Raw genomic sequence first — 47,292 nt, forward strand, 5'->3', positions numbered from 1 at the left:
CCGCGCTCGGTCTTGATGATGCGCGGCTCCTTGGGGTTCGCCTCGATCTTGCGGCGCAGGCGCAGGATCAGCACGTCGATGGAGCGGTCGAACACCTCCGCCCCGTCGGCGCGCGTCAGGTCGAGCAGCTGGTCGCGCGTCAGCACGCGCTGCGGGCGCTTGACGAAGGCGGCGAGCAGGCCGAACTCGGCCTTGGTCAGTTCCACCTCGCGGCCGTCCTGGGCGCGCAGGCGCTGGGCGGTGAGGTCGAGTTCCCAGTTGGCGAACTGCACGACGGCGCGCAGCTCGTCCGCACCGCGCGGCGGGCGCCCCTCGCCGGCGACGCGGCGCAGCACCGCCTTGATGCGGGCCAGCAGCTCGCGCGGGTTGAAGGGCTTGGTCAGGTAATCGTCGGCACCCAGCTCCAGCCCGACGATGCGGTCGACGTCCTGGTCCTTGGACGACAGGATGATCACCGGGATGTGCGTTTCCGTGCGGATGTGGCGCACGAGGCCCAGGCCGTCGCCGTCCGGCAGGCGCAGGTCGCACACCACCAGGTCGGCCGGGTCGCTTTCCAGCGCCTGTTTCGCCGTCGCCGTGTCCGGCGCGGTCGTGACGCGGTACCCCTCGGCCGTCAAGTAGGAGGCCAGCAGTTCCCGAATCGGCTCGTCGTCATCGACCGCTAGAATGTGCATGCCCTTAGCCTCCCGCCCCTCTTGTCCAACGCCGTGGGGTCTACACGCCATCCGTTACAGCCTTGTAACACATTCCCGCCGCGAAGCGAAAGGGTGTGTGCGTTGAAACAGCCGGTGGTGTCCGCGAAACCAAAAACCAGGAAATCTGAAATCGGCAAGTCATATCGAAACGCTTAAATCCCGCCGTGCCGTGAGGGGGAACCCCCGAACCGATCCACGAGGGACGACGATGAACGCCATCGACCACTGCCTGCAGCGCTTCGCCCTGCTCGACCGGGCCGACGACCTGCTGAACGAGGTGCGGCTGTACCGCACCGGCGTTCCGGTCCGCGAGGCGATCGCCCAGCACCGGGCGCTGCTGCGCGAAGCGCGCCGCCACCTGGAGTCGGCGCAGACGCTCGTTCCCGCCAGCGCCTGAATCCTTGAAAGAGTTTTCCGCCATGGCCCTCGCCCCGCACGCCACGACCGAGCCCGACCGGCGGCCGCACGACCGCCGCCACCGGAGCGCGTTCGGCGTTTGCCGGCCGGCGCAGGGCCTGGACCGGTTCCATGGACATGCGGGCCGCCATGCGGGCGGCCTCCTGAGCTTCCCGAAGCAGCCGGAGGGTGACCGGGTGCTTCCCCTTGCCTCCCCTCCCCCCGCGCGGGGGAGGGGGCCTTTTTCCGACACCGGCTGTCCGGGCGCGCAAGGGGCGGCGGTCCCGCTGTGGCGGGAAATGATGGGGCGCTGGCTGGAGCCGTAAGGGAAGCGGCACGTCAGCGCCGCGCCGTCACTTCGATCTCGATCTTCATGCGCGGGTCGATCAGCGGACACACCACCGTGGTGTTGGCCGGCCGCGCCTCCCCCAGATATTCGCCGAGAATCGGCGCGACGCGTTCGAAATCGGCAGCGCTGGTCAGGTAGACGCGCACGCGCACCACGTCCGCCAGACTGGCCTTGGCCTGCTCCAGCGCGGCGCGGATGTTGCGGAAGGTCTGGTGCGCCTGTTCGACGACGTCGTCGCTGATGGTGCCGGCGGCGTAGTCGAAGCCGGTGGTGCCGGAGACGAACACCCACTTGCCGTTGACGACGGCGCGGGAATAGCCCGCCACCTTCTCGAACGTGGAGCCCGACGAAATCAGCTTTCGCGGCATGCCGCCCCCCTCCCGTTTTGATTGCTTGCGCAGGAGGATGGCACAACGGCCCGGCGCCGCAACCGGAAAGATCCCGTTTCCGCCGCATTTCGCCCCAATTTCATCGCTATCCCTGGCATGACCACGCTGAAGCTTCGGGAGCCCGTTCCATGCGCCTGTCCGTTCCCTCCACCCTCGCCATCCTGCTTCTGGCACCGGCGGTCCACGCCGAACAGCCGCTGGCGCTGAAGCGCGTGCTGCTGTCCACCGGCGGCGTCGGCTATTTCGAACACGAGGCGACGGTGACCGGCGACGGCACGCTGACGCTGGAAGTGCGGCGCGACCAGGTGGACGACGTGCTGAAGAGCATCGTCGTCTACGACGACAAGGGCGGTATCGGCACCATCAGCCTGCCGGGCGAGGAGCCGCTGCGCGAAGCCTTCCGCGAACTGCCCTTCGGGGAGGAGGCGCTGGCCTCGCCCGCCGCCCTTCTCACCGCGCTGCGCGGGGCCGAGGTGCGGGCGGTCGGTGTCCGGCAGGTCGCCGGGCGCATCCTGTCGGTTACGGAAGAGACGGTGGCGCTGCCCAACGGCGGCGGCACCGTGCTGCGCCACCGGCTGAGCGTCGTGACGCCGTCCGGCCTGCAGCAGGTCGTGCTGGAGGAGACCGATTCGCTGACGCTGGCCGACTCCAGGCTTCAGGCGCAGGTGGACGCCGCGCTGGCAGCGCTGGCCCAGCACGGCGAGCGCGACCGGCGGCGGCTGACCATCCGCACCACGGCGCCCAGCGGAAATCAAGGGGCCGGCGACCGGGGGGAGCGCACCGTGCGCGTCGCCTATGTGGTCGAAGCGCCGCTGTGGAAGGCCACCTACCGGCTGACCCTGCCGGGCGGTGCCGCGACGGCGGGCGACCTGCAGGGCTGGGCGGTGCTGGAGAACCTGAGCGGGGAGGATTGGGCGGGCGTCGACCTGACCGTCGTGTCCGGCAACCCGGTGACCTTCCGGCAGGCGCTCTACACGCCTTATTTCGTGAACCGCCAGGAGGTGCCGGTCGAGGTGCTAGGCCGCGTGCTGCCCAAGGCGGACGAGGGCGGCGTCGAGGCGCCGCGCGCCGCCGGCCGGACGATGGCGGAGGCAGCCCCGCCCGCGCCCGCGGCGGTCGCCGCAGCACCCATGCCCGGCGCCCCGGCGCCGGCCCCCATGGCGAAGGCGATGAGCGCGCCCCCGCCCCCGCAGCGCACCGCGGAGGTGACGGCGGCGGAGAGCAGCGAGGCGACGACGCAGGTGGTGTTCCGCTACCCACAGCCGGTGACGCTGGCCAGCGGCGGCTCGCTGCTGCTGCCCATCGTGGCGCGCGCGGTGCCGGCGGCGGCGGTGGACCTCTACCAGCCCGGCACGCAGCCGCGCCACCCGCTGGCCGCCGTGCGGCTGTCCAACGACGGCGCCGCCGGCCTGCCGCCGGGCGTGCTGACGCTGTACGAGCGCGGCGCCGAGGGCGCCGTGTCCTACGTCGGCGACGCGCGGCTGGCGGCGCTGCCGGCCGGCGAGGAGCGGCTGCTGAGCTTCGCCGTGGACCAGAAGGTGAAGGTCGACCGCACGGAGCAGTCCAGCCAGGCGCTGACCCGCGCCACCGCCACCGAGGGCGTGCTGCAGCTCACCGTCACCGAGCGGCAGACGACCACCTACACCATCGCGGGCGCCGCGCGGGAGGCCCGCACGGTGATCGTCGAGCATCCCCGCCGGTACGGGTGGGATCTGGTGGAGCCGGCCGGGGCCAAGGCGGAGCTGACGCCCTCCGCCCACCGGCTGCCCGTGGAGGTGCCGGCCGGCGGCACGGCGACGCTGACCGTGGCGCTGGAGCGGCCGCGCGTCGACCGCTTCATCCTGGCCGACATGCAGCCGGACCAGATCACCTATTACGCCAACGCCCGCGAACTGCCGCCCGCCGCGCGGGACGCGCTGGCCAAGCTGGCGGGGCTGCGCACCGCGCTGGCCGACAAGCAGCGCCGGATCGGCGACCTGGAGCGCGAGCAGGGCGAACTGGTCAAGGACCAGGAGCGCCTGCGCCAGAACCTGGGCGCGCTGCCGGCCAACAGCGACCTCACCAAACGCACGCTGGCCCGCATGGGCGAGGAGGAGACGCGGCTGGAGCAGATCGCCCGCGACCTGACCGCCGCCCGCAAGGATGCCGCGGCGGCGCGGCAGGCGCTGGCAGACGCAGCGAAGGCGGCGCGCTGGTAGCGCAACCGCCCACGCCCCAGGCCGGATGGCGGTGGCCCGACCCGCGTCACCGCATCACGCCTCCCGGCCGGGGTGGCCGGCCGCATCGTCGCGGCGCGCCCAGGGCATCCCGTGCACCCGCTCCGCCGGGAAGGCCGCCAGATGCTCGGCCGCCCCGGCGCACTGGGTGCGCAGTTCCGGCACGGCGGTCATCTCCCAGAACGGCGCCCGGCTGGCGGGGCCGAGCGCGAACAGCCGGTCGGACGGGCGCCCCGACGCACCGATCAGCGCGCCGTCCGCCGTGACGTCGAGGCCGAGGCGCAGCGGATCCGGACGGGCCAGGCCACGCCGCAGCAGCGCCTGCACCAGCGGGTGGCGGATGCGCGCGTAGTCGCATTCCGAGCCGGTGGCGTTGATCACGCGGCCCACCCGCCGGGCGTCGATCGCGCCGCCGCGTTCGGCGATCGCCGCCGCCACGCCGTCGCCGTCCGGTGACAGGCCGTGCAGCCGCCCGGCGCGCACCGACAACTGGCCGGACGCCCGCGCCGCCGCGATGCGCGCCGCCACCTCCGGCGCCAGACGGTGGCGGTGCACCTCCCAGAACGGGCGGGCGTGGCGCAGGAAGCGGCGCCGCTCCTCCTCCGGCAGGTGCTCCCAGATGCGGTGATGGTGGGGGCGCAGCGCGTCGAACGCGGCCCGCCAGTCGAACCCCGCCGCCTGGGCGCGCCGCGCGTCCGCCTTCAGCGCGATCAGCACGTCGAGCACGGTGCGCGGCATCACCTGCGGGCACAGGAAGGATTTGTAGGGCCGCGTCTCCTCGTGCACCGTCGGCAGCAGGCCGCGCCGGGAGACTGCCAGGATGGCGCCGCGGTGCCCCTGGTCGAGCAGGCTGAGGACCACGTCCACCATGGTCAGCCCGGTGCCCAGCACCAGCACCGCCTCGTCCGGCGGCACGGCCGCCACCGCCGCATGGTCCCACGGGTCGCCGATGTAGCGGGACGAGGCGAAGACCGCGGCCGCCGCCTGCGGATCCGCCGCAACGCGCGGCGGGGGCGGCGGGAAGTTGCCGAGGCACAGCACCGCGCGGTCGGCCGGCAGCATCGGGCCGCCGTCCAGGCGCAGGCGCACGCCGTCGCCCTCCTCGACCACGTCGACCGCCTCGGCGCGCAGCGTCCTCACCGCCACGTGCGGCGGGGCGGCGGCCTGCGCCTGGGCCAGCACGTCCCGGATGTAGGCGCCGTACACCGCGCGCGACACGAAGGCGTGGCCGGACGGCGGCACCGGGCTGTCGCTGTTGCGCGCCCACAGCCAGCGCAGGAAGTGCCGGGGATCGTCGGGGTAGGCGCTCATGTTGTAGGCGCGCACGTTCAGCACGTGCGCGCCGTTGGGCGTGGAGTACGCCAGCCCCGGACCGGGCGCCCCCGACCGTTCGATCAGATGGATGGTGGTGGGCTGCTCGCAGCGGCGCAGCAGGTGCGCGGCCAGCATGCTGCCGGTGAACCCGGCGCCGACGATGGCGATCCGGTGTGGCGGACGGAGCGAACTCCCAAACGGCATCATGGCCTTCTCCCCGGTCTGGGTGGCAGAGGCGTAATTCGTCCTTAACCCGCAATTCCCGCTGTTGTTCTGGATGCAACCATACCGGACAGGCAGGGAAAACGCACCCGCCCGCCCGCGTTATGCCGGACGGACGGGGAAACCGCCCCGCGCCCCCGCTGCGGAATGGACATGCCGCCGTTATTTCCTATTTTCATTATAGGAAATAACGTGCAACATACACTCCCATGATGTTCATTCCCCGGCCGCAGCCGACGGCGGGGCCGACAGGGGGAGTGCCGACCATGCTCATGACCGTTCGTTGCAGCGCATCGGGCAGCGCCTTGGGCAACGCCTTGGAGGAGCGGGCGGCGGCGACGCGCATCGCCGGGTCCGTCGCGCAGGCCCTGCTCCGGACGCCGGAAGGTGCGTTATGAACGCCCCCGCCGTCCCCTGGCGCGTCGCCATCGTCGGCGCCGGCTTCACCGGCAGCCTTCTGGCCGTGCACCTCATGCGCGCCGCGGCGACGCCGGTGGAGATCCACCTGATCGAGCGGCGGCCGGTGCCCGGTCCGGGGCTGGCCTACTCCACCGGGGACGACAGCCACCTGCTGAACGTGCGCGCCCACAACATGAGCGCGTTTCCCGAAGACCCGCCGCACTTCCAGCGCTGGCTGTGGTCGCTGCGGGGATCCGCCGCCGGTCCGTCCAGCGGCAACGCCTTCGCCTCGCGCACCACCTACGGCGCCTACATCGTCGACGTGCTGGAGCAGGCGCGGCGCGCCGCGCCGCCGCACGTCGCCCTGCACGTCCACAACGCCGAGGTGCACGGCATCGTGCCCACGGCGGCCGGCGTGCGCCTAACCCTCGACGGCGCGGACACCGGCACGGAGGTGCTGGACGCCGACGCGGCGGTGCTGTGCACCGGGCATTTCCCGCCCTCGCCTCCCGCCATGGCCTCGGCTGAGGCGTACGATTCCCCGCATTACATAGGCGACCCGTGGAACCACGCGGCCATCGCCGGCATCGACGCCGACGCGCCGGTGGTCATCCTCGGCACCGGGCTGACCATGGTGGACACCGTGCTGACGCTGGACGGCAACGGCCACCGCGGCCCCATCGTGGCACTGTCGCGCAACGGCCGCCTGCCGCACGTGCACGAGGAGACGCGGCCCTTCGCCTCCGCCATCGACCCGGCGGCCCTGCCCTCCACCGTGCGCGGCCTGCTGGCGGCGTTGCGCGCCGACGCGGCGCGGGCGGAGGCGGAGGGGGCCGGCTGGCGCTCCGCCTTCGACGCGCTGCGGCCGCACCACCACCGGCTCTGGCAGGCGCTGGACGAGAGCGAGCGCCGGCGTTTCCTGCGCCACGGCCGGGGCTTGTGGGACGTGCACCGGCACCGCATGGCGCCGCGCGTCGCCGCCCGCATCGAGTCGTTGCGCGAGGCCGGCCGGCTGGAGGTGCGCTCCGGCCGCTTGCTCGGCCTCGTCGCGGCGGAAAGGGGCCTGCGCATCACCGTGGCGCCGCGTTCCGGCGAGGCGCCGTGGAGCCTGGTGGGCACGCTGATCAACAGCACCGGGCCGCAGTGCGACTACGCCCGCATCCGTCACCCGCTGGTGCGCGCCCTGCTGGGCCAGGGGCTGGCACGGCCGGACCCGCTGCGCCTCGGCCTCGACGTCACGGCGGACGGAGCGCTGGTCGGCGCCGACGGCCGCCCGTCCGACCGGCTGTTCGCCGTCGGCCCGCTGGCCCGCGCCCCCTATTGGGAAATGCTGGCCGTGCCGGAACTGCGCACCCGCTGCGCCGAGGCCGGCCGCGAACTCGCCGAACGCGCTGAACGCGCCGCCAGGGGAAGACCGCGATGACCGGAGGATCACGATGACGCAGACGCACGACGACCTGAGCGACCTCGCCCGCACGGTGGCGGGCAACCTGCGCCTGCTGCGCACGCAGCAGGGGCTGTCGGTGGAGCGGCTGGGCCGGCTGGCCGGCGTGGAGCCGGCCGTGCTGGCCGGCATCGAGGCGGGCGGCGGCGTGCCGGCCATCGACACGCTGTGGCGCATCGCCAAGGTGCTGGAGGTGCCGTTCTCCAGCCTGCTCAGCGCCGGTGCCGCCGGCCGCACGACGGTGCTGCGCCGCGCCGAAACCAAGGTGCTGGCCTCGCACGACGGCCGCTTCACCTCGCGCGCGCTGTTCCCCTTCGAGGGCGAGCGGCAGGTGGAGTTCTACGAGCTGCGCCTGGCACCGGGCGCGGAGGAGCAGGCCGACGCCCACGCCACCGGCACCACGGAGAACCTGACGGTGAGCCGTGGCACGGTGGAGATCGTCACCGGCGACGGCCCGCACACGCTGGCCGAGGGCGACAGCATCCTGTTCGAGGCCGACGTGCCGCATGCCTACCGGAACACAGGCGATGGAGAGGCGGTGCTGTACCTCGTCATGACGTACGCCGAGCCGGTGATCGTGTAAGGGGGCACAACCAGCGTCGGGCTTTCGCCGGCGTGTAGGGACCTGCCGCTCCGGCCCGGCCTGAAACGGAAAAAGGCCCCCGGCGCCGAAGCACCGGGGGCCGTTGCGGGAGGGGGGATGGTCAGGCGCCGCGCTCGTTCACGAACACGGCGACGGCGCCGAACAGGGTGGCGGCGACGGCGGCGAGCGCCTGGAATTCCGGGGCGGACAGGCCGATGGCGCCGGCCATGCCGGACAGGCCGGCGTAGGTGGACGGCTGAGACAGGGCGCGCAGGATCATGTCGAGCATGGTGTGTGCCTTTCCTTCAGGTTCGTGAGGGGGGTGAACGCGGGGAAGCGCTATGGGCCGAGGCCGTTTCCCCGCCGTCCGGGGCCGTGCTTGGAAACTGGGCCGACGCCCAGGTGCCGGGCGACGAACTCGCCGCCCTTGATCTCCAGGATCTGCAGGAGCGGGTAGACGCTGAACCCCGCGATCAGCAGGGTGCCGTCCCGATAGGCGAAGTCCGCCGGCAGGAAGTCCCCCACCACCTGCCCGATGAAGAAACCAAGCGCGATGTTGGTGAGGAAGCGCAGCCAGTTGAGCGGCACGTTCCTGGTCACGTGCGCGTAGAGGTAGTTCGCCATCGCGCCGAACGACGCGACGGCCCCATTGACCGCAAGTTCGTAGAACGCGGTGTGCTTGTCCATGGCGGCCCTATCAGCGCGGGTTTGGAAAAGGCGGGACGCGACTATTCCTGCCCCGCCGTGGAAGCGGCCTTGCCCACGTCCTCCTGCTCCGGCGTGAACAGCTCGGCAGTGATGCCCACGGCGTAGCCCTTCGCGTCGAACTGGTGCTCCACGATCGTGACGCGCCACTCCGTCGGCAGGCCGGGGCGGAAGCCTTGCAGCCTCAGCTTCTGCTCGGCCATGAACCGCGGGTCGCCGATGGTGGTGCAGGTGAACTTGGCCGCCCCCCGGTCCTTCCGGTTCTTGGTGCCGGCGGCGTCCGCCGCGGCGGCCTTGGCGTCGGCGCACGCGAAGCGGGTGTTCTGGTGGGGCGCCGCCCCGGCCTGCACCTGCTTCTGCGCGGCGGCGTCCTTGTCCCAGTAGGCCGTCTGGACGCCGCCGGCCGGTCCCTTGGCGTCCTTGGCCTTGCCGGCTTCGGCGCGCGCCTTGTGGCTGTAGATCCACGTGGACAGCCGGTCCATCCGTACGACGGCTTCGGGCAGCGTCTTGCCGCTGACGGCCTTGGCCTTGCCCTTCGGCGCCAGCACCAGCATGCTGTTCACCGGCTTGACCACCGCGTCGTGCCGCTCGGCCAGGCGGTGGAGGAAGGCCATGGGGCTTTCGTTGGTCTGGTCCTCGTGCGCCACCGGCACCGCGGCCAGCGCCGGGTCCAGCCGGGCCTGGTAGCCGTGCGCCCTCGCGATCTCCTGCACGATGGCGCCCAGCGTGGTGGCGTCCCAGGACCGCGAGGTGGGGGTGCGGAAGGGGCCCACCATGTCGGCGGCCTTGGCGGTCACCTTCAGCATCTCGGGCGGGCCGCTGTGCTCGACCTCGTCCACCAGGAAGCTGCCCATGGGCAGCATGCCGGTCTCCTCGTAGCCCAGCGACAGCTCCAGCCGGCATCCCACGCCGGGCAGCGCCACATGCTGCGCCCCATGGGCGCCGTCCGCCGGGCGCGGCCGGTCGTCGAGCTGGAGGGTGAGGCGGTCGGACTTGGCCTCCGCCTCGTCGTGGTAGGTGATGGACAGAAGGCGGTCGCGGATGTTGGCCGTGATGTCCCGGCCGTCCGCCAGCAGTTTGAAGGCAGGGCGCATGGTCACCCCCAGATCCGGACGACGCGCTGCGTCGTCCTGGCGGGCAGGTCCGGCAGCGTGATGGTGCGGCCGGCGGGAAGGACGACGCCCGCGTCGGCCAGCCCCGGGTTGGCGTCCAGCACGGCCTCCACGGCGCCGGTGCGGCTGCCGTAGTGCTTCCAGGCCACGTAATCCACCATGTCCCCGTTCCTCGTGACGTAGAGCGCGGTCATGCGCCGTCCTCCTGCTCGTCCTCGCCGTAGGCGGTCAGCTTCAGGATGAAGTCCTGCCGGCGGGGCATGCCGTCCTCGGTGAACTCCGTGGCGGTCTCGTTGACCGACAGGATGCACCAGAGGCCCAGCACCTGCCCGGTGCCGTCCACGAGATCCAGGGGCACGCCCAGGCCGGCCAGTTCCTGCATCGCCGCGATCTGCCCGAGGCCACCCATGAAAGCGGGAAAGATGGCGCCGTGCAGTTCCACCGTCTCCAGGTCCGGACCCACGAACTGGAGCGCCGGCACCCGCCCCACGCGGCTCTGCGGCACCCATCGGTAGCCCTGCGCCCGCGTCAGCGTCTGGTACGCGGCCGTTCCCACCTCGAAGCGGAAGTCGCCCAGCGCCATCATGATGCGTTCGGCCATGGCTCAGTCTCCTCCCCACAGGGCGGCGCCCGCCGCCGATTGCTGGCGCCACTGCCAGTCTTCCATGGCGCGGCGGGCGGCGCCCTCCACCTCGCGGCGGAGCACGTCGATGTCCGCCATGCCGTTCACCGTGACGGAGATCGCCACAGGGGCGCTGATCTGGTTGACCACCGCACCGCGTGCCGCTCCCACGGCCGCCGCACCCGGCGATGCCGATGCAGCCGGCACCCCGGCGACCGGCGCGGCGGAGGTCGGTGGCCCCGCGGCCGGCGCGGCCCCAGCCGCGCGGGCGGCGCCCGGCGGCGCGAGGACGCCGGCGGCGGCTCCGGCGGCGGCCGGACGGGCCGGGGCTCGGGCCACTTCGGTCACCGCCGAGGCGCCGCCGCCCGCCGGCACGGGCGGCGGCGCGCCGGGCGCGGAGATGCCCAGCGGCCCCCTCGCCCAGTCGGGCAGCCACCCCGTAAGCCCGGCCAGGGCTTCCGACAGCCAGGCGGTGAGCGCCGTCCAGCGGGACGCGATGCCGTCCCACAGGCCGCCGATCCACCCGGTCCCCAGCGCGAACAGGTCGGCGCCGGTGAAGACGCCGACCACGGCGTCCACCGCCCCGGCGAGCAGCGTTGCGGGCGAGAAGCCGGACAGCAGGGAAACGATGCCGTCGACGGCGCCGAAGAAGGCGGACGCGATGGCGTCCCACACCGCGCCGAAAAGCTCGCCCAGCGTTTCCCAATTGGCCCACACGGCGTAGGCCACCGCGGCCAGCGCCGCCACCCCCATGACGACGACGCCGATGGGGTTCGCCGACAGCACCGCGTTGAACGCCGCCATCACGCCGGTCCCGCTCCGCACGGACGCGATGAAGGTGCCGATCCCCGACACCACCCCGCCGGCGACCATGACCGCCATGGACGCGCCCACGCGGACGACGCCGGCCGCAAGGCCCGCCAGCCCGGCGGTGAGTTGTCCCACGGCCACGATCAGCTGGGCGTTCAGCGCCACGGCGACGACGATGACCGCGTTCTCCCAACCGCCCAGCCACGCGACCACGCGGCCGACGGTTTGGGCGATGCGGGAGGCGGCGCTGGCGACGTCGTCGAACACCGTGCCCAAATTCACGCCGGCCAGCTTGCCCTCGACGGCCTGCATGGCGCCGGTGAAGGCGTCGGATATTCCCTTGGCCCACGTCTGCAGGGTGCCGTCCGCCTTCCACCGGCCGATCAGGTCCAGGACGGCGTGCAGCTTGTCCTTCAGGATGTCGAACGCGCCGGCGTCGGCGATCATCTGCCCGAAGCCGGAGACGGCCTCGGTCAGCCGGGTCCACATGCCGCTCCAGGTCTGCGACAGGGTGTCCATGGCGCCGGTGTAGCCCTTGGCCTTGAACACCTCCATGACCATCGCCTGCAGGGCCTTGGAATCCGTCGCGGCGGCCTCGAAGACCCGCTGCCGGCCCTCTTGGTCGGCAACGGTGTAGGTGACCATGCCGTTCCTGGTCTCGGCGTGGCCGCCCACCATGTCCCGCAGGCGGTCCATCCGGCCGCCGGCCGCGGCGGTGAAGGCCTCGGTCATCTGCGCCACCGGCCGGCCGGTGGCTGCGGCGGCGTCGCCGACGGCCTGCAGCGCCCCTGCCCGGGCATCGATGCCGTGGGCGGTCAGCCGGATGAACGCCTCGGTCAGGTCGCCGCCGGTATGCGGGGTTTTTTCGGCGAACCCGTCGACCCACCCCAGACTTTCCTTCGCCTTGGCGCTGCTGCCCAGAAGCGTGGTCAGCATCGCCTCCTGCCGTTCGGACTCGGCCGCTCCCCGCAGGATGCCGCCGCCGACGATGCCGGCCGTGCCAGCCACGCCCAGCACGGTGCCGGCCAAGCCGGCCACCCGCCCCGCCACGGCGCCGGCACCGGCGCCCACGGCCTTGACCTGCCCTTCCAGGAAGCCCAGCCCGGCCTCCCCGCCCAGCGTCCGCACGGCGACGGTCAGCCGTTCGAACGGGGTGGCCAGCGCTGCCAACGCTTCGTTCATCGTCCGCACCGGGGCCGTCAGGCGGTCCACGGCGGACACGGTATTGGTGACGTTCCCTTCAGCCACGGCTGCCTCCGGCCACGGCCCCGCGCTCCCGCGCCAGCACGTGCCAGCGCAGCAGCTCCGGGGGTTCCATTTCGTCCATCACGTCCGGCGTCCAGCCGAACACCGCGGCGATGTCCGCCATCGCCGCCCACGCCGCGTCCGGGGCTAGGCCTGCCCCTTGCGCGTAAAACCCGCGACCACCTCCGCGATGGCCTCCAGGTCCCCGGCGTCGATCTCGTCGACCTCCTGCGGGGTCAGCTCGGCCAGGGTGGAGACCATCCACAGCGTCTTGTCGAGGTCGGAGCCCTTCTGCTTGTCCATGCGCCGCAGGTCGCCCACCTTGGGGCGGCGCAGCGTGACGTCGGTGATGGTCCGGCCGCCGACGGCGACGGGAACGGCAAGGGTAACGGTGCGCGGCCCGCCGGCCGCCCAGTCCTGCGTGTTGGTCGGATCGTACGTATCGGTCATGTCCCGGTGTCCTTTGTATGCCGGATGGCGTGGGCCTGGGTGCCCGGAACGGCACGGGCCGGCCGCGGTGTCCCGCGCCGGCCCGTGCCGTGGTCAGGGCGCCCGGGGTCGGGCTATGGCGTTCAGGGGAAGGAGATGAAGCCGCTGTTGAGGCCGATGGCGTCCCGCATGGCCTTCATCTGGTCCACACCATCGATGATGCGCACCATGTTGACGGCATCGATTTCCACCAGCGTTTCGCTGCCGACCATCAGCTTGTAGTAGGACAGTGCGCCGGTGACGGTCAGGATCGACTTCTCGCCCGGCTTCCACTTGCCGGCGTCCAAAGTCTTCCAGCCGCCGCGCATGGCGATGCTGACGGCCAGCACGTCGGCGCTGCCCTGCGCCTGGAACGCGCCGCGCACGGTGATGGGCGTGCCCGCGCTGTCCAGCAGGCCGAAGGACCGGAAGACCTCCGGCTCGAAGTCGGAGAGCACCATGGCGATCTCCATCGCCGTCAGGCCCATGTCGAGCTGCACGGGCAGGTCCATGCCGCCCGCGCGGTGCTCCACGGCCTTGATGCTCAGCTTGGGCAGCGTCACCTCGTCCACGCGGCCGGCGTAGCCGATACCGTCCATGAACAGGTTGAGGTTTTTCAGAACCCTGGGAAGCTGGATGGCCATTTACAGGATCTCCGCGATGTAGTCGTTCACGAGCTGCGAACGGAAGGTGATGTGTTCGGCCGGGTACGGCGGGGTGAAGTCGAAGTTGAAGAAGACCTTCCCCTGCGTGATGTTGGCCGGGCTGTTCAGGTCCGGGTCGGGCCAGCAGCGGCCGCCCAGGATGGCGCCCTGCGCCTTCAGGCTGCGCAGGTAGGCGTTCACGCCCTCCGTCACGTCCTGCAGGTACGTGCCGGTGATGTTGCGGTCGACCGCCCACAGGTGGGCGCGCTGCAGGCTGTCGTTGATCAGGTCGGCGGTGCGGCGGACCGACAGGAACGCCCACTTCGGATCGGCCGCGCAGGTGCGGTTGCCCCACAGGCGGAAGCCGTCCTCGCGGATGACCGTCGCCACCTCGCGCTCGTTCAGGTAGTTCGCCCGGCAGTTGGTATCGCCCAGCGTGAAGTCCACGGCGCGGACGGTGCCGACGATGCCGTTGATCACCTGGTTCGACGGGCTCCACCAGAAGCCGCGGTCGTTGTCCATCTTGGCGATCAGCCCGGCCACGCGGGCCGACAGCGGCTCGTCCACCACGGCGCCGCCGCGCACCACCTTGGCCCAGGGATCGACCACGAACACGCGGGGCGAGCCCCAGTCGCCGCGGTAGGCGATGGCGGCCGCGTCCGTCGCGTTCGGGCCGTCGGCGATGATCACCGCGCGGGTGCGCTCGGCGATGCCCAGCAACTCCGCCACCACCGGGTTGGCGACCGTGCCCAGGCTGGCGGTGGCCGTGGCGCCGGTGCCGGAACCGGAGATGGTGACGGTGGCGCTGGTGTAGCCGAAGCCCGGCTTGGTGACGGTGACGCCGGTGACGGCGCCGGCCGTGATCACGGCCTTGGCCTCCGCCCCCACGCCGTCGCCGGTGATGGTGACGGTGGTGCCGCTGGCCGCATAGCCGCTGCCGCCGGCCCCCACGGCCACGCCGGTGACGCCGCCGGTGGTGCGCTGGTGGGTGAAGCCCGGCGCGCACAGGATGCGCGGCACGACGCCCAGCGCCGTGCGCGCCGACAGCAGGGCGTGCACGCCCTCATAGGCGCCGGTGGTGCCGTTCACGCCGCCCAGCAGGTTGGCCATGGTCTCGTCGGCGTCGGACCCCTCGGCCACGCGGACGACGACGACCATGGCGCCGATCTGGTCGAAGATGCCCTCCAGCGCGGCCGGCAGGGTGCCCTTGCCGTCGCCGGTGGTGTCCAGCTTGGCCGCCTCCTGGCGGCTGCCGGCGACCAGCACGGGCGTATCCAGCGGGAAGGCCGCGGCGTCCGCGTCGGGTGCCGTGCCGACGACACCGATGATGGAGGATTTCACGGTACGGATGGGGCGCGGGCCGTTGTCGATTTCGACGACTTCCACGCCGTGGAGAAACTGTTCCGGCATTCCGGTGTGCTCCCAAGGCTTTCGGGAAAAGAAAAAGCCCGCCGAAGGCGGGCCGAACGTCGGACGGAGTGCTGCGGCCGCTTACGCCGGCCAGCCCTCGTCCTTTTCGGCGTCGTACGTGGCGAGGACCTCGTCGACCGTGTCGGCCGCGTCGATCAGCGCGCCGATGGCCTGTTCGCGGGCGAAGCACGCGCGCACGTGCGCGCCCACCGCCCGGCCGACGGCCTGCATCTGCGCGCCGGTGAGCGTCACCCACCCGCTGGCCGCCTTGAACGCCACCGGGGCGTCCGGCTCCAGCTGCGCCAGCGCCACGGCGTTGCCGATCATGGCCTGGCTCTCGCGGTCGGTGCGCAGCCCGGTGCCGTCCGGCAGGGTGAGCCCGCCGGTCTCCGCCATAAAGCGGCGAGCGGCGACGCGGGCCTTGGCCTGCTGCTTGAGGTGGTCGAGCGAGGGGGGCGCGAGGCTTCCACCTTCGGCCTGGATGTATTCGGTGTCCACCCACTCCCGGTAAAGATCTGGAACCTGAACCCAAATCGTATCGGGGTGAAAGGCGTTGGACGGGTCGAAGGTGATGAACTCAGCCGCCCGGCCATATTCGTCGATGCGAGCCCACAACATATGTGTTTCTCCCGTTAGAACGCGGCACCCGGTCCCCAAATCAAGGCGACGCCACCGGCGCCACCACTGCCGCCCGTGGACATGTAGGTGCTCCCGCCGCCACCGCCGCCGCAGGCGCCGCCAGATCCGTTCGCTCCGGCGCCGTCGCGCATTGCACCATTGGCACCACCGGATCCCCCGCCGCCGCCGCCGCCACGCGCGTAGGTTCCAGCGATGGCACCACTCGCGCCGGGTCCGGCCAAGCCGACGCCGCCACCACCGGAACCGAAGTAATTGGAAGGCCCACCGTTGCCGCAGAATTCGCCACCTGCCCCGCCACCACCGGAGCCAGCCGTGGCCAGCAAGCCGTCGGACGCAGTGTTCGACGGACCAAAGCCGGCTCCCCGACCTCCATTTCCCGTATAGCCGGCTGCACCGCCGCCGCCGCCCGCAAATGCGCCTGCACCGTTGATGCTGTATCCGCCTTGGCCGCCCGTACCACCGCCCGTACCGCCAACGCCGGCACCACCCAGGCCGCCGACGCCATTGCCGCCGCACTGGCCACCGTAGGCGGTGATGAACGATCCAAGCGAGGACGACCCGCCATTTGCCCCTGGCGCACCGCCACTTCCCACGACCAACGTGATCTGTTGTCCTGGGATAACGGCAAGGTTGCTGACGTAGCGGAGCCCGCCGCCGCCGCCGCCGGTTCCATAGGAGTTGTTACCTCCCCCGCCGCCGCCGACCGCCACGGCGGACAGAGACGTCACCCCCGCCGGAACGGTGAAGGTATAGGTCCCTGGCGTGGTGAAGGTCTGCGAGCCGGAGGGCTGCGCAGTGGTGAAACTGGTCACGCTGGACCATGCCCCCCATCCGGCGTTCAGCCCCTTGTGCCGCGCGCGCCAATAGTAGCTGGTGGCACCCGCTCCCACCGGCACGCTGTGGCTGGTCAGGTCCGCTACCTCCCCGCTGTCGTAGAGCGGCGCCGAAAAGTCCGCCGACGTGGACACCTGCCACTGCGACTTGGCGTGCGTGTCGTTGCCACCCGGAATGAAGAAGGCCGACGATTGCAGCGTTACCGGCAGCGTCACGCCGGTGGCGCCGTTGGCCGGTGCCGTGTTCGTGGGCGCCGCCGGCATGGCCTGCGTGGAGAAGCTGGTGGGCGCCGACCAGGGGGAGAGGCCCAGGGCCGTGCCCTTGTAGCGCGCGCGGAAATAGTAGGTGGTCTGGTCCGCCAGCGTGTTGGCGGGCACGGTGTGGTTGGTGCTGGCCACGGTTTCCCCCGTGTCGTAGACGATGGCCGTGAACGCCGCGTCCGTCGCGACCTGCCACTGCGACGCGGCGTGCGTGTCGGTGCCGCCCACCACCAGGAAGCCGGACGCCTGCAGCGTCGGCACGGTGGAGGCACTCTTGGTCCCGCTGGCGGGTGCGGTGTTCAGCGGCTGCTGGACGTAGCGGAAGATGGCGCCGGTGGAGAACGCGGTCGGCTTCGACCACGGCGACCACGTGCCGTCCGCGTCGCGGTAGCGGGCCTGCCACCAGTAGACGGTGTTGGTGGTCAGCACGCCGTTGGGGATGGCGTGGGAGGTGGTGGCGCTGCCGGCGACGGCCGCGTGCACCACGTTCGTCATGTCCTGCTCGGTCGCCACGCGGAACTCCGCGTTCGACTGGGCCACGCCGTACAGGCTGCGGTAGCCGCTGCCCTGCAGCGTCGGCGTCGCCAGCACGTTGGTGGCGCCGTTCGCGGGCGTCGTGTTGACCGGCTGCGACACCTCCCAGGCCCGGCCGGCGGTGTCGCCGGGGAAGGCCACAAGGTGGTGCACCGTCACGTCCTTGCCCGAGGGACCATGCGCCGCCTCCACCCGTAACTCGATGATGGACCCGCCGGACAGCGCGTATTCCTCGTCGCGGGTGCCGGCCTCGCGGGCGGTGGTGCTCACCAGCATGGCGTCCAGCCACGCGCCGGCCGTGCCGGCGGTGCGGTACTGGACGCTCAGCTTGCCGTCCTTGTCGTCGCGCCGGACCACCACGCGGGCGTCGGCGTAGAAGCGCAGCGCCCGCACCGGGCGGGAGAACAGCAGGCCGCCGTTCTTCGCCACCGCATAGCCGGCGCGCACGTCCCAGGACGTGCAGGCCAGCGTCGCGCCGGACAGGGAGACGGCCAGTTCCTCCTTCGCGCGGAAGCGCGTGGCGGACAGGATGGCGTCCACCACCACCGGGTAGCCGACGCCGGTGCCGGTGTAGATGACGTAGGTGCGGCCCGCCTGCAGGCCGGCGGTGTCGGCCACGTCCACGCTCTCGTCGCCGGCCACGGTCTGCACGACCGTCACCGGGGCGATGTCCGCCCAGCGGAAGCCCTGGGAGAACAGCTCGAAGTCGAAGCCCTCGTCCGACAGCTCCCACGACAGCGGCAGCGCGCGGCCGACGGAGCCGACGGAGCTGGCCTCCAGCGTCTCCAGCCGGTTGTCCACGCCGGTCAGCGTGGCGGCCTGCGCCTCCAGCCGGCGCTTCAGGTAGTCGGTGCGCTCCTTCAGGTTCTTGTGCGGCAGGTTGTCGACGCCGTCCGGGCCGCCGGCGACCGGATCGTCGACGGCCAGTTCATAGACGGCGGGAAAGCCCGGATCGGCAACGTCCGGGAGGTGGTTGGGGTCGGCCATGTGGCGCGCTCCTTAAACGAGAAGTTCCCAGGTGTCCCCGATCTGCATGTCCGGGGTCTTTTCGATGGGGCTGCGGACCTTGCGGGCCACCAGCGTGCCGCCCTCGGTGAAGAGGCCGATCTCGGTGATGGCCTTGCCGTTCGCCTCGCCGCGCAGCAGGGAATAGGTGAAGCGCAGCAGGCGCGGGTTGTCGGGGTCCATCTCGAACCCCGACAGGGGCTTGACGAAGGCGTTGGTCAGGGTGGTGTCGTTGAAGTCTTCGGGGTTCGTCCCGGTGCCGAAGCCGATCTTGGCGACGACGCGGGCGGGGTCGCCGGTGGCGAGCAGCTCCCGCAGGGACGCGTAATAGCCTTTGGTGATCACGTGGTTACCTCGCCGCTGTCGTAGACGATGGTGGTGAAGGCCGCGTCGGTGGCGATCTGCCACTGCGACGCGGCGTGGGTGTCGGCGCTGCCCACCGTGGCGAAGGCGGAGCCCTGGAGCGTGGGCGTCTTCGTGGTGCCCAGCGCCCCCGCCGCGGGGGCTTGGTTCACCGGCGGCAGAACGCCGGAGGCGACGCTGCCCAGAGCGTTCAGCTTGGTCTTGTCGGCGGCGGACATCAGCCCGGCGGTGGCCGTCGTGGCGTTGCCCAGGTTGCCGGCGTGCCAGACGTAATTGCCGGCCACAGCCGGCGTCGTCTCGAACGACACCAGCCCGCCGGCGCGCGACACGCTGATCGGCGTGCCCAGGTAGGCCCCGGCGTCGCTGTAGCGCATCAGCACGAAGGCCGAGCCGGCGTTGGAGCCGCCCTCCGTCCCGCTGTCGGCCCCCAGGTGCCAGCGATTGGACGTGCCGCTGCGCCAGTTCAGCAGGCGGTGGTTGCCGGCGGAGCGGGAGAGGATCAGCCCGTCCTGCACCCCCACCGTCAGCGAGCCGCCGAAGGCGATGGAGCTGACGCCGACGCCGCTGCGGCTGACGGTCAGCCACGGCGTGTCGGCCGAGCCGTCGTCCGTCAGCGTGCGCCAGATCATCTGCTGCCCGTTGACGAGCTGCTGCCAGCGCCTGTTGTTGGCGGCGCCGTCGGTCTCGTGGAATTCGAAGAGCGGGAACGCCGCGCTGGCGATGAAGGAGCCGGAGGCCAGGTTGTTGTTGGCGTCGCGCTGGGCCAGGGTGCCCGCCGTGGCCGCCGTGGCCGGCGTCATCCCGTCCAGCTTCGCCTTATCGGAGGCCGACAGGAACCCCGCCGTGCTCTGCGTCGCCACGGCATGAGCCCCGCCGCCGCTTCCCACGTGGCCGACGGGCGCGGCGTCGGTGATGCCGTATCCCGCCAGCGTCGTCGGATTGGTGCCGCCGGTCACGTGGCCGTTGCCGTCCACCGTCACCGACCGGTAAGTGCCGGCCGCGACGCCCGAGGCCGGATGCAGGTAGGCGTTGGCCCCCGCGGCGATGCCGTCGAGCTTGGCCTTGTCCGCCGCCGACAGAAAGCCGGCGGTGGACGCCGTGGCCGCCGCGTGCGCCGCCCCGCCCGCCCCCGCGTGGGACAGCGGGGCGGCGTCCGTGATGCCGTAGCCGGCCAGCGTCGTGGGGTTGGTGCCGCCGGTCACATGCCCGTTGCCGTCCACCGTTACCGACCGGTAAGTCCCGGTCGCCACTCCAGACGCCGGATGGGCATAGGCGTTCGCCCCGGCGGCGATACCGTCGAGCTTCGTCTTGTCCGCGGCTGATAGGAAACCGGCGGCGCCGGTGGTGGCGTTCGCGTGCGCCGCACCGCCGGCCCCCACGTGGCCGGCGGGCGCGGCATCCGTGATGCCGTATCCCGCCAGCGTGGTGGGGTTGCCGCCACCGGTCACGTGGCCGCTGCCGTCCACCGTCACCGACCGGTAAGTGCCGGCCGAGACACCCGAGGCCGGATGCACGTAGGCGTTGGCCCCGGCGGCGATGCCGTCGAGCTTGGCCTTGTCCGCCGCCGACAGGAAGCCGGCGGCGGACGCCGTCGCCTCGCCGTGGGCGTGCACGGCGGGCGCCGCGCCGACGTCCGTGTGGGCAAGCACGACCGCGCCGGTCTTGGCGTTGACCGAGGCGACGGTGTTGACCTGCGCCCCGGCGGCGATGCCGTCCAGCTTCGCCTTGTCGGCTGCCGACAGGAAGCCGGCGGTGGACGCCGTGGCCGCCGCGTGCGCCGCCCCGCCCGCCCCCGTGTGGGACATCGGGGCGGCGTCGGTGATGCCGTAGCCGGCCAGCGTCGTGGGCCTGCCACCCAGATCGGCGAACTGGCCGGAGAAGGCCAGCGCCGCCAGTTCCGTGGCGTCCACCGTGGTCTTCACCCACTTGGCGGCACCGGACGCCGCGTCGACGCAGCGGTAGGCCTCGTCCGCCTGAACGTCGACCCACAGGGAACCGACCAGCCACCCGCCGCCCACGTCGTCGGCGGCCCCCGGCGGCCGGGTGGCGGAGATGTTGTAGGGCAGCGTGTTGTTGAGCTTGGCCGCCACCGCCGGGGCCAGCTGCGCCTCCGTCACGGCGCCGTCGAGATCGGCGAAGGATCCCGACGTGGCGACCGGCGCCAGATCCTGCGGCTGCACCGCCGTGTCGGCCCTGGCGCCCTGTGCGGCGCTGGCGAACGCGCCTGCGTCGCGGGACGCCGCCGTGCCCAGCGCCGGCCGGTCCAGCAGGTCGGCGTAGCGGCCGGTGCGCGCCACCTCCGCCAGCGCCGCCAGCATGCCTTGCAGCTGCTGGAGCGGCACCGGCTCCATGGCCGTGCCGGCGTTGCGGGACAGGGCCAGCGGCCCCGTCATCGCCCCGCCGGCCAGCGGCAACGCCCCCAGATCCTCCGCGCCGGCGGGGATGTGCGGGCGGTGCGCCAGGTGGTAGTAGGATCCGGACAGCGCGACCTGGGCCAGCTGCGCCAGCCGCACGGCGTCCTCTGGCATCTCCATGCCGGCGTCCAGCCGCGCCGTCAGGCCGGCGAGGCGGGACTGCAGGTCCTGCACTTCCGATTTGATGGTGGCGAAGTTCGCGCGCACCCGGGCGGTGTCCGCGTTCCCGGAACGCGGCACCGTCACGTCGATGTTGCTGGTCATGGGCTACGCCTCGTCCCACTCGGTGGTGTCGCCGTCCCATTGCGTGGTGTCGTAATCCCACACGGTCTGAAGGACGGTGTTGCCCTGCTGGGTGTAGTAGGTCGTCTCCAGCGGCCCGAAGGCGCGGGAGCCGTCGCGCCGGAAGGACGCGTCGCGCGGATGGCGGCGCACGGCGGCGCCGTACACCGGGCCGTCCAGCGGCCGCCCTTCGGCCCATGCCGCCGGGTCCGGGTGGACCAGGAAGCCGGGGATCTCCGGCCACGCCGCGCGGGCGTCGTCCAGCGCCACGCGCCGGACGGGCGGCCACACGTCCAGCGCCCCGGTGTCGCCGCGCCGGTGGACGCCGGAGAAGCGGATGGCGCCGTCCCGCGACACCCCCACCCCGCGCAGCACCTCCAGCCGAAGGCCGGCGTGCAGCATCGCCTGCACGCGCGGCCGGCCGAAGCGCAGCCCGGTCCAGCGGGCGGCGCCGTCGCGCCGCACCCCGGCGCCATAGGTGAACGCCCCGTCCCGCACGTACCGGGTGGGCGCCGCGCGGCGGTGCGTGCCATCGCGCCAGCCCGCGCGGACGCCGGACGAATGCAGCCCGACGTGCAGGGCCGGCGCCGCGGCGGGGGGCGCGTTCCGCGCCTCCGACAGCGTGGCCTTCAGCTCGATCCGGTGCAGGTGGGAGCGGGCGTTCTTCCACACCGCGATGGCCGTGCGCGCACGGGCCGCCACCGAATCGTCGAACCCCTTGTCGTTGCCCAGGTCCAGGGTGACGGAGAACAGCGCCCAGCGGCGCCCGACGTTGTAATCCTCGGTGCCGTCGCGCCGGAACGCGCCGTCGTGGCGCAGCACCGGCTCCCCCTCGTGCAGGGTCGCGTCGCGGAAGCCGGCGGCCCGCAGGCCGCGCCGAACGGCGAAGGGCGTGCCCTTGTAGCGGTGCAGGTCGACGGCCGCCGCGACCATGTCGCGCTGTTCCTGCTCCGTCGTCGCCAGCGTCCATTCCTCGCCGATGGACAGCGACCACGCCAGCCACGGCAGGAGGTGGGCGGGGATGGCCTGCGGGTTCCACAGGTCCCGGTTGGGGACGGGAACGGCGGACAGCCGCCCCGCTGTCGCGGCGATCGCCGTCTCCGCTACAGTCGCATTGGAGGGCAAAAGGGACGCGGTCATTTACCCCTCCTCCACGGTGATGGTCACGGCCTCGCAGAAGGGGGCGGAGTCCGGCCCCACCTCCAGGTCGGCCGCCGGCTCGGCCAGCCGGACGGTGCGGCAGCCCGGCTGGTGCAGGGCGGCCAGCAGGCCGGACACCGCCACCCCCGCCCCGATGGCGTGCCGGCCGGCGACGTAGGCGGCCACGGCCTCCTCCGCCGCCCGCTTCACCACCAGCGCGTCCGGCCCGGGCTGGACGTGCAGCGTGGCGGTCACGCGGTACGGCACGACGGCGGCGGACACCACCTCCACGCTGTCGGTCAGCGGCCGCACCTTCTCGTCCGACAGGGCCGCCTGCACGGTGGCCAGCAGCGCGGCGTCCGCCGCCCCGCCGACGGCACGCGACAGCACCACCACCCGGACCTTGCCGGGATAGGGGCTGCGCACCGCCACGTCCTTCACGTCGGCCGTGGCGGACAGGGCGTGGAACCGGTAGGCGCCGGTGGCGCCGGCCGTCGGATAGCCCTCCAGCGCCAGGACGATGCGCTGGCGGAACCGGGCGTCGTCCTCCAGCACCGCCGCGCGCGGCGGATTGGCGGCGGGGTCGGCCGGCGTCACCACCAGCCGCCGCACGTTCAGGAGCGCGCCCAGGTTGTCCAGGTCGGCGCCGGCGGCGGTCGCCACCAGCACGCCCCGCGCCGCGTCGTTCACGCGCTGGCGCAGCAGCAGCTCGCGGTAGGCGGCCACCTCCAGCACCTTCATCACCGGGTCGCTCTCGACGGCGGCGGAGAATTCGGGCCAGCGGGCCTGCAGGTCGGCGCGCATGGCGGCCAGGATGGTCTCGAAATCCAGCGCTTCCACCACCGTCGGGGCGGGGAGCTGGGAAAGGTCGATCGCGGGCATTGCCTACTCCACAACGATGCCGTCCATGGTCACGCGCTGACCGTCCGGCCGGTAAATGCCTTCCAGCGACAGTTCCACCCGGCCCGGCCGGGCCTGGGCGATGCGGACGCGGGTGAGAAGGAGGCGCGGCTCCCACCGCCGCAGCGCCTTGGCGGTGGCGGCGTAGAGGTCCACGGCCAGCGCCGGGTTCATCGGCCGGTCCACCAGGTTCGGCAGGTCCGAGCCGTAGTCGCGCCGCATGACGCGCGTGCCGGTGCGGGTGGTCAGGATGTCCCGGATGGATTGGCGCAGGTGCGCCAGCCCGCCCAGCGGGCGGCCGGTCGCGGCGTCCATGCCCAGCATTGGGGTCTCCGCTAGTGTGAGTGGTGGCCTAATGGCTGTGATGATTGGAGTTGCCGCCGCCGTCCAAGACGCTGCCGCTGGCCGACACGTCGCCGGTCACGGCCAACTGGCCCTGCATGCGGAAGTTGCCGGCCAGCGTGGCCGTGCCGCTCCCCCCGCCCGCCGACATGCCCACCGCGGGGGCGGCCAGCGTGATCGCGTCCGGCGTGACGGACAGGCGGGAGCCGCCGCATTCCAGCGCGACGCCGTCGTTCGTCAGCACCACCCGGGCCGCCCCCAGGTGCAGGGTGATGGTGCCGGCGGCCGGCACGTCCAGGGTGTAGGCGTGCGCCGCGCGGTCGTATTCCAGGACGGCCCCGTCCTCCCACACGGTGCGGGAGACGGTGGCCCGGTCGCCCGGTGCGGCGTGCTTCGCCTGATAGACGGAGCCCAGCACCACCGCCTGGTTCAGGTCCCCGCAGGGTGCGGCGAGGACCACCTGTTCCCCCACCTCCGGCGGATGCCAGGAGCGATCGCCGCCGGCCCGCGCGGCGGCCCAGGGCAGCCACGCGGTGACGTTGGGGCCGATGCGCACCCGCACGCGGGCCTTGGCGTAGTCGGCGGCCTCCACGGTGGCGAAGTGCACCACGTTGGCGACGCGGCGCTCCAGGTCTACGAACTCCGGGGTCATCACCGCACCTCCGGCAGTTGGCCCTGCTCGATCCGCTGGTAGTCGTCCAGGTGGGCCGGGCCGGTGTTCGGCTCCCAGGAACCGTAGAGCTGCGTGGGCGGCGGCGGCCCGTCCCCGGCCGGCAGGTGCGCGTAGTAGACGGCGCCGAAGGTCAGTTTGGCGACGACCGTCTGGTCATCGCCGCTGCCCGTCGCCGCCGTCGCCGTCCTTTCCAGCCGGATGCCCTCGACGAGGCCGCCCAGCGTGGGGTCGGCGCGCACCGCGCTTTCCACCTCCAGCGCCAGGGCATCCGCCGCGTCGTCCGCGTTCGCGCCGGGGGCCGAGCCCTCCACCACGCCCTCCACCACGATGGTGAGCAGGCGCCGTTCCGGGCCTTCCGCGTTCGCCGGGGCACTGGCGTCCCGCACATCCTCGCCGGTGTGCACGGCGAGGCACGGCAGGCCGTCCGACGGCACCGGCGCGGAGCGGGCGGCGTACACCCTGTCCCCGGCGGCGGTGCGGTAGGACGGCGGATCGGTGTCCGGCAGCGGCTGGCCCAGGTGGGCCACCAGCGCGTGGCGGATGACGGTTCTGGGGTGCATGGCGTTCATCTCGTCGTGGTGTGACGGGGGGTGGTGTGACGGGGCGTGGCGGCGTCGCGGCCGGGTGCGGGGAAGCGGGATGCCCAAACGAAAACCCCCGCTCTCGTTCCAGAGCGGGGGTTCCGGCTGCGGCTGCGACACGAAGCGCCACGGTATGCAAGAGTTACCGGAAAACATGCCTATGTGTCAACCGAAAATACGAACATATTCTTATCGACGATCTGCACCGGCGCCCTGGCCCCGTGGGACGGCGCCTGTTTCCTGGCCGATCCGCAGGTGATCGGCCAGCGCGTCCAGGGCGGTGCGCAACTTTGCAAGGTTGCGGGTGCCGCCGGCCCATTCCTCCATGCCGCACACGTTGATGGCCACCACCCCCGTGGGCGTGAGTGCCATGCCGGCGCCGGAGTCCCGCAAGGCGTCGCCACCACCGGCCGCGGTTCCCTTGGCCGCCTTGGTGGCCAATCCGCTGGCCAGAAGGACCCGCCACAGCGTGTTCCGGCCATCCAGCATCGGATCGGCGCCGCCACCGCCGCCCAGGCGCTCGCCATAGCACGTCGTCATGGACGGCTGATGCACGGCCTTGCGGAAACACCGCGCCAGCCACGCCCCGGCATCGTGCTGACGCGAATCGAGCACGCCGCGCCGCCGGTAGGCGTCCAGCGGGCACGCGTCCAGCACCCGGACGCCAAGGGATGGCGGCGCACCGCCGTCCGTGGCGTCGCGCGCTTCCACCACATGGGCGGAGTGGCCCAGGCGCTCCGGCGTGGTGGTTTGCAGCGCCTGATCCCTCGTGACCGGCACGTCCTGGCCCGGCGTGAAGGGCCGCCCGGGGCCGACACGCCGGTCTCTCCTGTCCTTGGTTCCCTTCGCCACGATCGTATCTCCATCGCTGGCACGTACACAAATATACTATATGCGCATATAGCGCGCAGGTATACCGCGGAACAAGACCAGAACATCGCTATTCGAATCCACCACGCGTATTGAATCCACCGCCGGGGTTGCGGCTTGCCTTCCCTCCCATAGCGACTGGCACCCTGCGCGCAGGGCGAACGACGGTTGAGCGGGACTTTGCACCCCCGCCTTGACAGCCCATTTTTCCAGGCTCATAGTCCTATTTGTAGAATAAAAGCCGCAACAACACCCCTGAACCGCGAGGCGCAGTGCCATGCAGCGTTGTTTCGACAGTCTGGCGAGGAACGGCGGGTGGATGCGGGAAGGCGACGACCCGGACCCGCGCGGCGGGCGCCTCGTCCGGTGCCTGTGTTGCCATGGTTCCGGCCCGAGCCGGGATCGTGTGCGGCACGCTCGCTGGTGCGGCATGCCCGCCGCGCTGGAACGGTTCGCGGCGGAGGGGATCGAGCCGGCGGACCTTTCGGCTCCCGGTGCTGCCTCGGCCGGCTACGTCGGCCTGATCTCCACCACCTTCTCCACCCACAGAAGGGAATCGAGGGGAATGGTGGACGCGTTGATGCGTTCCAGCACATAGCCGCCGCGCACGGCGCGCAGCCAGCCGAGCACGGTGCCATGCCGTTCGTCGGCGGCGACGCACAGCTTGTCACGGCACTCCGCCGGGTTGGATCCGGCCTTGTGGTCGTGCGCCAGCACCAGCCAGCCGTTGCCGAACGGCGTCAGTGCGTCGGTGTCAATGCGATAGGCCACCAGCGGCCGGTCGTCCGGGGCCTGCCGGGCTGCCACGCGCTCCTGATCCGCGGCTCCGCGGCGGACGACGCCGCCTTGCCGGATCGCCCCCAGCAGAGGCGCTTCCTCCCTGTCCGCCCCGTTCACCACCGGCGGCGGAGCGACGCTCAGTCCTTTGCCCTTGAACAGCGCGTACAGCCTGTTCAGGTCCTCGACATTCGGCTGGACGACGTCCTTTTCCCAACGCGAAATGCTGGCCTGCTTGACGTCGATCTCGGCCGCCAGGTCCTCCTGCCTCAGGCCCGCGGCCTTTCGCCATGCACGAAGCCAGGAGCCTATGGTGCGGGCGCCTTCGCTCTCCACGGCAGCGGCCATTGCCACGTCTCCTTCCTCACGCGACGGGTCGACCGTCCGACCGGGCAAGAATATACCATATATGGATTCGTGCGTTCACGGCGTGCACGGTCCACCCACAAGGCGGCGCTGAAGGATTTGGCGCCGGAATGCGGCAACGCCCGCGCCTTGCCGGTCGTGCCGGCCGGCCGCGGCCCGCCGGCGGATGGCCAAGCCCCAGAACGGGCGAAGGCCAGCAACCCGTCGAGGTTGCTGGCCTTCATGGTGGGCGCGACAGGGATTGAACCTGTGACCCCTACGATGTCAACGTAGTGCTCTCCCGCTGAGCTACGCGCCCGGCTGGCCCGGCGTCTCGTGTCCGCCCGGCTGGCGTGGCGCGGGGTATATCAACATCCGCCAGGGCACGCAACCCCCTCCGTTCATTTTTTTGCAGTCTCGCCATTTCCCCTCGCCGGCCGCGGACCGCCGCCCCCGTCCGGCTGTTGTAGGCCGGGCGTAACGGCCGGGAGCAACGATGGTCCGGCGTGACAGCACGGGGCTCGTCGACTACATCACTGGGATCATGGACGCGCACTTCGATAACGCCACGGCCGGCGCCGACCAGGTGTTCGAGATCCAGGCGCCGCCGGACCAGGCCCTGGCGCTGGTCGTCGCCTCGCCGCACAGCGGGCGGCACTACCCGCCCGCGTTCCTGGCCGCCGCCCGGCTGGACGGGCAGACCCTGCGCAAGTCCGAGGACGCCTTCGTCGACGAGATCTTCGCTTCGGCACCCGCGCACGGCGCGCCGCTGCTGCGCGCGCTCTTCCCGCGCTCCTTCCTCGACGCCAACCGCGAGGCGTTCGAACTCGACCCGGACATGTTCGCGGATTCACTGCCGGCCTACGTCAACACCCGCTCGCCACGCGTGGCGGCGGGGCTGGGCACCATCGCCCGCGTCGTCGCCAACGGCGAGGAGATCTACCGCGACAAGCTGCGCTTCGCCGAGGCGGCCCAGCGGGTGACCCGGTTCTACCACCCCTACCACGCGGCGCTGCGCCGGCTGATCGACGCCACCACCGCCCGCTTCGGCCGCTGCATCCTGCTCGACTGCCACTCCATGCCGTCCGGCGGCGCCGGAGACCGCGAGCGCGACGGCCGGCGCGTCGACATGGTGCTGGGCGACTGCTTCGGCAGCGCCTGCGCGCCCGCCGTCACCGACGCCGCGGAACGCCTGCTGCGCGCCAAGGGCTACATCGTCAGCCGCAACACCCCCTATGCCGGCGGCTTCACCACCCGCCACTACGGCCGTCCCCGGCTGGGCGTGCACGCGCTGCAGATCGAACTGAACCGCGACCTCTACATGGACGAGGCGAACCTCGCCCGCCTGCCCTTCCTGCCGGTGCTGGCCGAACACATGGCGGAGCTGATGCTCCTGCTCGGCCGCCTCGACGCCCGGTCCCTGAGCGGGCGCTGACCGTCCCCTTCCCCATCCCCATCCCCATCCCCTTCCCCATCCGGGCTCCGGACAAGAAAAAAGGCCGCGGGAAGATCCCGCGGCCCGAGTCTAGGGAGGAAACGCCCAAGAAGTGCGTTACGACACCGTCCGCATCGCAGACACGACCGATGTCGCACTGCACAATATGATCGTGAGGTGGTCCGGGATCAAGGGGAAAATGCTTTCTCTTTCGATCCAATGCGTTAGGCGAGGGCATTGGGTGCCGAGTCGCTACCATATGGCCTAAGTCATGTTGCGATGCACAACGGACGGCGACCAACGGCGGGGTCGAACGGCCCGGCTGGCGCCGCGGGCATAGCCGGTCCGGCGCATTTCCCCGTATGCCCAGCGCGGTGTATGACCTGGGCCCATGCGGCCGTGCGGACAACCCCATACGGCCCCCTCCACAGCCACGTCATGGCTGGGTCGCGCACGACGCACCGCTCAAGGTTGCCCATCCGCAGGGAACCTACCCGGCGGGGTGGCCGTTCTTGCGACGTGCCGGCCGCGCCCCGCTGCCGACCCTGTCCGGTCGCGGCCACACCCCCTTCGAAAACGGGAGGCCCCCACCGTGAGCAGACTGGTCGTCGTGTCCAACCGCGTGGCCCCGATCGACGAGGGCAAGCAGGCCGCCGGCGGCCTCGCCGTCGCCGTGCTGGCCGCCCTGAAGCGGACCGGCGGCATCTGGTTCGGCTGGAGCGGCACCGTGGTCGAGGGGGAATCGCAGGGCGAGCCGAACCGCACCGACGTCGGCCGCCTCACCTACGCCACCGTCGACCTCGGCCGCCGCGACTATGAGGAATACTACAACGGCTTCGCCAACCAGACGCTGTGGCCGCTGTTCCACTACCGCGTCGGCCTGTTCTCGGTCAGCCGCCGCACGCGCGAGGGCTACCAGCGGGTCAACGCCTATTTCGCCGACCGGCTGGCGCCGCTGCTGGCGCCGGACGACATGATCTGGGTGCACGACTACCACCTGATCCCGTTCGGCGAGCGGCTGCGCGAGATGGGCTGCACCCAGCGCATGGGCTTCTTCCTGCACACGCCCTTCCCCGCGCCGGAGGTGCTGCGCGTTCTGCCCAACCACCGCGAGCTGATCCGCGAGCTGTGCGCCTACGACCTCGTCGGTTTCCACACCGAGACGGACCTGCGCTGCTTCCTCAACTACATCCGCTACGAGGAGCGCGGCGAGGTCGAGGATGCGCCGGCCGAGGGCGGCTGCCGCGTCCGCGCCTTCGGCCGCACGCTGCTGGTCCGCGCCTTCCCCATCAGCATCGACACCGAACCGCTGGCCAGCCTGGCGCAGACCACCGCCCGCTCCCGCCACGCCGAGCGGCTGCGCGAGAGCCTGGTGGGCCGGCGGCTGATCATCGGCGTCGACCGGCTCGACTACTCCAAGGGCCTGCCGCACCGGTTCGAGGCGTTCCAGCAGCTGCTGGAAAGCTATCCCGAGCACTGCAACCGCGTGTCCTTCCTGCAGATCGCCCCGCCGTCGCGCGAGGACGTGCCGGAATACATCGCCATCCGCCGCGAACTGTCGGAACTGTCCGGCCGCGTCAACGGCCGCTTCGCCGAGTTCGACTGGGTGCCGATCCGCTATCTGAACAAGAGCTTCGGCCGCCGCATCCTGGCCGGCTTCTACCGGCAGGCCAACGTCGGCTTCGTCACCCCCTTGCGCGACGGCATGAACCTTGTGGCGAAGGAATACGTGGCGTGCCAGAATCCCGACGATCCGGGCGTGCTGGTGCTGTCCGAATTCGCCGGTGCGGCGCGGGAGCTGACCGAGGCGGTGATCGTCAACCCCTTCGACATCGAAGGGATGGCGGATGCGCTGCAGCGGGCGCTCACCATGCCGCTGGAGGAACGGCGGGAGCGCCACGCCGCCATGATGCGCACCCTGCGCCGCAACGACATCACGCGGTGGCGGGAAACCTTCGTCAACGCCCTGACCCGAGCGCCCTACGCATGACCGCCAGCCCCGCCGCCGATTCGCCCGTCCTCGTCGCCGACATCGGCGGCACCAACGCCCGCTTCGGCCTGATGGACGGCACCGGCGTGCGGGATTCCCGCATCTACCGCTGCGCCGACTTCCCCTCGCTGGAGGCGGCGGCCGACGCCTACCTGCGCACCGCAGCCGCAACCGGCCCGCGCCCGCGCGACGGTGCCTTCTGCATCGCCGGCCCGATCACCGGCGACCGCATCACCATGACCAACCTGCCCTGGGGCGTCACCATCTCCACCGTGCGGCAGGCCCTGGGGCTGGAACGGCTGGAGGTGATCAACGACTTCACCGCCGTCGCCATGTCGGTGCCGCGCCTGGGCGAATCCGACCGCCAGCAGATCGGCGAGGGCAGCCCGGTGCCGGGCGCCGTCGTCGGCGTCATCGGTCCGGGCAGCGGGCTCGGCACCTCCGGCCTCGTGCCCGGCCCGGCGGGTTGGACGGCGCTGTCGGGGGAGGGCGGCCACACCACCATGGCGCCGGTCAGCGACCGCGAGAGCGCCGTGCTGGCCCAGCTGCGCAAGAAATTCGACCACGTCTCGGCGGAGCGCGTGATCTCCGGCCCCGGCCTCGTCAACCTGTTCGAGGCGCTGATGGTGCTGGACGGGCGCGAGCCGCCGCCGCTGACTCCGGCGGACATCACCGCGGCGGCGCTCGACGGCTCCAACGCGCACTGCGTGGAGGCGGTGGAGATGTTCTGCGCCATGCTCGGCACCGTTGCCGGCAACCTGGCGCTGACGCTGGGCGCGCGCGGCGGCGTCTACATCGCCGGCGGCATCGTGCCGAAGCTGGGGCCGTTCTTCGCCCACTCCCGCTTCCGCAAGCGCTTCACCGAAAAGGGGCGGATGCGCGACTACCTCGCCCCCATCCCCACCTACGTCATCACCCACCCGCTGCCGGCCTTCCTCGGCCTCGTCGAAACGCTGGGGCGCTGAGCGCCCGGCAATTACATACCCTTATATGCAATGCCCGGACGTGGCGACCCGGCGAGTCTTCGCTGGATCGCACCATTGCGACCATTTGACGCGCGAATGGTTGTGTGCGAACATAACCCTGAACCAACGGCATAGGCCGTCGGCGCGATTTTCCGAAAGATCCGAATCCCCCTGCACCGTCATTTCCGCGAAGGCGGGAATGGCGACATGGGAGCGTTCAGATCCGGAAGCGCCGCTGTAACCAGGGGACGCCATGACCGGCAGCATCGAGTACGAACCGCCCGCGCGCGGTCCGGCGGCCGCCGATTCGGCCGCGGCCATAGCGGATCCCGTGGTGGATCTGGGCTGCGAGATCTGCGTCCGGCAGGAACCCGCCGCCTGGATCAGCGAGCGCGCCGAGCGCGCGAACGCCCTGATCCGCCTGCTGCACCTGGACAACCCGGACATCCGGTCCAAGCTGCTGGCCGTGGCCTCCGACCTGTGCGGCCTGTGCGCCGGCGCGCCGGAGCGCGCCGAAAACGCCGCCACGCACGCCCGCGCCCTGTTCACCACCGCCGTGACGCCCCAGAAATCGTAGGCCGGCGCTTGGCGCCAACCTACGGCGCTCCCGCAGGATCACGTCTTCACCCTTCCAGCCGCGCCACCGCAAGGCGCAGGTCGGCCAGGAAGGTCGGTTGCTCGACCAGTTGGCCGCGCAGGATGTAGCTGGGGTGGAAGGTCGGCACCACCTCGGCCCCCGGCACCAGACGGCTGGGCTGCACGGTGCCGCGCAGCTGCATGATGCCGTTCAGCCCGGTCAGCGCCCACAGCGGCGTGCGGCCCAGCGCCACGATCACCGCCGGGGCATATTCAGTCAGCGTGCGCTGCAGGTGCTCGACGTCGGCGGAGAACTCCGCCAGCACCCAGTCCGACGTGCCGAACGGCCCCCAGCGCTCGTCGATGCCGCGCCCCTCCTTGCGCGCACGGGTGCGCGAGGCGAAGAAGTGGCCGACCTTGTTGCCCGGCGGCTGGCGGCGGAAGACGTTGGCGACCAGCACCTGGGCGCGGTCGATGCCGGCGGCGTGCAGGTTCTCGTCCAGCAGCTTGCCGCTGCGCCCGGCGAAGGGGATGCCCTGCCGCACCTCCTCGGCCCCCGGCGCCTCGCCGACGATGGCGAGGCGGCGCTCCCCGGCGGGGCGGGAGGGATACTGGTAGTCGACGAAGGGCAATTCGGTCATCGCTCGGTTCCGCTGCGACGGTCTGCCTGCCGAAACAGGCGAAAGGGCCAAGGGGTCCACGCCCCCAGCCCGTATAGCCGAGCCCGCGCGGCACCTCCACCGTCCCGATGCGATGGCACTCCCGTCAATTCGCTCCGGTCAATTCGCTCCGGTCTGCTCGATCAGACGCTCCGCCAGCCGTTCGGCGGCCGGCAGGGAAAGATGGACCGTATCGAAGCCCGTCAGCGCGGACGCCTTGTCCGCGTACCGGGTCAGGCAGCCCTCTTCGGTGCACAGCATGTCCATCGCCGACATGTAGGTGACGCCGTGCCGTTCCGCGACCGAGCGGACCAGACGGTCGAAGTCCAGCCTGTCTTCGTGCAGCCCGAACATCATCCGCGCGGGCGGCATCTGCTTCCCGCCTCCCTGCCTGTAATAGGCGAACAGCACCTTCGGCAGGTCGTCCTTCCAGGCCGGCGGCGACCCGACGACGATGATGCGCTTCACGCCGATGGCCTTCAGCCGCTCCAGCGTGTCTCCGAGCGGCGTCAGGTTGTCCGGCATCCAGAAGGCGCTCATGACCAGGACGTCGGGGCGCAACTCCTTGATCCGGCGGAAGTTGGCGTCGTTGACGGACCGGCACAGGGGTCTGCTGTTCTGGTCGTAGTCCAGCAAGGGAGGGCACGCGCTTGCGGTGTAGACGGCGACCCTGTGGCCGATCTCATGCTGCTGCCGGTACAGCATCAGGCCGTTGGCCAGCATGCCGGAATGCGAATCGCCCCAGATGTACATCAGGGGCTGCTTGCCCGGCTCGGTGCAGGCGCCGAACCGCGAGTCGCCTTCATCGGGGTTGAGGAAGCACTTTTCGGTGAGCGGGATCGTCGGCCAGCGGTTGAAATTTCCGGTGATGAGGTCGGCGATCAGCGTCGGGTACCGGAAGCTGAGCCCGTCCGAGCGGTAGGTCACGAAGCCGACGGCCCCCACGGACGCCATGGTCGCGCACAGCGCGGCCACCTTCCAGGCGCTGCGGTGGGGGGTGAAGCGGATGGGAATCTCGACGAACCGGTAGGTCAGCCAGGCAAGCAGGATGGAGGCGCCCACCGCCCCGAATCGGACCAGCCGCGTCGGCGGCTCCCCGATCGCGTCGATGGACGCCAGCGACAGCAGCGGCCAGTGCCAGAGATACAGCGGATAGCTGATCAGGCCGATCCACACCGCCAGCCGGTTCCCGAGAATCCAGCGGTTTGCCCAGGCCTGAGGCCCCGCGGCGATCATCAGGGCCGCGCCCGTGGTGGGCATCACCGCCCACCAGCCGGGAAACGCCTTGCTCTTGTCCGTCAGGACCATGGCGGCCAGGAGCAGCGCCAGGCCGATGAACGACAGGGTGTTGCGCACCATCGCGCGCTGCGGAAGGACCTCGGCCCGGTGCACGGTCAGATAGGCGAGCAGCCCACCGACCAGCAACTCCCAAAAGCGGGACGCGGGCGAGAAGAAGGCGGCCGCCGGGCTCGAATGCACCGTCCCGATGTTAACCGCGAACGACGCGATCAGGCCAAGCGTAATCGGCCAGATCAGCCCGACCTTCAGCCTGTGAAAAACATAAAGAAGGGCCGGGAACAGGATGTAGAACTGTTCTTCAACGCCAAGCGACCAGAGATGCAGAAGCGGCTTCGTTTCCGCCGCGCGGTCGAAATACCCGGCCTCGCTCCACAGCGTGATGTTCGAGATGAATGCAGCGCCGGAAACGATGTGCTTGCCGAAATTCCTGTAATCGTCCGGGAGGAAGATAAAATATCCCAGGGCATACGTACCGGCGACGACGACGATGAGGGCGGGGAATATCCTTTTGATCCGGCGCGCGTAAAAATCGGCGAAGCTGAAGCTGCCCCGAAGCAGCCCATTCATGATGATGGACGATATCAGAAATCCGGAAATGACGAAAAATATGTCGACGCCAACGAAACCTCCGCGAAAATTCAGTGGTGACGCATGAAACGCCACAACAGACAGAACCGCGACCGCCCTCAGGCCATCGATATCCCGCCTGTAATCACTATGCTCGACCGGAGAAAACGGTCCAGTAACCTTGCTGATATGCACTTTTTTCTCCAGCAGAACCCTGGTTCTTCCACTGCCGTCTAGAGAGTGCAGGAAAAATCCGGCCTGTCGCTACACAGCTACTTGATTTCGCCGCAAGGTAAACGAGGCGATGATGGATGGCAACGTGGCAGTCAACGTTCGTCCTCAACGCAGCCTTTCCGAGCACAGGCCGGGCGTCGGCCTCGGGAGGCGGAATGAAACACTCCCCTCCGGGGTGTTGCATGGCGTTGCATCCGGCTACATTTGCCGGGCCGACCCGACCGATGGGGCGGGTTGCCGAACCGCCCCGCGCCCCCTAGCATTCTTGCAGAACCCACAAGACCAATCCGGGAGAGAAGCGATGACCGGCGAACCCGAGCAGGGCGGCCCCGCGTGCGACCTCGCCAGCGGCAAGTGCGAGCCGTGCCGCGGCGGCATCCCGCCGATGGAGCGCGCCATGGCGCAGGAATACCTCGTGCAGGTGCCGGGCTGGAGCCTCGCCGAGAACCCCGACCACCTCGTGCGCACCTTCAAGTTCGGCGACTTCCGGCAGGCGCAGGCCTTCGCCGTGCGTGTCGGCAACCTGTGCGAGGAGGAAGGCCACCACGCCGAGATCATCCACGGCTGGGGCTACTGCACCGTGAAGTTCTGGACGCACAAGATCAACGGCCTGCACGAGAACGACTTCATCATGGCCGCCAAGGTCAACGGCCTGGAGACCGAGCCGTACGTCCCGGCCTCCGTCTCCTCGGGCGACGTCTCGCCCACGGCGCGCTGAGCCGTGGCGAACGCCGACTCCCTCCGCGCCTGGATCGGCCGCAGCGAGCGGCGAACGGACATCCTGGTGCCGTGGCCGCTCGCCGCGCTCGCCGCCACGCTGGGCGACGAGGCGCCGCCCGTCATGGGCGACGCCGTGCCGCCGGGCGGCCACTGGCTGTACTTCCTGGACGCCACGCCGCTCACCCGGCTGGGGCCGGACGGGCACCCGCTGCGCGGCGGCTTCCTGCCGCCGGTGCAGTTGCCGCGGCGGATGTGGGCCGGCGGGCGCCTGACCTTCCTGGCCCCGCTGCGCGTCGGCGACACCGCCGAACGCCTGTCGGAGGTGGCCGACGTGCGCGTCAAGCAGGGCCGCACGGGCGAGCTGGTCTTCGTCCAGGTCCGCCACACCATCGGTGCTGTGCGGGGCGGCACGGCGCTGGTGGAGGAGCACGACATCGTCTACCGCGACCATGACGAGCCCGGCGCGCCGGCCCCGACACTGGAGCCGGCGCCCACGGACGCCGCGTGGACGCGCACCGTGCACCCCAGCCCGGTGATGCTGTTCCGCTATTCGGCGCTGACCTTCAACGGCCACCGCATCCACTACGACCGCCCCTACGCGGCCGAGGAGGAGGGGTATCCCGGCCTGCTGGTGCACGGGCCGCTGATGGCGACGCTGCTGCTCGACCTCGTGCGCCGGGCGCGGCCGGACGCCGCGATCGTCGGCTTCTGGTACCGCGCCATGGCGCCGGTGTTCGACACCGCGCCCTTCACGCTGAACGGCCATCCGGACGGCGACCGCGTCGACCTGTGGGTCACCGGCCCGGCCGGCGAGCTGGCGATGCGGGCCGAGGCGACGCTGGCCTAGGAGACGCTGGCCTAGGAAACGCTGGCCTAGGAAACGCTGGCGTAGGTCAGGCCGCCTTCAGCCGCGCGCTTTGCGTGAGGTGCCAGAGCGTGGCGGCGATGGCAAGCGCCAGCAGCGGCACCATGCCGACGTTGACGGCGGTCCAGCCGATCTGGCTGATCAGCCCGCCGGACGCGAAGCTGGCGACCGCCCCGGTGGCCGCCACCGCCATCTCCGCCATGCCCTGGACGCGCCCGCGCTCCTCGGCGGTGTGGGACTGCGTCAGCATGGTGGTGCCGGCGACGTACATGAAGTTCCACCCGATGCCCAGCAGCACCAGCCCGGCCTGGAAGAACGGCAGCGACTGGTCCCAGGCGGACACCGTGGCGCTCGCCGCCAGCACGGCCGCCCCCAGCGCCGCCACCGGCGCGGCGCCGGTCCGGTTGATGATCCGCCCGGTCAGGAAGGAGGGCACGTACATGCCCAGCACGTGCCACTGGATGACGCCCGCCGCGTCGCCGACGGTGAGTCCGCAGCCGACCATGGCCAGCGGTGTCGCGTGCATGACCAGGATCATGACGCCCTGCCCCACCGCCACGTTGGCCGCCGCGGCGATGAAGATCGGCTGGCGGACGATCACCCCCATCGGCCGCCCACCGCCGCCCGTCCCGCCACCGGGGCCGCGATGCTCGGCCAGCACCGCCACCGGCACCAGCGTGGCGAGGCCGAGGACGGACAGCGCCAGGAAGGACCCAGCGAAGGGGATCGGCGCCCACCAGTCCTTGGTCCACAGCGTCAGCGTCGGCGCGATCAGCGCCGCCAGGATGCCGCCGGTCAGCACCATCGACACCGCCCCGCCGCGCCGCTCCGGCGCCACGCCATCGGCCGCCGCCAGCCGGAAGTACATGGACGCCGCCTGAAACACGCCGACCAGCGCCGTACCGGCGCAGAACAGCGCGAAGCTGCCCCACACCACGGCGTAGGCGCAGACGATGCCGCCCAGCGCCGCCGCCCCGCCGCCCAGCGTGAAGCCGGCGCGCCGGCCGAAGCGCTGCATCAGCAGCGACACCGGCCCGGCGACGGCGATGTTGCCGATCATCATCAGCGCCAGCGGCAGCGTGGACAGCGCCGGCGACGGCGCCAGCTGCGCCCCCACGAGGCCGGCCAGCGTGACCGTGATCATCAGCGACGTGGAGTACAACGCTTGGGCCAGCGCCAGCAGCGGCGCGTTGCGTCCGTAGGGCAGCAGCGTCATGTGACCTCAGGGTGCCGGGGCGCCCTGCGGCGCCACGACGGGGAAGTTGAAGAAGGTCTGCGGGAACGGCTCGTCGCGCAGGGTGAAGTGCCACCACTCCTCCGGCAGCGGCTTGAAGCCGTGCTTGCCCATCAGCTCGGCCAGCATGGCGCGGTTGTGGCGGGCGACGAGGCTGACGGCCGCGCTGTCCGGGTGCGACTTGGGGTCGAAGCAGTCGTAGTCGGTGCCGAAGTCCAGCCCGTTGTCGCGGAACCGCTGGGTGTAGGGCGCGCGGCAGTCGGCCAGCGCCGTCCTGCCCTCGATGTAGATCTCCGGCGCGCGGGCGTCGGCGGGGATGACGGTGACGTCCACCGTGCTGCCGCGCGAATGGCCGGACTTCTCCGCCACGTAGCCCAGCTTGAAGAAGTCTGCCTTGTTCACCTCCGGGTAGAAGGCGGTCTTCATCGTCTGGTCGGCCACCTCCTTGCTCCAGCGCACGAAGTGGTCCACCGACATCTGCGGGCGGTAGCAGTCGAACACCTTGAGCCGCAGGCCGGACGCCGTCAGCTCGGCGTTGACCTTGGCCAGCGCCTCGGCCGCCGGGCGGGTGAGGATGCACTCCGGGGCATGGTAGCCGTCGATCGGCCTGCCGATGAAGTTGTGCGGCCCGTAGTAGCGCATCTCCTGCACGATGGTCGGGTCCACGGCGCGCAGGTGGACGAAGCCGTCCGGCAGCGGGCCGGCCTGCGCCGACAGGCTGAACGAAAGGGCGGCGAACAGCGCGGCGGCAAGGGTGCGGACGGACATGAGGACTCCGTTGGGGCGGATCCGGCGGAAACGCGGGAACGTGAGCTTGACCTGATATTCCCGGCGCGGCAAGCGCCGGACGCGCGGGTCAGGCCCCCACCTTCGGCCGGTGGTGCACGGCCAGCCACACGGTGGGCGGGTCGGCCTGGGTCCAGGTGACGCGGTGACGGACGTGCGAGGGGATGACCAGCCAGTCACCGTGCTTCAGCGTCCGCTCCGGCTCGCCGTCGATCTCCAGGCCGGCGGCACCCTGGACGACCAGCACGAACTCGTCCCACTCCTGGTCGTACCAGAACCCCTCGGGCGAGGACTGGCCGGAGGAGACGATGCGTTCGATGCGCACGGTGTCGCTCTCGGCCAGCGTGAAGATCAGCTCGTCGGGAACGTCCTTCGGAATGTGGCGCAGCAGGTTTTCCATGGCGGCTACCCCCATAGGTCCGGTTCCGGCGGATGGACGAGCGCGCCGTCGTAGCGCAGCCCCGGCACGCGATCTTCGGCCAGCAGAAGCGGCCCGTCCAGATCGACGAAGGATACCCCCTGCGCCAGCAGGACCGCCGGCGCCATCGCCAGCGACGTCGCCACCATGCAGCCGACCATCAGGCCGAACCCCGCCGCCTCGGCCGCTGCCTTGACGGCCAGCGCCTCGGTCAGCCCGCCGGTCTTGTCCAACTTGACGTTGACGACTTGGTAGAGGCCCTTCAGCCGCTCCAGGCTGTCCAGCCCGTGGAAGGACTCGTCGGCGCCGAGCGGCACCGGGCACCGCACGCCGCGCAGCGCCTCGTCCTGGCCCGCCGGCAGCGGCTGCTCGATCAACTCGACGCCCAGTGCCGCGAACTCAGGCGCGAAGCGGTCGAGGTGGCCAAGCGTCCAGCCCTCGTTGGCGTCGACCACCAATCGCGCCGCCGGAGCCGCCGCGCGCACGGCGCGCACACGCTCCAGGTCGCCCTCGCCGGTCAGCTTCATCTTAAGCAACGGGTGGCGCGCCACCACGTCCCGTGCCGCCGCGGCCATGGCCGCCGGCTCGTCGACGCTGAGCGTGTAGCAGGTGGTGAGCGGCCCCGGCGCCTGCGTCAGCCCGGCGAGGCGCCATGCGGGGACACCGGCACCCTTGGCCTCCAGATCCCACAGCGCGCAGTCCAGCGCGTTGCGTGCCGCACCGGCCGGCATGGTCCGCTGCAGCTCGTCACGGCCGAGGCCGGCGGCCACCGCGTCGGCCATCACCTCCAGCGCCGCGGCGACGCCGTCGACGCTCTCGCCGTAGCGGGCGTAGGGAACGCACTCGCCGCGCCCGCGCCGGTCGCCGTCCTGCACCTCGGCGACCACCACCTCGGCGGCCGTCTTGGCGCCGCGCGAGATGCGGAAAGCGCCGCGGATCGGGAAGCTCTCACGGCGAATGACGAGACGGCGGCGGGACACGGACATGATGGGCCTGCGGGACGGGACGCGCGGGGAGGCGCCGCGCACCCGTCCAGCATAGCCGCCCCCCGCCGCCGGTCAACGCACGCGGGCCATGGTCTTCAGGCGATGGACCTTCCGGTCAAGGCCCCTGCACGATGACGCCGTACCAGCCCAACCCGCGGTACGTCTCGTAGCCCGGCGTCAGCGAGAAGCCGACCGTGCGGCCGTCACCCTGCGCGTAATAGCCCATGGTGCGGCCGTCGGTGCGCAGCGGGACCGTCTCCGTCAGGATGCCCCGCCCGTCGGAGGAGGCGATGACCCGGTGCCGCGCGTCCAGGAGCAGGCAGCGCGTGTGCTGGCGCTCACCATCCTCCAGCCGCACGCCTTCCACCACGGCGCGGGCCTGCGGCTCCCAGTCGAAGAAGATGCCGAGCACGCCGATGGGATCGCCGTCGGCGGTCCCGCCCTTGCGGATGGCGGTGGCGTAGGTCGCCACCGTGCGGTCGTCGAGCCGGCGGTTGCGGCCGACGTCGGCCACGGTGAACTCGCCGCCGTGCCGGGTGGCGAGGCCCTGGCGGAACCACTGCTCGTCGGCCACGTTGGCGCCGACCGCGCCGGGATAGAACTTCGGCCGGCCGGTGGCGATGACGTTGCCCTTGAGGTCGGCGATCCAGAGGTCGAGGTAGACGGTGTAGGATTCCAGGATCACGCCCAGGCGCTGGGAGGCGTGCTCGCAATTGGCCGCCGTCGGATCGACGGCGCACTCCACGACCGCGCTGTCGGTCGCCCACCAGCGCACGTCGCAGGACCGTTCGTACAGGTTGCGGTCGATGATCTCGATCATGTTGAGCGCCAGGTCGGCGAGGCGCTTGCCGCGCATCTCGCGCACCATCTCGCTGCCGGCGGAGGTCAGGTGGTCGACGCGGCTGGTGATCTCGCTGCGCAGGTCGCGGGTGATGGTGTTGACCTGCTTGGAGATCTCCGACACCTCGTTGGCCACCACGGCGAAGCCCCGCCCGGCGTCACCGGCCCGCGCCGCCTCGATCAAGGCGTTCATGGCCAGCATCTTGGTGCGGCGGGTGATGTCCTCGATCAGGGAAACCTTGCGGGAGGCGACGTCGAGCACCTCGCGCGACAGGTCGAAAAGCTGGTTGCTGCCTACACTCATGGCCATGCCTCTCCGTCACCCAATCCTTTGGTGAGACATGAATCAATTCTCGTGCCAACATTTATCAAGTTTTCACGATCGGCTGGAGGCCTTGAAAAACGGGTGTTTGGCAACCGAGCGGCGCCAATAACCACATAAAAATTACGACTACCTTCCTGTGACAATGCTGAAATATTTGGCAGCTGGTGCAATGCAACATCACAGCGAACGTGAACGCGCGATCACAACGGGAACGTGACGCCGGATTCAGTCATATTGTCGCACATTCCTGCAAGAATGTTCCGGCATCGCGCAAGAATGTCAGAAACACTGCCCATTTTTGCGGCAACGCCCCAATGGATGGGCAAACGCCCAGTGCACAGGCATGCGCGCCGCGCGCGCCGCGGGGCGCCGGCTATACCTTCTGAGCAATGGGCAGGGCGGACGTGGCATGCCACCATTGGTTTCCGCAGCGAACAACAGAAAGGAGGTGATCCAATGTCTCATGGAGCCAATCCGGTCGTCGCCGCCGCGTTCGGCCTTGCCGCCCTCCTGACGGCAGGGATCGCCAGCGCCGAATGCACGACGACTCACAAGAGCGTCAGCCTGCCGCAGACGCCGGCCGCGGACACCGCCTCCACCGGCGGCCAGCAGTCGACGCCCACCGGCACGCGCGGCTAAAGACCGGGCGCCCATGCCAAAGCGAACGGGCCGCCCCCTTCGGGGAGCGGCCCGTTTCGTTTTCCGAAGAGGTCCCGGGCGTCAGGCGACCTTGTGGATCTCGTCCAGGAACACCTGCACTTCGTGCGCCAGCCGGTCGGCCTGCACGGCCATCTGTTCGGAGGCGGCGAACACTTCGTGCGCGGTGCCGCAGGTGCGCTCCGCGGCGGTGGTGACCTCGCGGATGTCGTCGGACACGGCGCGCGTGCCGGCCGCCGCCTGGTCCATGTTCTGCACGATCTCGCGGATGGCGCCGCCCTGCTGCTCGATGGCCGAGGCGATGCCGCCGGCGATGTCGTTGATGTTGTGGATGGTCCGGGCGATGCCGACGATGGCGCCCACCGCCTGCTCGGTCGAGGACTGGATGCCGGCGATCTGCTGGCTGATCTCGCCCGTCGCCTTGGCCGTCTGATCGGCCAAACGCTTGACCTCCTGCGCCACGACGGCGAAGCCCTTGCCGGCCTCCCCCGCCCGCGCCGCCTCGATGGTGGCGTTCAGCGCCAGCAGGTTGGTCTGCGACGCGATGTCGTTGATCAGCGTGATGACATCGCCCACCGTCCGCGCGGCACCCGACAGGTCGCCGACCAGCGCGTTGGTGCGCTCCGCCTCGCCCGCCGCGTCGGAGGCGACGGAGGCCACCTCCTCCACCTGCCGCGCGATCTCGCCGATGGAGGCCGACAGCTCCTCGGTCGCCGCCGCCACGCTGCCGACGCTGGAACCGGTCTGCGCCGCGGCACTCGCCACCGACGAGGCCTTGCCGGTCGCCGTCTGCGCGTCGGTCTCCATGGACCGCGCGCTCATCTCCAGGTGGTGCGCGGCACCCGCCACCTCGGAACAGACCTGCCGGATCTGCCCCTCGAACCGCTCGGTCACGCCGGCGAAGCCCTTCACCCTCTGCGCCATGGCGTCGGTGGCGGCGTTGATGGTGCTGCTGGCGTGCAGGAAGCTGCCGTCCATGCCCTTCAGCACGATGCGGCGGAAATACTTGTTGGACGAGACGTAGGCCATCGACGCCGCCGCCTCGCGCACGAAGGCGTCGGTGCGGTCGATCATGTCGTTCAGGCCGTAGAACAGCTCGCCCAGGTCGCCCTTCTCGGTGACGCGGACGACGCGCGCCTCGAAGTTGCCGCGCCCCACCTGCCGGCACACCTCGGTCGCCTCGGCCACCGCGCGCGCGGCGCTGCGCAGGCACAGCACCGCCGCGATGAGCGCGCCGAAGGCCGCCGCGCTGAAGCCGATGCGCGCGAACGTGCCGCCGACGCCCAGCCCGTCCGCCGCGAGGTTCAGCACCTGCAGAAGTGCTGCCAGCGCCGCCAGCGCCGAAGCCTTAGAGAGAGAAGACGAATTCGTCATAGCCGATCCCCTTCTCGGTCAGCAGCTTCACCACGGTGTTGAACGCGGCCTCCATGCCCTGCTTGCGGTCGGCATGGCTCTCTTCGATGTCGAGCAGCGTGCGGTAGAGCGGCGCCACCTTGTCGATGGCCGAACGCTCGGGCACCCGGCGGCTGGAGTGGTAGGCGACCACCCGGCCCTGGTCGTCGTAGCTGGGCGTGACGTGGGCGAACACCCAATAGTGATCGCCGTTGCGCGCGCGGTTGACGACGTAGGCGAAGATCTCCTTCTCCGCCGCCAGCGTGTCCCACAGCAGCTTGAAGACGCAGCGCGGCATGTCCGGATGGCGCACGATCGAATGCGGCGCGCCGAGCAGCTCGTCCTCGCTATAGCCGGCGATGCGCTGGAACACGCGGTTCGCGTAGGTGATGCGACCCTTCAGATCGGTCTTGCTGACGATCACCTCGCCAGCGTCGAAGAACCGTTCCACCCCGGTCAGGGGAACGTCACGTCGTGCCATACGGATGCCTCAAGCGGCCCGGCGCGCGATGCCGCAGGGCTCATTGTTACGGCGCTTTCATCTCCCTCCCGCCGCATTCGTCCGAAATACGGTGGGACGTTTGACTTTAATGGGCACAACCGTTTGCGGAAAGGTTAAAGTTTATTGCCGCCCTGAAATATCGCTATCGAAGTATCGCCTGTCATTCATCGCCGGTCACTCGGGCGGGTGCGGCACGGTCAGCACACGCCCGAGGGGCGGCGCCTCGATGATCGCCTCCATGCCATCCGGCCAGCGGACCTCGACCCGCTCCACCGCGCGGGCGTCGCCCAGGCCGAAATGCGCCACCGGCTCCATCTGGCAGAGATAGCCGGAGCCGGCGCACACCGCGCGGGTCTGCCGCCGCCCGTCGGCGATGCAGGTGACCAGCGCGCCGCGCGCCGGCGCGCCGTAGGGCGTGAGCGGCTGGACGCGCAACCATGCATTATCGTTCGGCGCCGTGCGATAGAGCGTCAGCGGCTGCTCGGCCACGTCGCCGTGCGCGATCAACAGCTCCAGCCGGCCGTCGCCGTCGATGTCGGCGACCACGGCGCCGGTGCCGAAGCCCCGCTCCTCGGTGGCGTCGCCCAGGTCGATTTCGGTCCATTGCCCGTGCCGCCACGCGAACAGGCGGTTCGGCCCGCCGCAGACGTTGAAGAACAGCTCCTCGTGGCCGTCGTTGTCGAAATCGGCGGCGATCACCGACGAGACGCGGGCGGGCATCGACATCTCGGCGTCGGCCACGTCCACGAAGCCGCCGCCGGAGCGCTGCAGGTACAGCCGCTGCGGCCCGTCCCAATGCCCGACCGCCAGGTCCATGCGCCCGTCGCCATCGGCGTCCAGCGCCGCCACGCCGCGCCCGGCGAATCGCGAATCGGTGACGCCGCGCTCCTCGGCGATCTCCTCGAAGGTGCCGTCGCCCAAGTTGCGGAACAGGAAGTTCGGCCCGCCCTCGTTGGCGGCGAAGACGTCCATGCGGTCCGACAGCAGCGGCAGGCAGACCAGCCCGCGCCCCGACCCGATCAGGTCGAGCCCCGCCTCCTCGGCGGCATCCACCAGCCGGCCGCGCCGGCCCAACTCGTACAGGCGAAACGGCGCCCCGTCGCTGGCCAGCAGGAAGCCGTAGCGGCCGCGCCCCGCGCGGTCGAGCACGGCGACCGAGCGGCCGGGCAGCCGGTTGGCGACGGCGGCGTTCTCCGACTGGCTCAGCAGATCCATCCAGCGGTTGCCGAAGCCGGCGAACAGCCGGTCGCAGGTCTCGTCGGACTCGTTGCCGCAGTCGGTGTTGACGACGTAGATCTCCTCCCGCCCGTCGCCGTCCACGTCGGCGGCGGCCACGGCGAGCGCCATGCGCGAAGCGTCGGCCAGCACGGGGTCGGCGACGTCGCGCAGTTGCTTGCCGTCCCATTTGAGGACGAGGTTGTTGGTGCCGTAGCCGGTTACGACGATCTCGAAGGCGCCGTCGCCGTCGACGTCGGTAACCGCCATCCCGTTGGACAGGCGCGGCTCGTTGCCGGCGATGAGCTGCGCGCAATCGAGGAACATCGGCCTTCTCCCCCTCCTCACCCCGTTCCCACAGCTAAGCACCACTCGGCGCGGCCGTAAACCCGGACGGAAGGGGAGCGGGGGCGGGGGCGGGGACGCGTGCGGCCGGACGGATGGAAAAGTGGAAGCGCTGGAGATACATTTTAGGCATGGCCGCTCTCGACAGCCGCACCCGCTCGACCGCCGCCGCGTTCCGCCGCCACCTGGAGGAGCGCTACGGGCCACGCCTGCGCGCCGTTTACGTCTATGGCTCACGCGCGCGGAGCGACCACCGGCCCGACAGCGACCTCGACGCGGCCGTCGTGCTGGACCGGGTGGACGACTACTGGCGGGAAGTGGACGGCGTGTTCGACGCCGCCTACCGCACGTTCATGGAGCCCGACGGCATCCTTGTGCACGCCCTGCCCTTCCCGGAGGACGCGCTGCGCGACCCGGACCGCCACCAGGATGGCCATCTCGCCAAGGCCGTGCTGCGGGAGGGAAGAACCATCTAAGCAAGTCAGGCCGACTGCATTCTCGGGCCATATCGTAATGTGCTGTCAGACTTTACCATATTGTCCGCAAGCTCGGAATCCGACCGGGACGCCATCACGTAACGCTCTGCGTAAATTACTTGGAGCGAATTCAAGTTTTCGACATTATCTTTGGAAGCCTCCACTGCGCATCCAGTTTCAATCGCCACTATGGTAGGCTTAATGGACTTTGCTAGCTCCTCCGCACGACGAGCTCTGATAGCATCTTCGAGAGGCGGAGGCCGCACTCCAAGTACAGAGGCTGCTTGATAGTTTCGAACAACCCTGGTTGCCGATTCATACAGATCAACAAGTTCAGAATACATCTTTTCGCAAAACATACACAGAGTCAAAGACGCGGTAATCGGTAGATAGACCTCAATCCCTTGGCTCCTCAAGCCCAATGTTCCACGAAGCGAGTTTTCATTCCATACATTTTGCCGCGCAACCGGATTGTCTCCAATGTAAAAATGACAACCAGATGCCGCCCGCATCAAAAACCACGCTTTTCCTGAAATAATATTAGCAAACTCAGTTGGGTGAAGCAGCATTATATTAGCAATCTTTGCCGCGCGCGCCTGATCTATCTCCTCGAATCCCTCCACTTCACGTACAGGATCTTCCACCCCCATTTCTTTGAGCTTCTGCGAAAGCAAACTATTGACATGCAGTAATTGCTCTCGCGCATGAGGAGTGCGCAACATCTGCAAAGCAACAAACAGACTTACTACGGCCTTTTCTCTCTCGCCCAATACAGCAAGCGAACTTTCTTCGCGGATCTTATCCAAACACCCACGGAATTCATGCTCACACCGACCAAGAATCCCCTCTATATCAATTTCAGCGCCGCTTCCGCCAACCAAACCCGAATAAAAACCTCGCTCCGCCGCAACGTTGGCAATATTAGATTTAAATGACCTTCCTAACTTCTTATCAAATATGCTCACAATCTCGCGCTTGCCATCGCAAAAGCCGCGAAGCAAGACTTTAGGAACATAATGATCTCGGCCTTTTTTGTTTTCAGACATATTCCACGAAAATATCTATCGTTGCCAACCGCAACAGACAACTGAAATACGGGCGTACGTTGGGCCGCCAATGTGGCCGCCCAACTTAAAACACTCCATCATTAGTGCCGCTTCGACACTCCGCCGTTGGTGAGCACCGAGCCGGCCGAGGGGGCGTTGGCCGGCTTGGCCGGATCGGGCTTGCCGTTCCCGGTGCCGGGCTTCGCCTCGGCGGCCTTAGCGTCGGCCTTGGGTGGCTTGATCTGGTCGCGGCTCGGCAGCTCGATGTTGACCTCCAGCGTCGAGCAGTCGCCGCCACGGTCGAGCTTTACCTCGACCTTGTTGTCGTCGATGTCGACGTACTTGGCGATCACCGCCAGCAGTTCCTGCTGGAGCATCGGCAGGTAGTCCGGGCCCGAGCGCCCGACGCGCTCGTGCGCCATGACGATCTGCAGACGCTCCTTCGCCTGGACCGCGGAGGGCTTCGGCGCGGAACGGAAGAAGCTGAAGATGCTCATGCCGACCTCCGCAGGAGGCGGCTGAACAGGCCCTTCTTCGGCACGGTGATGAAGCGGTGCTCGACGTCCTCGCCCAGGAAGCGGCCGACCGCGTCCAGGTAGGCTTGGCCGGCGTTCGACGCCTCGTCCAGGATGACCGGCATGCCGATGTTGGAGGCGCGCAGCACCGCCTGGCTCTCCGGGATCACGCCGAGCAGCGGGATCGCCAGGATCTCCAGCACGTCGTCCACCCGCAGCATCTCGCCCTTCTCGACGCGCTCCGGATCGTAGCGGGTCAGCAG

Annotated in this window: 48 protein-coding genes, 1 tRNA gene and 2 pseudogenes; 12 read left to right on the top strand and 39 right to left on the bottom strand. The window is 70.5% G+C overall.

Going from position 1 to position 47,292, the window contains the following annotated elements; genetic code table 11:
• The coding region (locus VED21_RS15975) for a response regulator transcription factor (protein ID WP_324883698.1) at positions 1 to 674 on the bottom strand (674 nt) is incomplete at its 3' end.
• 229 nt (positions 675 to 903) lie between these two features.
• Between VED21_RS15975 and VED21_RS15980 the strand changes: the two genes are divergently transcribed.
• Positions 904 to 1,092, top strand: a complete 189-nt coding sequence (locus tag VED21_RS15980) for a hypothetical protein (RefSeq protein ID WP_324883700.1) — start codon at positions 904 to 906, stop codon at positions 1,090 to 1,092.
• 338 nt (positions 1,093 to 1,430) lie between these two features.
• Here the strand turns inward: VED21_RS15980 and VED21_RS15985 are convergent, their stop codons facing one another.
• A complete protein-coding gene (locus tag VED21_RS15985) occupies positions 1,431 to 1,808 on the bottom strand; it encodes a RidA family protein (protein ID WP_324883702.1) in 378 nt (125 codons plus the stop codon).
• Between the two features lie 149 nt (positions 1,809 to 1,957).
• On the opposite strand from VED21_RS15985, the gene VED21_RS15990 reads away from it, so the two are divergent.
• The gene (locus VED21_RS15990) at positions 1,958 to 4,027 is read left to right on the top strand and encodes a DUF4139 domain-containing protein (RefSeq protein ID WP_324883704.1); all 2,070 of its coding nucleotides are present in this window, start codon (positions 1,958 to 1,960) and stop codon (positions 4,025 to 4,027) included.
• Between the two features lie 54 nt (positions 4,028 to 4,081).
• Here the strand turns inward: VED21_RS15990 and VED21_RS15995 are convergent, their stop codons facing one another.
• Both VED21_RS15995 and VED21_RS16000 read right to left on the bottom strand, forming a co-directional pair.
• Positions 4,082 to 5,566 carry an FAD/NAD(P)-binding protein gene (locus VED21_RS15995; RefSeq protein ID WP_324883706.1) on the bottom strand — a complete coding sequence of 495 codons (1,485 nt, stop codon included), beginning with the start codon at positions 5,564 to 5,566 and terminating at the stop codon, positions 4,082 to 4,084.
• A 193-nt stretch (positions 5,567 to 5,759) separates the two neighbouring features.
• On the bottom strand, positions 5,760 to 5,927 hold the full coding sequence (locus VED21_RS16000; RefSeq protein ID WP_324883708.1) for a hypothetical protein: 168 nt from the start codon (positions 5,925 to 5,927) through the stop codon (positions 5,760 to 5,762).
• Between the two features lie 48 nt (positions 5,928 to 5,975).
• Here VED21_RS16000 and VED21_RS16005 point away from each other — a divergent pair, with 48 nt between their 5' ends.
• Both VED21_RS16005 and VED21_RS16010 read left to right on the top strand, forming a co-directional pair.
• Positions 5,976 to 7,403, top strand: coding sequence for an FAD/NAD(P)-binding protein (locus VED21_RS16005; protein WP_324883710.1), 1,428 nt, complete (start codon positions 5,976 to 5,978; stop codon positions 7,401 to 7,403).
• Between the two features lie 13 nt (positions 7,404 to 7,416).
• On the top strand, positions 7,417 to 8,007 hold the full coding sequence (locus tag VED21_RS16010) for an XRE family transcriptional regulator (RefSeq protein WP_324883712.1): 591 nt from the start codon (positions 7,417 to 7,419) through the stop codon (positions 8,005 to 8,007).
• 121 nt (positions 8,008 to 8,128) lie between these two features.
• Here VED21_RS16010 and VED21_RS16015 read toward each other — a convergent pair whose 3' ends face one another.
• The 22 genes from VED21_RS16015 to VED21_RS16120 form a co-directional block, all read right to left on the bottom strand.
• On the bottom strand, positions 8,129 to 8,296 hold the full coding sequence (locus VED21_RS16015; protein ID WP_324883713.1) for a hypothetical protein: 168 nt from the start codon (positions 8,294 to 8,296) through the stop codon (positions 8,129 to 8,131).
• Positions 8,297 to 8,346: 50 nt separating this feature from the next.
• Entirely contained in the window at positions 8,347 to 8,694 is a 348-nt protein-coding gene (locus VED21_RS16020) for a hypothetical protein (protein ID WP_324883714.1), read from the bottom strand.
• 41 nt (positions 8,695 to 8,735) lie between these two features.
• A complete protein-coding gene (locus VED21_RS16025; protein ID WP_324883793.1) occupies positions 8,736 to 9,806 on the bottom strand; it encodes a phage late control D family protein in 1,071 nt (356 codons plus the stop codon).
• A gap of 2 nt (positions 9,807 to 9,808) precedes the next feature.
• The gene (locus VED21_RS16030; protein ID WP_324883717.1) at positions 9,809 to 10,018 is read right to left on the bottom strand and encodes a tail protein X; all 210 of its coding nucleotides are present in this window, start codon (positions 10,016 to 10,018) and stop codon (positions 9,809 to 9,811) included.
• Positions 10,015 to 10,425 carry a phage tail protein gene (locus VED21_RS16035; protein WP_324883719.1) on the bottom strand — a complete coding sequence of 137 codons (411 nt, stop codon included), beginning with the start codon at positions 10,423 to 10,425 and terminating at the stop codon, positions 10,015 to 10,017. The genes VED21_RS16030 and VED21_RS16035 overlap by 4 nt, the downstream gene beginning before the upstream one ends.
• A gap of 3 nt (positions 10,426 to 10,428) precedes the next feature.
• Entirely contained in the window at positions 10,429 to 12,504 is a 2,076-nt protein-coding gene (locus VED21_RS16040) for a hypothetical protein (protein WP_324883720.1), read from the bottom strand.
• On the bottom strand, positions 12,497 to 12,625 hold the full coding sequence (locus tag VED21_RS16045) for a GpE family phage tail protein (RefSeq protein WP_324883722.1): 129 nt from the start codon (positions 12,623 to 12,625) through the stop codon (positions 12,497 to 12,499). The genes VED21_RS16040 and VED21_RS16045 overlap by 8 nt, the downstream gene beginning before the upstream one ends.
• A 23-nt stretch (positions 12,626 to 12,648) precedes the next feature.
• On the bottom strand, positions 12,649 to 12,951 hold the full coding sequence (locus tag VED21_RS16050) for a phage tail assembly protein (RefSeq protein ID WP_324883724.1): 303 nt from the start codon (positions 12,949 to 12,951) through the stop codon (positions 12,649 to 12,651).
• Positions 12,952 to 13,073: 122 nt separating this feature from the next.
• On the bottom strand, positions 13,074 to 13,613 hold the full coding sequence (locus VED21_RS16055; protein WP_324883726.1) for a phage major tail tube protein: 540 nt from the start codon (positions 13,611 to 13,613) through the stop codon (positions 13,074 to 13,076).
• Positions 13,614 to 15,023, bottom strand: coding sequence for a phage tail sheath C-terminal domain-containing protein (locus VED21_RS16060; RefSeq protein ID WP_324883728.1), 1,410 nt, complete (start codon positions 15,021 to 15,023; stop codon positions 13,614 to 13,616).
• 81 nt (positions 15,024 to 15,104) lie between these two features.
• Positions 15,105 to 15,641, bottom strand: a complete 537-nt coding sequence (locus VED21_RS16065; protein ID WP_324883730.1) for a DUF4376 domain-containing protein — start codon at positions 15,639 to 15,641, stop codon at positions 15,105 to 15,107.
• A gap of 14 nt (positions 15,642 to 15,655) precedes the next feature.
• Positions 15,656 to 18,277 carry a hypothetical protein gene (locus VED21_RS16070; protein WP_324883733.1) on the bottom strand — a complete coding sequence of 874 codons (2,622 nt, stop codon included), beginning with the start codon at positions 18,275 to 18,277 and terminating at the stop codon, positions 15,656 to 15,658.
• A 12-nt stretch (positions 18,278 to 18,289) separates the two neighbouring features.
• Positions 18,290 to 18,640, bottom strand: coding sequence for a hypothetical protein (locus tag VED21_RS16075; protein ID WP_324883735.1), 351 nt, complete (start codon positions 18,638 to 18,640; stop codon positions 18,290 to 18,292).
• The gene (locus VED21_RS16080) at positions 18,637 to 21,336 is read right to left on the bottom strand and encodes a hypothetical protein (protein ID WP_324883737.1); all 2,700 of its coding nucleotides are present in this window, start codon (positions 21,334 to 21,336) and stop codon (positions 18,637 to 18,639) included. Before VED21_RS16080 ends, VED21_RS16075 begins: the two co-directional genes overlap by 4 nt.
• A gap of 3 nt (positions 21,337 to 21,339) precedes the next feature.
• The gene (locus VED21_RS16085; protein WP_324883739.1) at positions 21,340 to 22,494 is read right to left on the bottom strand and encodes a phage tail protein I; all 1,155 of its coding nucleotides are present in this window, start codon (positions 22,492 to 22,494) and stop codon (positions 21,340 to 21,342) included.
• A complete protein-coding gene (locus VED21_RS16090) occupies positions 22,495 to 23,376 on the bottom strand; it encodes a baseplate assembly protein (RefSeq protein WP_324883742.1) in 882 nt (293 codons plus the stop codon). It abuts the gene before it with no gap.
• Positions 23,377 to 23,379: 3 nt separating this feature from the next.
• Entirely contained in the window at positions 23,380 to 23,718 is a 339-nt protein-coding gene (locus VED21_RS16095) for a GPW/gp25 family protein (RefSeq protein ID WP_324883744.1), read from the bottom strand.
• Positions 23,719 to 23,746: 28 nt separating this feature from the next.
• Positions 23,747 to 24,388, bottom strand: a complete 642-nt coding sequence (locus VED21_RS16100; RefSeq protein WP_324883746.1) for a phage baseplate assembly protein V — start codon at positions 24,386 to 24,388, stop codon at positions 23,747 to 23,749.
• Positions 24,388 to 24,969, bottom strand: a complete 582-nt coding sequence (locus VED21_RS16105; protein WP_324883748.1) for a hypothetical protein — start codon at positions 24,967 to 24,969, stop codon at positions 24,388 to 24,390. The genes VED21_RS16100 and VED21_RS16105 overlap by 1 nt, the downstream gene beginning before the upstream one ends.
• A gap of 210 nt (positions 24,970 to 25,179) precedes the next feature.
• The gene (locus VED21_RS16110) at positions 25,180 to 25,842 is read right to left on the bottom strand and encodes a hypothetical protein (protein WP_324883750.1); all 663 of its coding nucleotides are present in this window, start codon (positions 25,840 to 25,842) and stop codon (positions 25,180 to 25,182) included.
• 528 nt (positions 25,843 to 26,370) lie between these two features.
• Positions 26,371 to 26,985: a helix-turn-helix transcriptional regulator gene (locus VED21_RS16115; RefSeq protein WP_324883752.1), complete on the bottom strand. Its 615-nt coding sequence runs from the start codon at positions 26,983 to 26,985 to the stop codon at positions 26,371 to 26,373.
• A gap of 241 nt (positions 26,986 to 27,226) precedes the next feature.
• Positions 27,227 to 27,301 (bottom strand) — tRNA-Val (locus VED21_RS16120).
• Positions 27,302 to 27,526: 225 nt separating this feature from the next.
• Between VED21_RS16120 and VED21_RS16125 the strand changes: the two genes are divergently transcribed.
• From VED21_RS16125 to VED21_RS16140, 4 genes are all read left to right on the top strand, one after another.
• Complete coding sequence (locus tag VED21_RS16125) at positions 27,527 to 28,417, top strand: N-formylglutamate amidohydrolase (RefSeq protein ID WP_324883795.1); 891 nt, start codon at positions 27,527 to 27,529, stop codon at positions 28,415 to 28,417.
• A gap of 592 nt (positions 28,418 to 29,009) precedes the next feature.
• Complete coding sequence (gene otsA / locus VED21_RS16130) at positions 29,010 to 30,407, top strand: alpha,alpha-trehalose-phosphate synthase (UDP-forming) (RefSeq protein ID WP_324883754.1); 1,398 nt, start codon at positions 29,010 to 29,012, stop codon at positions 30,405 to 30,407.
• Positions 30,404 to 31,372 (top strand): glucokinase, encoded by a 969-nt coding sequence (locus VED21_RS16135; protein ID WP_324883756.1) that lies wholly within the window; start codon positions 30,404 to 30,406, stop codon positions 31,370 to 31,372. The genes otsA and VED21_RS16135 overlap by 4 nt, the downstream gene beginning before the upstream one ends.
• Positions 31,373 to 31,625: 253 nt before the next feature.
• Entirely contained in the window at positions 31,626 to 31,949 is a 324-nt protein-coding gene (locus VED21_RS16140) for a hypothetical protein (protein ID WP_324883758.1), read from the top strand.
• 46 nt (positions 31,950 to 31,995) lie between these two features.
• Here VED21_RS16140 and VED21_RS16145 read toward each other — a convergent pair whose 3' ends face one another.
• Complete coding sequence (locus VED21_RS16145; protein ID WP_324883760.1) at positions 31,996 to 32,589, bottom strand: uracil-DNA glycosylase; 594 nt, start codon at positions 32,587 to 32,589, stop codon at positions 31,996 to 31,998.
• A gap of 138 nt (positions 32,590 to 32,727) precedes the next feature.
• Positions 32,728 to 34,668 carry an acyltransferase family protein gene (locus VED21_RS16150; RefSeq protein WP_324883762.1) on the bottom strand — a complete coding sequence of 647 codons (1,941 nt, stop codon included), beginning with the start codon at positions 34,666 to 34,668 and terminating at the stop codon, positions 32,728 to 32,730.
• 340 nt (positions 34,669 to 35,008) lie between these two features.
• On the opposite strand from VED21_RS16150, the gene VED21_RS16155 reads away from it, so the two are divergent.
• Both VED21_RS16155 and VED21_RS16160 read left to right on the top strand, forming a co-directional pair.
• Entirely contained in the window at positions 35,009 to 35,425 is a 417-nt protein-coding gene (locus tag VED21_RS16155; RefSeq protein ID WP_324883764.1) for a 4a-hydroxytetrahydrobiopterin dehydratase, read from the top strand.
• A 3-nt stretch (positions 35,426 to 35,428) separates the two neighbouring features.
• Positions 35,429 to 36,274: an FAS1-like dehydratase domain-containing protein gene (locus VED21_RS16160; RefSeq protein WP_324883766.1), complete on the top strand. Its 846-nt coding sequence runs from the start codon at positions 35,429 to 35,431 to the stop codon at positions 36,272 to 36,274.
• A 46-nt stretch (positions 36,275 to 36,320) separates the two neighbouring features.
• Here the strand turns inward: VED21_RS16160 and VED21_RS16165 are convergent, their stop codons facing one another.
• The 5 genes from VED21_RS16165 to VED21_RS16185 all read right to left on the bottom strand — a co-directional run bounded on the left by VED21_RS16165 (position 36,321) and on the right by VED21_RS16185 (position 40,860).
• Positions 36,321 to 37,508 carry an MFS transporter gene (locus VED21_RS16165; protein WP_324883768.1) on the bottom strand — a complete coding sequence of 396 codons (1,188 nt, stop codon included), beginning with the start codon at positions 37,506 to 37,508 and terminating at the stop codon, positions 36,321 to 36,323.
• Between the two features lie 6 nt (positions 37,509 to 37,514).
• Positions 37,515 to 38,294, bottom strand: a complete 780-nt coding sequence (locus tag VED21_RS16170; RefSeq protein ID WP_324883770.1) for a M15 family metallopeptidase — start codon at positions 38,292 to 38,294, stop codon at positions 37,515 to 37,517.
• Positions 38,295 to 38,382: 88 nt separating this feature from the next.
• Positions 38,383 to 38,712, bottom strand: a complete 330-nt coding sequence (locus VED21_RS16175) for a cupin domain-containing protein (RefSeq protein ID WP_324883772.1) — start codon at positions 38,710 to 38,712, stop codon at positions 38,383 to 38,385.
• Between the two features lie 5 nt (positions 38,713 to 38,717).
• Positions 38,718 to 39,716, bottom strand: a complete 999-nt coding sequence (gene dgcA, locus VED21_RS16180) for an N-acetyl-D-Glu racemase DgcA (RefSeq protein ID WP_324883774.1) — start codon at positions 39,714 to 39,716, stop codon at positions 38,718 to 38,720.
• A gap of 115 nt (positions 39,717 to 39,831) precedes the next feature.
• A complete protein-coding gene (locus VED21_RS16185) occupies positions 39,832 to 40,860 on the bottom strand; it encodes a methyl-accepting chemotaxis protein (RefSeq protein ID WP_324883776.1) in 1,029 nt (342 codons plus the stop codon).
• 477 nt (positions 40,861 to 41,337) lie between these two features.
• Between VED21_RS16185 and VED21_RS16190 the strand changes: the two genes are divergently transcribed.
• On the top strand, positions 41,338 to 41,520 hold the full coding sequence (locus VED21_RS16190) for a hypothetical protein (protein WP_324883778.1): 183 nt from the start codon (positions 41,338 to 41,340) through the stop codon (positions 41,518 to 41,520).
• An 81-nt stretch (positions 41,521 to 41,601) separates the two neighbouring features.
• Here VED21_RS16190 and VED21_RS16195 read toward each other — a convergent pair whose 3' ends face one another.
• The 3 genes from VED21_RS16195 to VED21_RS16205 form a co-directional block, all read right to left on the bottom strand.
• Entirely contained in the window at positions 41,602 to 42,912 is a 1,311-nt protein-coding gene (locus tag VED21_RS16195; protein WP_324883780.1) for a methyl-accepting chemotaxis protein, read from the bottom strand.
• Positions 42,887 to 43,411 carry a PAS domain-containing protein gene (locus VED21_RS16200; RefSeq protein ID WP_324883783.1) on the bottom strand — a complete coding sequence of 175 codons (525 nt, stop codon included), beginning with the start codon at positions 43,409 to 43,411 and terminating at the stop codon, positions 42,887 to 42,889. The genes VED21_RS16195 and VED21_RS16200 overlap by 26 nt, the downstream gene beginning before the upstream one ends.
• Positions 43,412 to 43,606: 195 nt before the next feature.
• Positions 43,607 to 44,974: a CRTAC1 family protein gene (locus tag VED21_RS16205; RefSeq protein WP_324883785.1), complete on the bottom strand. Its 1,368-nt coding sequence runs from the start codon at positions 44,972 to 44,974 to the stop codon at positions 43,607 to 43,609.
• 149 nt (positions 44,975 to 45,123) lie between these two features.
• Between VED21_RS16205 and VED21_RS16210 the strand changes: the two genes are divergently transcribed.
• Positions 45,124 to 45,468, top strand: a complete 345-nt coding sequence (locus tag VED21_RS16210) for a nucleotidyltransferase domain-containing protein (RefSeq protein WP_324883787.1) — start codon at positions 45,124 to 45,126, stop codon at positions 45,466 to 45,468.
• A gap of 5 nt (positions 45,469 to 45,473) precedes the next feature.
• Here VED21_RS16210 and VED21_RS16215 read toward each other — a convergent pair whose 3' ends face one another.
• The 3 genes and pseudogenes from VED21_RS16215 to VED21_RS16225 all read right to left on the bottom strand — a co-directional run.
• Positions 45,474 to 46,514, bottom strand: coding sequence for a DUF4238 domain-containing protein (locus VED21_RS16215; protein ID WP_324883789.1), 1,041 nt, complete (start codon positions 46,512 to 46,514; stop codon positions 45,474 to 45,476).
• 248 nt (positions 46,515 to 46,762) lie between these two features.
• Positions 46,763 to 47,011: pseudogene (minE, locus tag VED21_RS38920) on the bottom strand (cell division topological specificity factor MinE); the annotation flags it as partial.
• Positions 47,008 to 47,292 (bottom strand): annotated as a pseudogene (locus VED21_RS16225) (septum site-determining protein MinD); the annotation flags it as partial. The pseudogenes VED21_RS16225 and minE, both read right to left, overlap by 4 nt.

It is taken from the genome of Azospirillum sp. (assembly GCF_035627195.1).
Lineage (GTDB): Bacteria > Pseudomonadota > Alphaproteobacteria > Azospirillales > Azospirillaceae > Azospirillum.

Excerpts from the sequence above, each read along its gene's own strand:
- VED21_RS15980 (WP_324883700.1), top strand. The coding sequence starts at position 904 with ATGAACGCCATCGACCACTGCCTGCAGCGCTTCGCCCTGCTCGACCGG.
- VED21_RS15985 (WP_324883702.1), bottom strand. The coding sequence starts at position 1,808 with ATGCCGCGAAAGCTGATTTCGTCGGGCTCCACGTTCGAGAAGGTGGCG.
- VED21_RS15990 (WP_324883704.1), top strand. The coding sequence starts at position 1,958 with ATGCGCCTGTCCGTTCCCTCCACCCTCGCCATCCTGCTTCTGGCACCG.
- VED21_RS15995 (WP_324883706.1), bottom strand. The coding sequence starts at position 5,566 with ATGATGCCGTTTGGGAGTTCGCTCCGTCCGCCACACCGGATCGCCATC.
- VED21_RS16000 (WP_324883708.1), bottom strand. The coding sequence starts at position 5,927 with ATGCGCGTCGCCGCCGCCCGCTCCTCCAAGGCGTTGCCCAAGGCGCTG.
- VED21_RS16005 (WP_324883710.1), top strand. The coding sequence starts at position 5,976 with ATGAACGCCCCCGCCGTCCCCTGGCGCGTCGCCATCGTCGGCGCCGGC.
- VED21_RS16010 (WP_324883712.1), top strand. The coding sequence starts at position 7,417 with ATGACGCAGACGCACGACGACCTGAGCGACCTCGCCCGCACGGTGGCG.
- VED21_RS16015 (WP_324883713.1), bottom strand. The coding sequence starts at position 8,296 with ATGCTCGACATGATCCTGCGCGCCCTGTCTCAGCCGTCCACCTACGCC.
- VED21_RS16020 (WP_324883714.1), bottom strand. The coding sequence starts at position 8,694 with ATGGACAAGCACACCGCGTTCTACGAACTTGCGGTCAATGGGGCCGTC.
- VED21_RS16025 (WP_324883793.1), bottom strand. The coding sequence starts at position 9,806 with ATGCGCCCTGCCTTCAAACTGCTGGCGGACGGCCGGGACATCACGGCC.
- VED21_RS16030 (WP_324883717.1), bottom strand. The coding sequence starts at position 10,018 with ATGACCGCGCTCTACGTCACGAGGAACGGGGACATGGTGGATTACGTG.
- VED21_RS16035 (WP_324883719.1), bottom strand. The coding sequence starts at position 10,425 with ATGGCCGAACGCATCATGATGGCGCTGGGCGACTTCCGCTTCGAGGTG.
- VED21_RS16045 (WP_324883722.1), bottom strand. The coding sequence starts at position 12,625 with ATGGCGGACATCGCCGCGGTGTTCGGCTGGACGCCGGACGTGATGGAC.
- VED21_RS16050 (WP_324883724.1), bottom strand. The coding sequence starts at position 12,951 with ATGACCGATACGTACGATCCGACCAACACGCAGGACTGGGCGGCCGGC.
- VED21_RS16055 (WP_324883726.1), bottom strand. The coding sequence starts at position 13,613 with ATGGCCATCCAGCTTCCCAGGGTTCTGAAAAACCTCAACCTGTTCATG.
- VED21_RS16060 (WP_324883728.1), bottom strand. The coding sequence starts at position 15,023 with ATGCCGGAACAGTTTCTCCACGGCGTGGAAGTCGTCGAAATCGACAAC.
- VED21_RS16065 (WP_324883730.1), bottom strand. The coding sequence starts at position 15,641 with ATGTTGTGGGCTCGCATCGACGAATATGGCCGGGCGGCTGAGTTCATC.
- VED21_RS16070 (WP_324883733.1), bottom strand. The coding sequence starts at position 18,277 with ATGGCCGACCCCAACCACCTCCCGGACGTTGCCGATCCGGGCTTTCCC.
- VED21_RS16080 (WP_324883737.1), bottom strand. The coding sequence starts at position 21,336 with ATGACCAGCAACATCGACGTGACGGTGCCGCGTTCCGGGAACGCGGAC.
- VED21_RS16085 (WP_324883739.1), bottom strand. The coding sequence starts at position 22,494 with ATGACCGCGTCCCTTTTGCCCTCCAATGCGACTGTAGCGGAGACGGCG.
- VED21_RS16090 (WP_324883742.1), bottom strand. The coding sequence starts at position 23,376 with ATGCCCGCGATCGACCTTTCCCAGCTCCCCGCCCCGACGGTGGTGGAA.
- VED21_RS16095 (WP_324883744.1), bottom strand. The coding sequence starts at position 23,718 with ATGCTGGGCATGGACGCCGCGACCGGCCGCCCGCTGGGCGGGCTGGCG.
- VED21_RS16100 (WP_324883746.1), bottom strand. The coding sequence starts at position 24,388 with ATGACCCCGGAGTTCGTAGACCTGGAGCGCCGCGTCGCCAACGTGGTG.
- VED21_RS16105 (WP_324883748.1), bottom strand. The coding sequence starts at position 24,969 with ATGCACCCCAGAACCGTCATCCGCCACGCGCTGGTGGCCCACCTGGGC.
- VED21_RS16115 (WP_324883752.1), bottom strand. The coding sequence starts at position 26,985 with ATGGCCGCTGCCGTGGAGAGCGAAGGCGCCCGCACCATAGGCTCCTGG.
- VED21_RS16125 (WP_324883795.1), top strand. The coding sequence starts at position 27,527 with ATGGACGCGCACTTCGATAACGCCACGGCCGGCGCCGACCAGGTGTTC.
- VED21_RS16135 (WP_324883756.1), top strand. The coding sequence starts at position 30,404 with ATGACCGCCAGCCCCGCCGCCGATTCGCCCGTCCTCGTCGCCGACATC.
- VED21_RS16140 (WP_324883758.1), top strand. The coding sequence starts at position 31,626 with ATGACCGGCAGCATCGAGTACGAACCGCCCGCGCGCGGTCCGGCGGCC.
- VED21_RS16145 (WP_324883760.1), bottom strand. The coding sequence starts at position 32,589 with ATGACCGAATTGCCCTTCGTCGACTACCAGTATCCCTCCCGCCCCGCC.
- VED21_RS16155 (WP_324883764.1), top strand. The coding sequence starts at position 35,009 with ATGACCGGCGAACCCGAGCAGGGCGGCCCCGCGTGCGACCTCGCCAGC.
- VED21_RS16165 (WP_324883768.1), bottom strand. The coding sequence starts at position 37,508 with ATGACGCTGCTGCCCTACGGACGCAACGCGCCGCTGCTGGCGCTGGCC.
- VED21_RS16170 (WP_324883770.1), bottom strand. The coding sequence starts at position 38,294 with ATGTCCGTCCGCACCCTTGCCGCCGCGCTGTTCGCCGCCCTTTCGTTC.
- VED21_RS16175 (WP_324883772.1), bottom strand. The coding sequence starts at position 38,712 with ATGGAAAACCTGCTGCGCCACATTCCGAAGGACGTTCCCGACGAGCTG.
- dgcA (WP_324883774.1), bottom strand. The coding sequence starts at position 39,716 with ATGTCCGTGTCCCGCCGCCGTCTCGTCATTCGCCGTGAGAGCTTCCCG.
- VED21_RS16185 (WP_324883776.1), bottom strand. The coding sequence starts at position 40,860 with ATGAGTGTAGGCAGCAACCAGCTTTTCGACCTGTCGCGCGAGGTGCTC.
- VED21_RS16190 (WP_324883778.1), top strand. The coding sequence starts at position 41,338 with ATGTCTCATGGAGCCAATCCGGTCGTCGCCGCCGCGTTCGGCCTTGCC.
- VED21_RS16195 (WP_324883780.1), bottom strand. The coding sequence starts at position 42,912 with ATGACGAATTCGTCTTCTCTCTCTAAGGCTTCGGCGCTGGCGGCGCTG.
- VED21_RS16200 (WP_324883783.1), bottom strand. The coding sequence starts at position 43,411 with ATGGCACGACGTGACGTTCCCCTGACCGGGGTGGAACGGTTCTTCGAC.
- VED21_RS16205 (WP_324883785.1), bottom strand. The coding sequence starts at position 44,974 with ATGTTCCTCGATTGCGCGCAGCTCATCGCCGGCAACGAGCCGCGCCTG.
- VED21_RS16210 (WP_324883787.1), top strand. The coding sequence starts at position 45,124 with ATGGCCGCTCTCGACAGCCGCACCCGCTCGACCGCCGCCGCGTTCCGC.
- VED21_RS16215 (WP_324883789.1), bottom strand. The coding sequence starts at position 46,514 with ATGTCTGAAAACAAAAAAGGCCGAGATCATTATGTTCCTAAAGTCTTG.